The organism is Hahella sp. CCB-MM4 (assembly GCF_002260525.1).
GTDB lineage: Bacteria > Pseudomonadota > Gammaproteobacteria > Pseudomonadales > Oleiphilaceae > Hahella.
In genome coordinates, this window is the sequence record NZ_MRYI01000025.1 from 1 (window position 1) to 57,671 (window position 57,671).

Annotated in this window: 52 protein-coding genes (1 of these 52 running past the window's edge); 36 read left to right on the forward strand and 16 right to left on the reverse strand. The window is 50.9% G+C overall.

Annotated elements, in window-relative coordinates; genetic code table 11:
• Positions 1-290: 290 nt before the first annotated feature.
• Positions 291-584 carry a hypothetical protein gene (locus BTA51_RS26785; protein WP_094712157.1) on the reverse strand — a complete coding sequence of 98 codons (294 nt, stop codon included), beginning with the start codon at positions 582-584 and terminating at the stop codon, positions 291-293.
• Positions 581-1,237 carry a hypothetical protein gene (locus tag BTA51_RS26790; RefSeq protein WP_141215689.1) on the reverse strand — a complete coding sequence of 219 codons (657 nt, stop codon included), beginning with the start codon at positions 1,235-1,237 and terminating at the stop codon, positions 581-583. Before BTA51_RS26790 ends, BTA51_RS26785 begins: the two co-directional genes overlap by 4 nt.
• Before the next feature lie 452 nt (positions 1,238-1,689).
• Between BTA51_RS26790 and tkt the strand changes: the two genes are divergently transcribed.
• The 6 genes from tkt to BTA51_RS26820 all read left to right on the forward strand — a co-directional run bounded on the left by tkt (position 1,690) and on the right by BTA51_RS26820 (position 9,396).
• Positions 1,690-3,699 (forward strand): transketolase, encoded by a 2,010-nt coding sequence (gene tkt / locus BTA51_RS26795; protein ID WP_094712159.1) that lies wholly within the window; start codon positions 1,690-1,692, stop codon positions 3,697-3,699.
• A gap of 44 nt (positions 3,700-3,743) precedes the next feature.
• Positions 3,744-4,754: a type I glyceraldehyde-3-phosphate dehydrogenase gene (gene gap, locus BTA51_RS26800; RefSeq protein WP_094712160.1), complete on the forward strand. Its 1,011-nt coding sequence runs from the start codon at positions 3,744-3,746 to the stop codon at positions 4,752-4,754.
• Between the two features lie 194 nt (positions 4,755-4,948).
• On the forward strand, positions 4,949-6,115 hold the full coding sequence (locus BTA51_RS26805; RefSeq protein ID WP_094712161.1) for a phosphoglycerate kinase: 1,167 nt from the start codon (positions 4,949-4,951) through the stop codon (positions 6,113-6,115).
• A 166-nt stretch (positions 6,116-6,281) separates the two neighbouring features.
• On the forward strand, positions 6,282-7,346 hold the full coding sequence (gene fba / locus BTA51_RS26810; RefSeq protein ID WP_094712162.1) for a class II fructose-bisphosphate aldolase: 1,065 nt from the start codon (positions 6,282-6,284) through the stop codon (positions 7,344-7,346).
• Positions 7,347-7,463: 117 nt separating this feature from the next.
• On the forward strand, positions 7,464-8,516 hold the full coding sequence (locus tag BTA51_RS26815; protein WP_246841210.1) for an alpha/beta hydrolase: 1,053 nt from the start codon (positions 7,464-7,466) through the stop codon (positions 8,514-8,516).
• A gap of 220 nt (positions 8,517-8,736) precedes the next feature.
• Positions 8,737-9,396: an OmpA family protein gene (locus BTA51_RS26820; RefSeq protein WP_094712163.1), complete on the forward strand. Its 660-nt coding sequence runs from the start codon at positions 8,737-8,739 to the stop codon at positions 9,394-9,396.
• Between the two features lie 46 nt (positions 9,397-9,442).
• Here the strand turns inward: BTA51_RS26820 and BTA51_RS26825 are convergent, their stop codons facing one another.
• Complete coding sequence (locus tag BTA51_RS26825; RefSeq protein WP_094712164.1) at positions 9,443-9,742, reverse strand: Dabb family protein; 300 nt, start codon at positions 9,740-9,742, stop codon at positions 9,443-9,445.
• Between the two features lie 56 nt (positions 9,743-9,798).
• Positions 9,799-10,062, reverse strand: a complete 264-nt coding sequence (locus BTA51_RS26830; protein ID WP_094712165.1) for a Rho-binding antiterminator — start codon at positions 10,060-10,062, stop codon at positions 9,799-9,801.
• 280 nt (positions 10,063-10,342) lie between these two features.
• Between BTA51_RS26830 and BTA51_RS26835 the strand changes: the two genes are divergently transcribed.
• On the forward strand, positions 10,343-11,236 hold the full coding sequence (locus tag BTA51_RS26835; RefSeq protein ID WP_094712166.1) for a bile acid:sodium symporter family protein: 894 nt from the start codon (positions 10,343-10,345) through the stop codon (positions 11,234-11,236).
• Here BTA51_RS26835 and BTA51_RS26840 read toward each other — a convergent pair.
• Complete coding sequence (locus tag BTA51_RS26840; protein ID WP_094712167.1) at positions 11,215-11,766, reverse strand: DUF2878 domain-containing protein; 552 nt, start codon at positions 11,764-11,766, stop codon at positions 11,215-11,217. The two genes, BTA51_RS26835 and BTA51_RS26840, sit on opposite strands and share 22 nt — an antisense overlap.
• A gap of 148 nt (positions 11,767-11,914) precedes the next feature.
• Here BTA51_RS26840 and pap point away from each other — a divergent pair, with 148 nt between their 5' ends.
• The 3 genes from pap to BTA51_RS26855 all read left to right on the forward strand — a co-directional run bounded on the left by pap (position 11,915) and on the right by BTA51_RS26855 (position 15,398).
• The gene (pap, locus tag BTA51_RS26845; protein ID WP_246841211.1) at positions 11,915-13,432 is read left to right on the forward strand and encodes a polyphosphate:AMP phosphotransferase; all 1,518 of its coding nucleotides are present in this window, start codon (positions 11,915-11,917) and stop codon (positions 13,430-13,432) included.
• A gap of 11 nt (positions 13,433-13,443) precedes the next feature.
• On the forward strand, positions 13,444-13,833 hold the full coding sequence (locus BTA51_RS26850) for a hypothetical protein (RefSeq protein ID WP_094712168.1): 390 nt from the start codon (positions 13,444-13,446) through the stop codon (positions 13,831-13,833).
• A 71-nt stretch (positions 13,834-13,904) separates the two neighbouring features.
• The gene (locus BTA51_RS26855) at positions 13,905-15,398 is read left to right on the forward strand and encodes a M20 family peptidase (RefSeq protein WP_094712169.1); all 1,494 of its coding nucleotides are present in this window, start codon (positions 13,905-13,907) and stop codon (positions 15,396-15,398) included.
• 13 nt (positions 15,399-15,411) lie between these two features.
• On the opposite strand, the gene BTA51_RS26860 is transcribed toward BTA51_RS26855, so the two are convergent.
• Positions 15,412-16,842 (reverse strand): HDOD domain-containing protein, encoded by a 1,431-nt coding sequence (locus BTA51_RS26860; protein WP_094712170.1) that lies wholly within the window; start codon positions 16,840-16,842, stop codon positions 15,412-15,414.
• A gap of 709 nt (positions 16,843-17,551) precedes the next feature.
• On the opposite strand from BTA51_RS26860, the gene dctP reads away from it, so the two are divergent.
• The 4 genes from dctP (at position 17,552) to BTA51_RS26880 (ending at position 21,151) form a co-directional block, all read left to right on the forward strand.
• Positions 17,552-18,520 carry a TRAP transporter substrate-binding protein DctP gene (gene dctP, locus BTA51_RS26865; RefSeq protein WP_246841216.1) on the forward strand — a complete coding sequence of 323 codons (969 nt, stop codon included), beginning with the start codon at positions 17,552-17,554 and terminating at the stop codon, positions 18,518-18,520.
• 97 nt (positions 18,521-18,617) lie between these two features.
• Positions 18,618-19,193 (forward strand): TRAP transporter small permease, encoded by a 576-nt coding sequence (locus BTA51_RS26870; protein ID WP_094712172.1) that lies wholly within the window; start codon positions 18,618-18,620, stop codon positions 19,191-19,193.
• A gap of 201 nt (positions 19,194-19,394) precedes the next feature.
• Positions 19,395-20,678, forward strand: coding sequence for a TRAP transporter large permease (locus BTA51_RS26875; RefSeq protein WP_094712173.1), 1,284 nt, complete (start codon positions 19,395-19,397; stop codon positions 20,676-20,678).
• Between the two features lie 32 nt (positions 20,679-20,710).
• On the forward strand, positions 20,711-21,151 hold the full coding sequence (locus BTA51_RS26880) for a universal stress protein (protein ID WP_094712174.1): 441 nt from the start codon (positions 20,711-20,713) through the stop codon (positions 21,149-21,151).
• A gap of 87 nt (positions 21,152-21,238) precedes the next feature.
• On the opposite strand, the gene BTA51_RS26885 is transcribed toward BTA51_RS26880, so the two are convergent.
• The 4 genes from BTA51_RS26885 to BTA51_RS26900 all read right to left on the reverse strand — a co-directional run bounded on the left by BTA51_RS26885 (position 21,239) and on the right by BTA51_RS26900 (position 25,751).
• Positions 21,239-23,506 (reverse strand): EAL domain-containing protein, encoded by a 2,268-nt coding sequence (locus BTA51_RS26885; protein WP_094712175.1) that lies wholly within the window; start codon positions 23,504-23,506, stop codon positions 21,239-21,241.
• A gap of 173 nt (positions 23,507-23,679) precedes the next feature.
• Positions 23,680-24,264, reverse strand: a complete 585-nt coding sequence (locus BTA51_RS26890) for a TetR/AcrR family transcriptional regulator (RefSeq protein ID WP_094712176.1) — start codon at positions 24,262-24,264, stop codon at positions 23,680-23,682.
• Positions 24,265-24,486: 222 nt separating this feature from the next.
• Positions 24,487-25,233, reverse strand: a complete 747-nt coding sequence (locus tag BTA51_RS26895) for a sigma-70 family RNA polymerase sigma factor (protein WP_094712177.1) — start codon at positions 25,231-25,233, stop codon at positions 24,487-24,489.
• 32 nt (positions 25,234-25,265) lie between these two features.
• Positions 25,266-25,751, reverse strand: a complete 486-nt coding sequence (locus tag BTA51_RS26900; RefSeq protein WP_094712178.1) for an HPP family protein — start codon at positions 25,749-25,751, stop codon at positions 25,266-25,268.
• Between the two features lie 352 nt (positions 25,752-26,103).
• Between BTA51_RS26900 and BTA51_RS26905 the strand changes: the two genes are divergently transcribed.
• Entirely contained in the window at positions 26,104-26,835 is a 732-nt protein-coding gene (locus BTA51_RS26905) for a response regulator transcription factor (protein WP_094712214.1), read from the forward strand.
• On the forward strand, positions 26,835-28,316 hold the full coding sequence (locus BTA51_RS26910; protein ID WP_168188312.1) for a cell wall metabolism sensor histidine kinase WalK: 1,482 nt from the start codon (positions 26,835-26,837) through the stop codon (positions 28,314-28,316). The genes BTA51_RS26905 and BTA51_RS26910 overlap by 1 nt, the downstream gene beginning before the upstream one ends.
• 18 nt (positions 28,317-28,334) lie before the next feature.
• On the opposite strand, the gene BTA51_RS26915 is transcribed toward BTA51_RS26910, so the two are convergent.
• Positions 28,335-28,802: a MarR family winged helix-turn-helix transcriptional regulator gene (locus tag BTA51_RS26915; RefSeq protein WP_094712180.1), complete on the reverse strand. Its 468-nt coding sequence runs from the start codon at positions 28,800-28,802 to the stop codon at positions 28,335-28,337.
• Between the two features lie 427 nt (positions 28,803-29,229).
• Here BTA51_RS26915 and BTA51_RS26920 point away from each other — a divergent pair, with 427 nt between their 5' ends.
• The 3 genes from BTA51_RS26920 to BTA51_RS26930 all read left to right on the forward strand — a co-directional run bounded on the left by BTA51_RS26920 (position 29,230) and on the right by BTA51_RS26930 (position 34,283).
• Positions 29,230-31,002: an N-acetylglutaminylglutamine amidotransferase gene (locus BTA51_RS26920; protein ID WP_094712181.1), complete on the forward strand. Its 1,773-nt coding sequence runs from the start codon at positions 29,230-29,232 to the stop codon at positions 31,000-31,002.
• Positions 31,003-31,013: 11 nt separating this feature from the next.
• On the forward strand, positions 31,014-32,780 hold the full coding sequence (ngg, locus tag BTA51_RS26925) for an N-acetylglutaminylglutamine synthetase (protein WP_094712182.1): 1,767 nt from the start codon (positions 31,014-31,016) through the stop codon (positions 32,778-32,780).
• Between the two features lie 273 nt (positions 32,781-33,053).
• Positions 33,054-34,283, forward strand: coding sequence for an osmoprotectant NAGGN system M42 family peptidase (locus BTA51_RS26930; RefSeq protein WP_094712183.1), 1,230 nt, complete (start codon positions 33,054-33,056; stop codon positions 34,281-34,283).
• A 10-nt stretch (positions 34,284-34,293) separates the two neighbouring features.
• Here BTA51_RS26930 and tcdA read toward each other — a convergent pair whose 3' ends face one another.
• Positions 34,294-35,088: a tRNA cyclic N6-threonylcarbamoyladenosine(37) synthase TcdA gene (tcdA, locus tag BTA51_RS26935; protein ID WP_094712184.1), complete on the reverse strand. Its 795-nt coding sequence runs from the start codon at positions 35,086-35,088 to the stop codon at positions 34,294-34,296.
• Between the two features lie 225 nt (positions 35,089-35,313).
• Here tcdA and BTA51_RS26940 point away from each other — a divergent pair, with 225 nt between their 5' ends.
• From BTA51_RS26940 to BTA51_RS26975, 8 genes are all read left to right on the forward strand, one after another.
• Positions 35,314-36,333: a response regulator gene (locus BTA51_RS26940; RefSeq protein WP_094712185.1), complete on the forward strand. Its 1,020-nt coding sequence runs from the start codon at positions 35,314-35,316 to the stop codon at positions 36,331-36,333.
• An 80-nt stretch (positions 36,334-36,413) separates the two neighbouring features.
• A complete protein-coding gene (locus tag BTA51_RS26945; protein WP_094712186.1) occupies positions 36,414-37,382 on the forward strand; it encodes a diguanylate cyclase in 969 nt (322 codons plus the stop codon).
• Between the two features lie 107 nt (positions 37,383-37,489).
• On the forward strand, positions 37,490-37,906 hold the full coding sequence (locus BTA51_RS26950) for a hypothetical protein (protein ID WP_246841212.1): 417 nt from the start codon (positions 37,490-37,492) through the stop codon (positions 37,904-37,906).
• 219 nt (positions 37,907-38,125) lie between these two features.
• The gene (locus BTA51_RS26955; RefSeq protein WP_210404934.1) at positions 38,126-39,487 is read left to right on the forward strand and encodes an AarF/ABC1/UbiB kinase family protein; all 1,362 of its coding nucleotides are present in this window, start codon (positions 38,126-38,128) and stop codon (positions 39,485-39,487) included.
• A 115-nt stretch (positions 39,488-39,602) separates the two neighbouring features.
• Positions 39,603-40,853 carry a sodium:proton antiporter NhaD gene (gene nhaD / locus BTA51_RS26960; protein WP_094712187.1) on the forward strand — a complete coding sequence of 417 codons (1,251 nt, stop codon included), beginning with the start codon at positions 39,603-39,605 and terminating at the stop codon, positions 40,851-40,853.
• Between the two features lie 68 nt (positions 40,854-40,921).
• Complete coding sequence (locus tag BTA51_RS26965) at positions 40,922-41,707, forward strand: 4'-phosphopantetheinyl transferase superfamily protein (RefSeq protein WP_094712188.1); 786 nt, start codon at positions 40,922-40,924, stop codon at positions 41,705-41,707.
• A gap of 199 nt (positions 41,708-41,906) precedes the next feature.
• Positions 41,907-42,719, forward strand: coding sequence for a crotonase/enoyl-CoA hydratase family protein (locus tag BTA51_RS26970; RefSeq protein WP_094712189.1), 813 nt, complete (start codon positions 41,907-41,909; stop codon positions 42,717-42,719).
• 122 nt (positions 42,720-42,841) lie between these two features.
• Entirely contained in the window at positions 42,842-43,741 is a 900-nt protein-coding gene (locus BTA51_RS26975; RefSeq protein ID WP_094712190.1) for an ABC transporter substrate-binding protein, read from the forward strand.
• Here the strand turns inward: BTA51_RS26975 and BTA51_RS26980 are convergent.
• Genes BTA51_RS26980 through BTA51_RS26995 form a run of 4 tightly spaced genes read right to left on the reverse strand, consistent with a single transcriptional unit; the run spans position 43,719 to position 48,009 of the window.
• Positions 43,719-44,432: a TetR/AcrR family transcriptional regulator gene (locus BTA51_RS26980; RefSeq protein ID WP_094712191.1), complete on the reverse strand. Its 714-nt coding sequence runs from the start codon at positions 44,430-44,432 to the stop codon at positions 43,719-43,721. The genes BTA51_RS26975 and BTA51_RS26980 overlap by 23 nt on opposite strands.
• A 16-nt stretch (positions 44,433-44,448) precedes the next feature.
• A complete protein-coding gene (locus BTA51_RS26985; RefSeq protein WP_094712192.1) occupies positions 44,449-45,375 on the reverse strand; it encodes an ABC transporter permease in 927 nt (308 codons plus the stop codon).
• An 11-nt stretch (positions 45,376-45,386) separates the two neighbouring features.
• The gene (locus tag BTA51_RS26990) at positions 45,387-46,472 is read right to left on the reverse strand and encodes an ABC transporter permease (RefSeq protein WP_094712193.1); all 1,086 of its coding nucleotides are present in this window, start codon (positions 46,470-46,472) and stop codon (positions 45,387-45,389) included.
• Entirely contained in the window at positions 46,465-48,009 is a 1,545-nt protein-coding gene (locus BTA51_RS26995; protein ID WP_094712194.1) for an ABC transporter ATP-binding protein, read from the reverse strand. The genes BTA51_RS26990 and BTA51_RS26995 overlap by 8 nt, the downstream gene beginning before the upstream one ends.
• A gap of 643 nt (positions 48,010-48,652) precedes the next feature.
• On the opposite strand from BTA51_RS26995, the gene xdhA reads away from it, so the two are divergent.
• The 9 genes in view from xdhA to BTA51_RS27040 are tightly spaced (at most 57 nt apart) and all read left to right on the forward strand, a layout consistent with a single transcriptional unit that may run on beyond the window.
• Positions 48,653-50,158 (forward strand): xanthine dehydrogenase small subunit, encoded by a 1,506-nt coding sequence (xdhA, locus tag BTA51_RS27000; RefSeq protein ID WP_094712195.1) that lies wholly within the window; start codon positions 48,653-48,655, stop codon positions 50,156-50,158.
• Positions 50,151-52,553 carry a xanthine dehydrogenase molybdopterin binding subunit gene (gene xdhB / locus BTA51_RS27005; protein WP_094712196.1) on the forward strand — a complete coding sequence of 801 codons (2,403 nt, stop codon included), beginning with the start codon at positions 50,151-50,153 and terminating at the stop codon, positions 52,551-52,553. Before xdhA ends, xdhB begins: the two co-directional genes overlap by 8 nt.
• Positions 52,550-53,473: a xanthine dehydrogenase accessory protein XdhC gene (gene xdhC / locus BTA51_RS27010; protein ID WP_094712197.1), complete on the forward strand. Its 924-nt coding sequence runs from the start codon at positions 52,550-52,552 to the stop codon at positions 53,471-53,473. The genes xdhB and xdhC overlap by 4 nt, the downstream gene beginning before the upstream one ends.
• 42 nt (positions 53,474-53,515) lie before the next feature.
• Positions 53,516-54,523 carry an allantoicase gene (gene alc / locus BTA51_RS27015; protein WP_094712198.1) on the forward strand — a complete coding sequence of 336 codons (1,008 nt, stop codon included), beginning with the start codon at positions 53,516-53,518 and terminating at the stop codon, positions 54,521-54,523.
• Positions 54,516-55,061, forward strand: a complete 546-nt coding sequence (gene uraD / locus BTA51_RS27020; RefSeq protein ID WP_246841214.1) for a 2-oxo-4-hydroxy-4-carboxy-5-ureidoimidazoline decarboxylase — start codon at positions 54,516-54,518, stop codon at positions 55,059-55,061. The genes alc and uraD overlap by 8 nt, the downstream gene beginning before the upstream one ends.
• Positions 55,062-55,118: 57 nt before the next feature.
• Positions 55,119-55,460, forward strand: coding sequence for a hydroxyisourate hydrolase (gene uraH / locus BTA51_RS27025; protein ID WP_094712199.1), 342 nt, complete (start codon positions 55,119-55,121; stop codon positions 55,458-55,460).
• A 3-nt stretch (positions 55,461-55,463) separates the two neighbouring features.
• The gene (locus tag BTA51_RS27030) at positions 55,464-56,000 is read left to right on the forward strand and encodes an ureidoglycolate lyase (protein WP_094712200.1); all 537 of its coding nucleotides are present in this window, start codon (positions 55,464-55,466) and stop codon (positions 55,998-56,000) included.
• Positions 55,997-57,304 (forward strand): guanine deaminase, encoded by a 1,308-nt coding sequence (guaD, locus tag BTA51_RS27035; RefSeq protein ID WP_094712201.1) that lies wholly within the window; start codon positions 55,997-55,999, stop codon positions 57,302-57,304. Before BTA51_RS27030 ends, guaD begins: the two co-directional genes overlap by 4 nt.
• 9 nt (positions 57,305-57,313) lie before the next feature.
• Positions 57,314-57,671, forward strand: the 5' end (the start) of a protein-coding gene (locus BTA51_RS27040) for a urate hydroxylase PuuD (RefSeq protein WP_094712202.1). The gene runs 839 nt beyond the window's last position; 358 of the gene's 1,197 nt are visible here — the first part of the coding sequence; the start codon lies at positions 57,314-57,316; the stop codon falls past the right edge of the window.

Sequence of the window (57,671 nt, forward strand, 5' to 3'; positions counted from 1 at the left end):
GGTTGTCTGGTCAAAGCAATTGCTTCACGCTTGAACTCTGGACTATATTTTTTGCGTTTGCTCATAAACACTCCTTTGGCACATTGTGCCTCTTTTTAGAAGTGTCCGCAGTCACGGGGTAGAACCCCAGTGACCTTGGTCCCAGCTCGTTTATACGTTCCTTATCGATAACATTGTAGTGATAGATTATGTATCCACTCATGTAACTTCCTTATGTAATTCCTTTGAATCTATTTTTGCTGCTTGGTTTTAATCTCTACTCTCCACAGAGTATTCTTTCCTCACCGGCCTCAATATGAGGGGGACTCATTTATCGCCGTTAAGATGTCATTTTCGTATCTGCAATTTGGAACGTTGCTTTCAGTAAGCTGTATTTCTTCTTTTATTTCTTGGGCTTTTCGAACTATTGATGCGACCGAGGAAGGTCTGACCGTCTCCAGGAGAGAAAATTTGATGACAAGCCATGGCCTTGTTTTTTGACTGTCTATCCAGATTTTCAAAAAGCCCTCGGGCCATAAACTCTCCTCTACCATCCAGTTGTAGGGAGCTCTGTTCACGACTATTTTTCTGATTCTCTTCTTCATGAGATAAATCTATCGGCAATATCTAACGCATTTTCATGATTCTTTCGATTGAGATCTAGTAGGCTTGTCAGATAGTCCCTGTGTTTTTGCTCGCGACAGAGAGTTGGGAGTAATTTCAGCAGATTTTGCTTGGTGAGTTCGAGGCCATTATACGTAGGCGGACGAGCATTGAGGTGAGAGGCTTCTATGTCATCGAAAACGGTCACCTCTAGTGGCTCTGCCAGAGCTATTTCTTCTATCCTTGGGAGCAGCTCTCTGCGGAGTTTTGCAGCAATAAGAAATAATGCGCTGAAAATGATGAATGTATTCATTTCCCCTTGGTCTTCTTCAACGTCATCCTCATCTTCAAAAGGCGTCCAATCAATCAACTCATAGCGGATCATGTCCAATAGTATTGCGCCACGTGCCAATCCATTGTCTGCATATTCGTCCACATGAGACAGATAACCCCGTAAAGACCGACGATCTGCAACAGCCTCGCCGCAGGAAAAATTGAGATACCAGTTTTCCTGCTCCTGGCCAATAGCGATCCAGTCGAGCCTGTCTGGTTCGCTCCATTGCTTTCTCATACTTTCCTTTATCGGAAGTGCATTTGAAAAGGCGTCACTATATAAGGCGCACATTGCATCGATGATGTCTTCATAGGTTTTCATGTGAGATTTATTACTCGATTATTGTTTGGTCGCTTCTCAATTATAGAGGACACACAACCGATGCTACCCGAGGACTGGGAGAAAGTGTAATTATGTTATTGATTTTTAATGAGAGTTAAACGTGCAGGCTGTGTCAAAATGGAGTTTGTCACAAATCTGGCAACCGGGAAATATCCATTCCGCACCGGTTGTCGGTTTGTGACAAATCAGTACGGGGTTGTTTGTTATTTATGGAGTTATAGATTGTGGCCAATAAAAGGAAGGCAAAATCCCTGAGAAACTGAGCAAAAGTATCGGTGGGCCGGGAATAAAGTAGTAGCCAGTGACTTTTTAATAATCAAATTTGCTCCCTCCCTATTAATGTTAGAAAATACCCCTCCTTTTTTCGCAGCTAGCAGATGTAGCAATATCTAATCCTTGAAATAAGACTCGATCCGAGCGGGAGAGAATGAATGCCTTCGCGTAAACAACTCGCCAATGCTATCCGTGCCCTGAGCATGGATGCAGTGCAAAAAGCCAAGTCAGGTCACCCGGGTGCCCCCATGGGGATGGCAGACATAGCCGAAGTATTGTGGCGAGATTATCTGCAACACAATCCCGCGGATCCATCCTGGATCAACCGTGACCGCTTTGTCCTTTCCAACGGCCACGGCTCCATGCTGTTGTACTCCTTGCTGCACCTGAGTGGCTATGATCTTTCCATTGACGACCTGAAGAATTTCCGTCAACTGCATTCCAGGACTCCCGGACACCCTGAATATGGCTATGCGCCTGGCGTAGAGACCACCACTGGCCCTCTGGGGCAGGGGATTGCCAACGCTGTCGGTATGGCCTTGGCTGAGAAGATCCTGGCAGCTCAGTTCAACCGCGAAGGTCACGACGTTATCGACCACTATACCTACGTTTTTCTGGGAGATGGCTGCCTGATGGAAGGTATTTCCCATGAAGTCGCTTCTTTGGCCGGTACTCAGGGATTGGGCAAGCTGATCTGTTTCTATGATGACAACGGCATTTCTATCGATGGTGAAGTAGAGGGTTGGTTCACCGACGATACTCCTAAGCGTTTTGAAGCTTATGGCTGGCAGGTTATTCCTGGCGTTGACGGCCACGACAGTGATGCCATCAAGGCTGCTATTGAGAAAGCCCGTGGTGACAGCGGTCGTCCGACACTGATCTGCTGCAAAACCATTATTGGTTACGGCTCTCCCAACAAACAAGGTAAAGAAGAGTGTCACGGTGCGCCATTGGGCGATGACGAGATTGTGGCTACTCGTGCGGCATTGGGCTGGGAACACCCTGCCTTTGAGGTGCCTGAAGATATTTACGCTGAATGGAATGGCCGTGACAAGGGTGCTCAGGCGCAATCAGCCTGGGGCAGCAAGTTCGAAGCCTACCAGGCTGCCCATCCTGAGCTGGCTGTCGAACTGGTGCGTCGCTGCAAGGGTGAACTGCCAGCAGATTTCGTTGCCAAGGCCGACGAATACATCGCTGCCTGTCAGGAAAAAGGCGAAACCATTGCCAGCCGTAAAGCATCACAGAATTCCATTAACGCCTATGCACCATTGCTGCCTGAATTACTGGGCGGCTCGGCTGATCTGGCAGGCTCCAACCTGACGCTGTGGAAAGACAGCAAAGGGGTAAGCAAGGAAGACGCGTCCGGTAACTATATTTTCTACGGCGTCCGTGAATTCGGTATGTCTGCCATGATGAATGGTATTGCCCTGCACGGTGGTTTCGTTCCCTACGGCGCAACCTTCCTGGTATTCATGGAATACGCCCGCAATGCGGTGCGCATGGCGGCGTTGATGAAACAACGTTCCATCTTTGTATTTACCCACGACTCCATCGGTTTGGGTGAAGACGGCCCAACCCACCAGCCGATTGAACAAATTGCCAACCTGCGTACCACTCCTAACATGAGCACTTGGCGTCCATGTGATGCGGTAGAGTCTGCTGTGGCCTGGAAAGCGGCAATCACCCGTGAAGATGGTCCAACTGCGATGATCTTCTCTCGTCAGGGACTGCCTCATCAGGCCCGTACTGATGAACAGCTCAGCAATGTCGCCCGCGGTGGATATGTGCTGAAAGACTGCGATGGTCAACCGGACCTGATCCTGATTGCTACTGGTTCTGAAATCGGCCTGGCCGTTGATGCTGCCGCGAAATTGTCAGAGCAGGGCAAAAAGGTACGTGTGGTATCCATGCCGTCCACTGACGTGTTCGAAAAGCAGGATATTGCTTACCGTCAGTCGGTATTGCCTTTGGAAGTGACTGCCCGTATTGCGATTGAAGCAGCCCATGAAGACTTCTGGTACAAGTATGTAGGTCTTGACGGACGCATCATCGGCATGAGCACTTTTGGCGAGTCAGCGCCTGCCAACCTGTTGTTCGAAGAGTTTGGCTTTACCGTTGACAATGTGGTCGCCCAGGCGAATGAACTGTTTGATTCCCTGGACGCTTGAAGTTAACCCCGTAGTACGGGGAAGAGTAGGGATGTTTTAGCGTTATGTTGCGAGTGGCAATCAATGGTTATGGACGTATCGGGCAATGTGTCTTGCGCGCACTCTATGAGTCCGGTTACCGGCAGTCCATGCAGGTGGTGGCTGTTAACGAGCTTTCCGATGCTGAAACCATTGCTTACCTGACCCGCTATGACACCACCCACGGTCCTTTCCGTGGGGAGGTGTCCATACGGGATGGTCACCTGATGGTAAATGGGGATCATATCCGTCTGGTCAGGGAGCCCGATCCCGGAAAGTTGCCCTGGGGTGAGATCGGTGTGGATCTGGTGTTGGAATGTACCGGTGCTTTTTCGGACCGGGAAACCGCACAGCGTCATATCGATTCGGGTGCAGGTAAAGTGCTGTTTTCTCAGCCGGCAGAAGCGACCGTGGACCACACGGTGGTATTCGGTATTAACCAGGACGGACTCAAACCAGAACACACCATTGTCTCCAACGCTTCCTGTACCACTAATTGCATCGTTCCTATCATCAAGCTATTGGATGACCAGCTGACTATCGAAAGAGGGGTGATTACCACCATTCATTCTGCGATGAACGATCAGCCGGTCATCGACGCCTATCACCACCATGACTTGCGTCGTACCCGTAGCGCTATGGCTTCGTTGGTGCCGGTCAACACCGGGCTGGCCAAGGGGATTGAGCGGTTGTTACCCCACCTGACCGGTAAATTCGAAGCCAATGCGGTACGGGTTCCGGTAATTAATGTATCCATGATGGATCTGACCGTATGTGTCAGCCGGGAAACCTCGGCGGCAGAGGTCAATGAAATCCTGCGCGTAGCCTCAGAGCAACAATTTGACGGCATTATCGGTTATACCGAAGAACCCCTGACTTCCTGCGATTTCAACCACGATTGCCGTAGTGGCATTGTGGATGGTAATCAGACCCAGGTGAGTGGTAACCGCCTGATCAAAGTCATGGCCTGGTTTGATAACGAATGGGGATTTGCCAATCGAATGCTGGACACCAGTGCATGCTGGTTCAATTTATGATCGGAAACAGGGCCTGTTTATGATGGGCATCAGGGCCCGTTCACACGAATTAAAATAGCCCGGCAAGCCCGCTGGGCAGATAAAAATTATGGGATGGTCGAAAGACATACGGGTCGAAACCTTGGCCTGATAACGAACAACTACGAAATGTATACATTCAAAGTTTTACGATAGAACTTAAGAGGTTTACCACCATGTCTGTAATCAAAATGACCGACCTGGACCTGAAAGGCAAAAGGGTCCTGATCCGTGAAGATCTCAACGTCCCAGTGAAAAATGGCAAAGTGACATCTGACGCCCGTATCCTGGCTGCATTGCCAACCATCAAGCTTGCCTTGGAACAGGGCGCTAAAGTGATGGTCATGTCTCACCTGGGCCGCCCTGAAGAAGGTGTATTCTCTGAAGAGAATTCCATGAAACCGGTAGGAGAGTATCTGTCCCAGCTGCTGGGTCAGGATGTTCCTGTATTGAAGGACTATCTGGACGGTGGATTCAATCTGGATGAAGGTTCGTTGGTCCTGTTCGAGAATGTTCGCTTTAATCCTGGCGAGAAGAAGGACGGTGAAGAACTGTCTCAGAAATATGCCGCACTTTGCGACATTTTTGTCATGGACGCATTCGGTACCGCTCACCGGGCTCAGGCTTCTACCCATGGTGTGGCGAAATTCGCGCCGGTTGCCTGTGCAGGTCCTTTGCTGGCAGCAGAGCTTGAGGCTCTGGGTAAAGCGCTGGGTAATCCTGCTCGCCCGATGGTGGCAATTGTGGCCGGCTCCAAGGTGTCCACCAAGCTGGATGTTTTGAACTCCCTGTCTGATATCTGTGACTCCTTGATTGTGGGTGGCGGAATAGCCAACACATTCCTTGCCGCGGCTGGCCAGAAAGTCGGTAAATCTCTGTGCGAGATGGATCTGCTGGATACCGCTAAAAATATTGCTGCCAAGGTGAACATCCCTCTGCCTACAGATGTGGTTGTGGCCAGTGAATTCAGCGAATCTGCCGCAGCGACCACCAAGCCGGTAGCTGAGGTCAATGATGAAGACATGATTTTGGATATCGGGCCTGACACCGCCGCACAACTGGCGGAAGTACTGAAGTCCGCCAAGACCATTTTGTGGAATGGTCCTGTAGGCGTATTTGAATTTGATCAGTTTGGCGGCGGCACCGAAGCTCTGGCAAAAGCCATTGCGTCTTCTGGAGCCTTCTCTATTGCCGGTGGTGGCGATACACTGGCGGCCATTGATAAATATGGCGTTAAAGAGCAGATTTCCTATATCTCTACTGGTGGCGGTGCATTCCTTGAATTTGTGGAAGGCAAGACACTGCCGGCGGTGGCGATGCTTGAGAAGCGCGCTGAAGGTTAAAATTAAGGCTTTCCAGTTATATTTTCAGAAAGTGGATCTGATTAAAGACGGATTGTCTTTTTAATAACTGATTATCTTTTTAAAAAGAACTAAAGGGTCGATACCGGCTCCCCAGGGAGCCGGTCTAATAACTTACTAATCAATTAAGCAACTGAGGGGAAGATCGATGGCATTGATTACCATGCGTCAGCTTCTGGACCATGCCGCAGAATACGAGTACGGTGTTCCGGCATTTAACGTTAACAACCTGGAACAGATGCGGGCCATTATGGAAGCTGCCGATGAAACCGACAGCCCGGTGATCGTGCAGGCTTCTGCCGGAGCCCGGAAATATGCAGGAGCGCCTTTCCTGCGTCACTTGATTCTGGCGGCAATTGAAGAGTTTCCCCATATTCCGGTGGTTATGCATCAGGATCACGGTACCTCTCCTTCTGTTTGTCAGCGTTCCATTCAACTGGGCTTTTCATCTGTAATGATGGACGGTTCCCTTGGGGAAGACGGCAAAACTCCTACCAGCTACGAATACAACCTTGACGTTACCCGTCGTACCGTTGAAATGGCTCACGCCTGTGGTGTATCCGTCGAAGGTGAGCTGGGTTGTCTGGGCTCTCTGGAAACCGGACAGGCGGGCGAGGAAGACGGTATTGGCGCAGAAGGTACTCTGAGTCATGACCAGATGCTGACGGATCCGGATGAAGCAGCAGACTTCGTTTCCAAGACCAAAGTTGATGCTCTGGCCATCGCGATCGGTACCAGCCACGGCGCGTATAAATTTACCCGTCCACCCACGGGTGACATTCTGGCGATCGAGCGTATCAAGGCGATCCACCAGCGTATCCCCAATACCCACTTGGTGATGCACGGTTCCTCTTCTGTACCCCAGGACTGGCTGGCAGTAATCAACGAGTTCGGCGGAGAAATTCCTGAAACTTACGGTGTTCCTGTGGAAGAGATCCAGGAAGGTATCAAGCACGGTGTTCGCAAGGTGAACATCGATACTGACCTGCGTCTGGCCTCCACTGGTGCGATTCGCCGTTTCATGGCACAGAACAAGTCTGAATTCGATCCGCGTAAATACCTGACTCATGCGACCAAAGCTATGAAGGATATCTGTGTGGCGCGTTATAACGCATTTGGTACTGCTGGTCAGGCGAGCAAGATCAAGGTGATCTCCCTGGATGATATGACCCAGCGTTATATTGCGGGTGAGCTTGATCCCAAAATCAATTGATTGAGTGATAAAGAGCCTCTCCTATCGCGGGGCTCTTAACTGAACAAGAGCCACCAGGTATCACGCCTTGGTGGCTTTTTTATCAGCGCTCTAAACTAAATATAAACAGCATCTGCTATGCTGACAGACTTGCTGGCGCTGGCCAGTGATACTGACTTTTACCTGGATGATGTAATGACACCGTTTTGGGATAGAGAGAAATTAAGTGCCCAGCTGCGCCCGATATCATTTTCCGATGCACCGGAGATGACCGATATCGAGGAGCGTTATTGCCGTTACTATCGGATTGATAAGGAAACGCGTATCACCGGAACCACGCATCGTCTCGGCTATTTCGAGGCATTGGGATTCCGGCTGGCCATGCATGTTTATTCTCCACCTCGTCCCCGGGGGACGGTGTTTGTCTTTCACGGCTACTTTGACCATGTCGGGCTATACGGCCATATGATCGAGTATCTGTTGAGAGAGGGGTATTCTGTCGTTGCCTATGATCTTCCCGGGCACGGCCTGTCCAGTGGTGAGCCTGTATCAATCCAAAGTTTTACCCAATATCAGAAGGTGCTTGAGGCATGCCTTGAGTTCTGCAAAGGGCATGTTCCTGAACCCTGGCTGGCGGTCGGGCAGAGTACGGGGGCGGCAGTGTTGGTGGACTATCTCTGCAGCCATCGGTTTTCCAGTGAGACCAGCCCCTTTCGACATTGGGTCTTACTGGCACCCCTGGTTCGTCCATTGGGTTGGCGCTCAGCATTATTTCTGCATACCTTTCTGGGACCCTTCCTGCGTACCTGGAAGCGGGTGTTCATGCCGAACTCCCATGACAATGATTTTATCCGATTCCTCAAGGAGAAGGATCCCTTGCAGTCCAGGGCTGTCTCCATTGACTGGGTCGGTGCGCTCAGACGCTGGGTCAAGGAAATTGAGGCATCAGACCCTCTGGCACATCCGGTCACTATTATTCAGGGGCAGGATGACACGACCGTTGACTGGAGACACAATATTCCCCAGTTGCAGAAACTATTGCCGAATGCCGATGTAAAGTTCCTGCCGGAAGGTCGGCATCAATTAGTCAACGAGTCTGTGCCGATTCGCAACCAGGTATTCGAGTGGGTGGCTCAGGCGTTTAATGACGCTCTCAATGACGAGCAACCGATAGAGGCCAAACCTTCCTGAATAGAAGCCGACTCTTCCTGAGAAGGACTCAGTCAGCAGTCTTTTGAGGTGGGGTGGGATTTTGGATCGGGATGTAAATGTAACGAATTGTATGCGGAATACGTTGCACTAATCGACGTTAAGGCAGGAAATATTAACAATGGCTAACATTTCTTAAGCTTCTGTTCAGGCAAAATAGGGCACTATATGTGTCATCCAAACGTTATTCGGAGAATCTTGAATGAAATCTAAAATAGTCGCCCTGGTTGTGGTTGGTGCTTTGGCATCCGGTTGCCAGACCTATGATCCCTATACCGGTGAGAAGAAGACCTCTAATGCGACGGCAGGAGCTGTTATTGGCGCTGTGAGCGGTGCTGTGATAGGAGCTGCAACTTCCAGTAAGAAAGACCGTGCCAAAGGTGCACTGATTGGAGCTACTGCCGGTGGCGCTATTGGTGGTGGTATCGGTTACTACATGGACAAGCAGGAAGCTGAACTGCGTCATAAGCTGGAAGGAACCGGTGTTCGTGTTGTTCGTAACGGAAATGAAATTACCCTGGTCATGCCTGGTAATATCACGTTTGACACCGGTCGTTCAGAAGTTAAATCGGGCTTTTACCCGACCCTGGAATCAGTTGGTCTGGTGCTGAAAGAATTCGATAAAACGATTATTGAAGTGGCAGGGCATACCGACTCTACCGGTGGTGCCGACCTGAACCAGCGTCTGAGTGAGCAGCGTGCACAAAGCGTTGGCCAGTTCCTGGTGACTCAGGGAGTTGCTTCATCTCGTGTGCAAGCGGTCGGTTTTGGCCCCCGTTATCCGGTGGCGACCAACAAAACGGCAGAAGGCCGTGCAGCTAACCGTCGCGTTGAACTGAAATTGCTTCCTATGGAAGGCTGATCAGTACAACCCTGACAAAAAATGCCGCTGATCAGCGGCATTTTTTTTAGATTTCGTACTCCACTACTCTGCGTTCTCCGCGCAGGGCTCCCACAATCGGTTTTACCTTTTCATGCTCGGGGTGGGTTTCATAGGCTTCCAGTGCTTCCTGGTTGGAAAAGTCGACCTGCATCACCACATCGGAGGCATCTTCTGACTGACTGGTATTGATACCAACGGTGATACTGATCATTCCGGGAATCTTATTGCGCATGGATTCCAGAGCCTGTTTGATCTGGGCTGCATCGCGGTGTTTTTCCTCTTCACTCTGCGCTTTCAAGCGCCAAAGCACTACTCTTCTGATCATGATATTCCACTTTCTTGGTAAAGGTTATTGTCCTTTAAAGGGATGAGTCCTGGCGATCAATTGATATTTTGCCGCTGAAATCTGGCCATTGGCGCCAGCGGAGTGATCGCCTTGATCCTGTCCAAATGTATTTGCCTGGTACTGTCATCACACTTGTACACAAGCCATTCCGTCTTGTCCGCCAGGGTTCTGGTGGTAACAGCCTGTCCTCTTATTCGCTGCTCGTCAATGGTTTCTATTGTTATGTCATAGTGGTAAAGACAGGCAATTTCCAGAAAATCGTGGCGGTCGCAGGTAATTGGTTTGTAGTCGCTTGTCATTTTCCAGTCTCCTGTTCCTTTCCGGGGGTGCCGTCAAAGTGTCAGGCCAATGCATCAGGTAAAAGTAAAGAATTTCCCTATCATACGCTGATTTAGCGGATTTCATATAGTCGTAAGCTTCCAGCCCGCAGGTTTTCAGCCCCATTGATACAGGTTCTGATTCCAGGTAACACAGGTTCTGATTCCAGGTAACACAGGTTTTGATTCCAGTTAACAAAAGAAAGACAATGCATTTTCCACTTTTGCTCAGCCAGACATAGGAATACGGGAAGCTTGATTCATGACGGACAGTCTATTATTTCGCATTGGAGTGCCTTTAGGATTATTTATCATCATGTTTGGCCTGGGAGCGACCTTGAGTCGGGCGCAGCTCTATGTGGCCGTTAAAGATCGTGCGGCTATGGCGGCGGGTCTGCTCTCACAGGTGATTCTGTTACCACTTATCGGAATCATTATTGCCTGGCTGGCGCCGGTGTCGGTAGAGTTCAAATACGGGATTCTGATACTGGCATGCTGTCCCGGGGGGACGACGTCCAATATCTTTACTTACCTGGCGCGGGGAAACCTTGCGCTGTCGGTCAGTCTGACCACCATCAGCAGTCTTCTGTCTTTATTAACTCTGCCGGTAACTCTTGCTCTCGGCGCTATGGTGCTGTCACAACAGGCTGCACCCGTTGATATCCCGCAGGGGTATATTATCAAGAGCCTGTTGGCGGTCACTGTTGTGCCGGTGTGTCTGGGAATGCTGATCAGATTCAAATGGCCCAACCTTGCCAATTGGCTGGAGTCGAGAATTACAGTGTTCAGCAGCCTGTTTCTTGCAGTGTTGGTAGCGGCGATAGGAATTAAGGACTGGGAAGTGCTGTATGGCAACATGCCGACACTTGGGCCTTTTCTGATGCTACTCAGTGCATCGACAATGTTGCTGGGAACGGCGATGGCCCGAATGGTCCGAGCCGGACGGGCTGATGCTGTGACCATTGGCCTGGAGGCGGGCATTCAGAATTCCGGTCTGGCCATTTTTATTGCTCTGTCGGTGATCGGCAATGAGCTGATGTCCATTCCCGCTGCTATCTATTCGGTTTCCATGTATATCTGCGCCGCTGTAATGATTTCCATCGGGCGGCGGCAATATCGCCGCGAATCAGGTATTCAGGTGGCTTCGTCCCGTTGAGCTTCGTCGGAAGTCCTGATACCGGATAACCAGGCCAGGGCTGGTATCAGGATTCCCCATACGGGCAGGTAAACCATCAATAGTGAGCCCCAGCCTACCGGGGCATCAAGAGCACCTAACAGATGAGCCGAATATAGTGAAATGGGGGCTCCCAGTATTCCGAAACCTGCAGCAAGCAGGTAGCGGCCCTTTAACCATTTCATGCTGTGATTGAAGCTTAAGGAAAAACCTGCCCACAGACAGGCAATCCAAAGTGGTGGATAGCTGGCCGATGGCTGTAGCCGGTAATCAATTAAACCGGTTCCTATCCAGATGGGCTCTACTGCGAAGGCGATTAACAGGCCGATAAAGGCCATGCGCATGTCTGCCTGTATTTGTTTTCCAAATATGAAGCTCCAGGCCATCAGCGCCACAAGTGCGGTGGGAGAAGGCCAGTCCGCTTGATGAGCCGCACCCACAACAGACGAGTACCAGAGGGCTGTCATCAGGGTAGCATTTCCAATCATATTGATTTTGGTCGTCGAAGACATATGGCGGATCTCGCTGAGTCATCAAATTTTGGCGGATGGGTTGGGACACCGCATTGCTGCGCTATGCTTAAATAACCTGAGGACATAGCCTTTGATTAGATTTTGACCCATGTCTGGTGTTTAAGTGGGTCATTTTAGGGGACGATGCATGATGTTTGAAGCCGCGGAACTCGGACGTAAGCTTACCAAGGCGGAATACAGGGAATTGGAGCCGGTATTGAGGGAGCAGTTGCTGTTGACTCAATCAGCACTCCAGAAGGCCAACATTCCCTTGTATATTCTGCTCGAGGGGGCGGACAGTACATGTAAAGGGGAGGTGGTTAATCTGCTGAACCAGTGGTTTGACACGCGTGGGTTGATTGTTAACGGGTTCGGTCCCAAAACCGACGAAGAAGCCAGGCGGCCTCGTTTTTGGCGGTATTGGCGTAACTTCCCCAGTCGGGGGCAGATTGGCGTGTTTTATGGCACTTGGTATACCGGAGAGCTGATTAAGCGGGCTACCGGGAAGCAGGAAAAGGATGAATTTGACAGCCATATGCAGCGAATTGAACAAACAGAAACGCTGCTTTCCCTGGACGGGGCCCTGATACTGAAATTCTGGCTGCACACATCAGAAAGCGATCTCAAGAAAAACCTCTGCAATGTTCTAAAGGCGGAAGGTAAAGGCTGGGTTGGCGCACCGGCTGACCAACACATCCTGAAGAACTATCGACGTTTTATCAAAGCGGCGGAAAGGGCTGTGAGGTTGTCCGATCAGGTAATGGCTCCCTGGTTCCTGATTGAGGCGGGCAATGACCGGTACCGCAATGCCACTCTGGTCAGAACGGTTATTGAAACTGTGCAGAAGCGTCTGGGAGATCTTAAAGAGACTCAGCAGAAGCATCGACGCAAAAGCGATAAATTGCTCGGAAATAAACTGCTTTTATCGGACGATGCCACCATTAAAGTTCTGGATCAGGTGGATCTGACCTCAAGCCTGGAAAAGAAAGACTATGAAAAACGTCTTGAGGAGCTGCAATCTGAACTCAATCAGCTGAGTTGGAGAGCCTACCATCAGGGAATTAGCATGATTCTGGTATTTGAAGGCTGGGATGCGGCAGGAAAAGGAGGCGCCATCAGAAGAATTATGCAGGCGGTGGATGCCAGGATCGCACGGGTGATTTCCATCGCGGCTCCCACCGATGAAGAAAAATCCCACCATTATCTGTGGCGTTTTTGGCGTCATGTTCCCGTGGCAGGAAGACATACGATCTATGATCGAAGCTGGTATGGCCGGGTGCTGGTGGAAAGGGTGGAGGGATTTGCCAGTGAGTTGGAATGGCGCAGGGCCTACTCTGAAATCAATGATTTTGAGGAACAGATTGGCGCACGTGGCAATGTCTTATTGAAGTTCTGGCTGCATATTGATAAAGATGAACAGCTTGAGCGTTTTAAGGCGCGTGAGGATATCCCCTATAAAAACTATAAGATTACAGATGAAGACTGGCGTAACCGGGAGCGATGGCAGGATTACGAAAATGCGGTTCATGATATGGTTGTACGCACCAGCACGGACTTTGCCCCATGGACTCTGGTGGCCGCAAACAGTAAGCATTATGCCAGGATCCGGGTTTTGGAAACGGTCTGTGAAGGGTTAAAAAAAGCACTGGATAACGCAGAGGATTGAAGGAGAAGTGCATGATGGCTGTAACGTTGGAGAGAATCCGCCAACTGATCAATAAATTCAAGCGTCAAACAAAGTACCATCTGGCTACTTTGCTGCTGTTGTTATGCTCATCGGTCGCCGTGATATCCAGGGCGGACTTTTATGGTCCCGTTGAAATATATTCCGATAAGGGGGAGCTGAATATTGAGGAGCGTGCGAACGTGGTCCAGGATCGGGTTGTGCTGACCTTGAAGAACCTGGAGGAATCTGACCTCCACTGCGAAGTTCATTTTATGAATGGGCCTGAGTTGATTATCAAGCGAGTGGGCTTTGTGACTGCCGGTAAGGAAATTCTGTTTTATGCACCATTGCGGCGCACAATCGTTAAGATTGTGGTTGATTATACTTGCAACGCGATTTGATGAAATCCTGAAGCAGGAACGCGTATATCCCGGTCGGAATCTTTCATTCTGCTATTCACCAAGGGCTGAAAATGATTAAAAAAGTGACTTTGGGGACGCTGCTATTAGCGTTACTGGTGTTGGCAATTATTGTATTGCGCACGTTTATGCTGACACCGGATTCGCTTCCTCTGATTGAGCCGGAGAATCTTGAGGTTGATTCTCAGGAAGCTGTCGGCCGGTTAAGCCAGGCGATACAGTTCAAAACCATTTCCCAGGTCCTGCCTGCCAAGGAGGGGAAGCCTGCCAAAACTCTGGTGGATGAGAATGTATTTACTTCGTTTCACCAATATCTTCTGCAGGCCTACCCCAAGCTTCATCAGCATCTGGACAGGCAGATTCTGCAAAAATTCAGCATGCTCTACACATGGCCTGGAACTGATACCAGCAAAGCGCCGATTGTATTGATGGCCCACCAGGATGTGGTGCCTTTTGCAATGACGAATCTTGATGTGTGGAAATTTCCTCCTTTCTCCGGCGCCATTGAAGAAGGGTATATCTGGGGTAGGGGAACCCTGGATGATAAGTCCTCCATGATGGCCATCATGGAGGCTGTTGAGAATCTCGTGAAGACTGGCTGGCAGCCTTCCCGCACCATTTATCTCGCCTTCGGTCATGATGAAGAAGTGGGCGGTACAGGCGCTGCTGCCATTGCTGCCTATTTTGAGAAGCAAGGTATCAAGCCGGGTATGGTGCTGGATGAAGGTGGTTTTGTCATGCGATCCGTTATTCCCGGTGTCAGCCAGCCTGTAGGTTTGATCGGTATTGCTGAGAAGGGTTATCTCAGCGTTAAGCTGAAGGCTCTTGGACAGGGTGGGCACTCCTCGATGCCACCACCGCATACCGCCGCCGGCATCATTGCCGCGGCAGTGGCCCGACTTGAGCAGAATCCGCCCGCAATGCGGCTAGATGGGGCGACCCGGGAACTTTTTGACGCAGTAAGTCCCTACATGTCATTCGGTAAACGGGCGGTGTTTGCCAACCTTTGGTTGTTCGAACCGGTGGTTTTATCCATTCTGGAGTCGAAGGAATCCTCCAATGCCACCGTGCGTACGACTCAGGCCGTAACAATGCTGAACAGCGGCCAGAAAGACAATGTACTGCCTTCATCTGCTTCAGCGGTGATCAACTATCGACTTCTGCCGGAGGATTCTGTGGAAGTGGTGATGGAGCATATTCGTCAGATCGTTAATGATGATCGGATCAGCATTGAAGCATATCCCTATGCCAGTGAGGCCAGCAGGGTCTCCAGCACCGACAATCCACTTTTCCGTGCTCTGGTGGGAGTTAGTCTGGGCGTGTTCCGGGATCAGGAGGTGGTGATGGCCCCGTACCTGACGATTGGGGCGACCGATGCGAGGCACTACCAGCGCGTGTCCGACAACCAATATCGATTCCTGCCGATTCCCCTAACCGGAGAAGATCTGCCACGGATTCATGGGCCAAACGAAAGAATCGCCGTTGATGATTATCTGCGTATGATCCAATTCTATGTTGCATTCATACGGCAGTCGGGACGGGAGTAAGAAGAATAACGCTCTAGCGTTCCTGAATCTGATAGAGAGCCAGCTGGGCTTGCTGAGTGAAATGGCAGAAAGCTGAAAAGCGGTCCTCAAGATTCCTCAGGTATTGTTCTCCACCATCCGCATAAATGATACCGATCACGCGCCTGGAGGCTACCAGACAGGCGTACATCGCAGGGACCTCGCCAATCCAGCGATCAAAATCCGGGCGTTTATAGAGGCGCCAGTTCTTGTCTTTGGGGTTATCTATCAATCCGTTGGGCGGACGCTTGGCGATGGCGCTGAGGTAATCATCATTACCCAGCGAGATGGTAAAGTTCTCCCGCCAGCTTTCCGCCTGGGGCCCTAATGCCAGCTTGGAAACATAGGTCGAATCGGTACCGGTCAGCGTCAATAGTGCCACTCTGGGCATACCTAATGCCCGGTGAATACCCTCGACAACGGTTTGCAGTATCAGGTTGAGATTCGGCTTCTCAACCAACAGGTCTGACAGATCCCGCAGAACAGCCAGTTGTAATTCAGGGTTTGGTTCATAATGGTGCAGGTTGGTGGCCGAGGCCTTCATTCCAACACCAGGAATATGGGGAATGATCTTATCCAATCCATAGTCCCGCACCAGTTTGGCTGTTTCCTCGGCGTTTTTTTCCAGTTTTGTGCCCAGATCCTGTTCAGTTATATCCAGGGTTAAGGCCAGATTCTTGCGATAAGGAGCGACTTTTTGCCCTTGCCAACCTTGATCAGCCGCATCAACCAATCCAATAATCTGGCGGATGGCATGGACCAGGTCCGAGTCTGTCGATCGTCCTGATACTACTTCCTCCACCAACGATCCCAGTTTCCACTTTCGCACCAGCCCCTGTGTTATGAGGTTAAAGCGGATTCCCAGTATTTGATCCTGTGCTTGCACGGGGGTGAGGCGATTTAACGCCTGATCGTAAGCTTCGGTTTGAGGGGCTCGCGAACACCAGAATGCCAATTCACCTATATGGCTGAGGAGGGCAGCAATAAAGACTTCTTCGCGGCGTTTGGATTCTGGTTTTGTCAGCAGGTTTCTGGCCTGTACTGCAGCATGCATGGCTTTGGCCAGCGTCTTCAGCAGTCTTTCCCGGGGCGATTTTCCAAGCAGGTTTTCAATTAATAAAGAAGAAATGGCAATGCTTTTGATTGTTTCATATCCAATCAATGAAATAGCCCGGCTCACAGTATTCACCTGCCGATGGGACAGGTTATAGAAAACGGTATTGGACAGCCGTATCACCTGGGATGTCAGGTCGGCATCTCGCAAAATGACTTCAGCCAACTCCTGGATGGAGCTGGTGGAACATTCTGTAAGCTCGTTGATTTCCCGCAGGGATTGAGCCAATACGGGTAACTCTATCTGGCTAAGGTAGCCGACCCAGTCTTTGGGATGACCCGGGTCGTGACCAGATGGGCCCATTCTTACCATGTTAGCGCCGCCTGTATTACTGCCAGTGTGAAGGGGAGGTCACCCTGAAATCCGGATCACAGGGTGGAAACCGGTTAAATTGGACACCCGTAATTATGGCAAAGATCCGGACAAACGATTAGTACAATTTTGTGATTGTCTGAAATGTCAGGTATGTATAGGTAACTAACATTTGAATTCAAAATAATAGTCTATTGAACTGAAGCATTAAAACCCGTCTTTTTAGAAGTATCGGTTTCAAGCAGTGCTCAACCGAATGCTTGAATACTTTCCCTGTTGGATAAAATCTGTCCATTCCACCTTGCAGATTAACTGGGATGTCGAGACAAAAAGCAAAAACATCTCTCTATATTCTTCTTTTTAATCAATGGGATATTTTTTATTAAAGATGATGTGCTCTTCCGTTGAAAGTTTACATCTGGGCTGAACGTTGAATGTCGAGCCCTTGCTTAAAGAGTCTGTGAGTAAAATATTTTCTCTTAATCAAGCACTTGCCATGCCTTATGGGTTTTGTCATTCTGTTATAGTTCAAAGTAAAAGTGACTGTTTAAAATAAATCTCAGGTCGGAGAATCATGACCGCCTGAGACTTTGAGCAGGGTTTATTGAGAGTTTCATTTAAGAGGCTCGCCGTTGGAAGGAGGAAAGATATGAACAACAACAGACAACTCAAACGGTTAGCAGGAATCGTCTGCCTGACCTTGGCTGGCATGGGGCTGACAGGCTTAAGTCACGCTGATACCTGGCGTTACGCGCATGAAGAATACAAAGGAGATGTTCAGGACGTCTTTGCTCATAAATTCAAGGAGTATATTGAAGACCACTCCGACCATAGCCTCCAGATATACAGGTTTGGTGAGCTGGGTGAATCAGATGACATTATGGAACAGACGCAGGCGGGTATTCTGCAGTTTGTAGACCAGTCGCCAGGCTTTACCGGAGCATTGATTCCAGAAGCGCAGATCTTTTTCATCCCCTATCTGATGCCGACGGACATGGATACCGTGGTGAAGTTTTTCCGTGAAAGTGAGGCCATCAACAAAGACTTTGTTGAACTTTATGCCGAACAGGGACTTGAACTTCTGACAATGTTCCCTGAAGGGGAAATGGTGGTAACGGCAGATGAGCCTGTGACCAGCCCAGCGGATTTCAAAGGCAAGAAAATGCGGGTGATGACCAACCCGTTATTGTCCTCCACCTATGAAGCATTTGGGGCTACCCCCACACCTTTGCCTTGGGGGGAAGTGTATGGTGCTTTGCAGACTAACATGATTCAGGGACAGGAAAACCCTATTTTCTGGATTGAATCCGGTGGTTTGTATGAGGTTTCTCCCAATCTGATTTTTACCCGTCATGGATGGTTTACGACCGCGATGATGGCGAATCAGGATTTCTACAACGACCTGCCTGATAAAGATAAAAAGCTGGTTCAAAGTGCGGCTGACTATGCATTTGAAGAAATTATCAAACATATCGACGGACTGGCGGAGAAATCGTTGAAGAAGATTATGGATGCCAGCGATGACGTCACCGTCACCCGTCTGACAGACAGCCAGATCGAAAAGTTCAAGGCCAGGGCGCCACAGGTAGAGAAAACCTTTATCGACATGACTGGCGACAGTGGCAAAGCACTCCTGGAGCAGTTCAAGGAAGATTTGAAACAGGTGTCCGGCAGTTAACGGCATCCTGAAGAGGTCATCCTGCTCCGGTTGTGCTTACGAGGTGGATGACTCTGTTTTTCGAAGGCCTGAGTCGGTTCTGATGGAGTGAAAGGATATGAGTGATCAGGTTCCCGAGAGTTATCAGTCCGGATTGCCCGGGTTTTTAGGGACTCTGGATGTTGCTATCAGCAAAGTGGAGGCTGTCATTCTGGCGTCAGGTGTTCTGTTAATGGCATTGAATACCTGCGTGAATGTGGTGGCCCGATTTGGTTTTGGAAAAGGGTTGTTCTTTTCCGGAGAGATAAACCGCATCCTGATCATCATGATCACCTTTGCCGGGATCGGTTATGCCGCCCGGCATGGACGTCATATACGAATGTCTGCGTTATACGACACTCTTCCCGTCATCGGCCGTAAAATCCTGATGGTGATCATTGCCTTCTTCACGTCCGCGGTCATGTTTTTCCTGTGTTATTACTCTGTCGAGTATATTGCGGAGCTATTTGACCGCGGCCGTATTCTGCCTGCGCTGGGATTCCCTATCTGGCTGATCTATCTCTGGGTGCCCGTCGGGTTTGCGGTAACCGGGATTCAGTATTTTCTCACCGGCATCAAGAATCTCACCTCCAGGGATGTGTATCTGTCAACGGGGGTGCTGGATGGGTATGCGGACACTGAATCTGAAGTCTGACCGTCGCCGCTAGATGACTATGTTATTCGGATGCAGATCTATGCCATTAAGAAGATCTGTCATCAGGAAAACGTGTCATGGACGACCTGCCATTGACAGATTATGCCGTCAAGAAAAGTGCCATCAAGAAGAAAGTGCCATTAAGAAGAAGTGCAATAAGTGCAATAAGTGCAATAGAGTAGCGAAGTAAAGGAAGTTCTCATGGCAATGACCCTGATTCTCATCATGATCGGAATGCTGTTACTCGGATTCCCGATGATGGTTCCACTGATTACCGCAGCGTTGGTCGGGTTTGTCATGATGTTCAATGGCCTTGGGCAGATGGACACCTTCATTCAACAGGTGTTGGGAGGGATTCGCCCGGCCTCTCTGATAGCTGTTCCTATGTTTATTCTGGCCGCGGATATTATGACCCGAGGCCACTCCGCCAACCGGCTGATCGATATGGTGATGTCATTTATCGGTCATATCAAAGGTGGTTTAGCAGTCAGTACTGCGGCTTCCTGCACACTGTTCGGTGCTGTTTCAGGCTCCACCCAGGCGACGGTGGTTGCTGTCGGCTCACCATTGCGCCCGAAGATGTTGAAAGCCGGCTATTCTGATTCGTTTACGTTGGCGCTGATCATCAATGCCAGTGACATCGCTTTCCTGATTCCACCCAGTATCGGCATGATCATCTATGGAGTGATATCTGAAACCTCAATAGCAGAACTCTTCATCGCGGGTATCGGACCCGGTCTGCTGATATTGCTTTTGTTTTCCGCCTACTGTCTGGTATATGCACACCTAAACGGCGTACCGACAGAACCAAAAGCCTCCTGGCCGGAGCGGATGAAAGCAGTGAGAGATGCTGTATGGCCGCTGATGTTCCCCGTGATAATTGTCGGTGGAATCTATGGAGGAGTGTTCAGCCCGACTGAAGCGGCAGCCGTTTGCGTCCTATACGCCATTATCCTGGAGTTCGTGGTATTCCGTTCCCTGAAGCTTCTGGACATGTACAGTATTGCCAAGTCTACCGGCTTGATCACGGCAGTGGTGTTTATTCTGGTTGGGGTGGGTAACGGCTTTTCCTGGATTATATCGTTTGCCCAGATACCCCAGACCATTCTCGATGCGGTTGGAGTGAATGATATGGGGCCGGTAGGCGTGCTGATTTCCATTTCGATCGCTTTTTTCATTGCCTGCATGTTTGTGGATCCGATCGTTGTGATTCTGGTTCTGACGCCCATATTTGCACCGGCCATCGAAGCGACGGGTCTGGATCCGGTTCATGTGGGTATTCTGATTACCCTGCAGGTGGCGATTGGTTCCGCCACTCCGCCTTTTGGCTGTGATATCTTCACGGCCATCGCGATATTCAAGAAACCCTATTGGGAAGTGATTCGTGGCACTCCACCCTTTATCTTTATTCTGATATTTGCCGCCGCCCTTCTGATAGCCTTTCCGCAGATTTCTCTTTTTCTGAGAGATATTGCCTTCAATTGAGCACAGAACAAATCGAACAGGAGGACGAGCCCATGTTCAAGAAGATTCTGGTCGCTGTCGATGGATCCAAATCTGCCCTAAACGCACTTGAAAAGGCGATTGGCCTGCAGAAGTTGACTGGTGCAGAGCTATATCTTCTATGTGTATTTAAACATCACAGTCTGTTCGAAGCTTCGTTGTCGATGGTCAGGCCCAATGAGGTGCAGATACCTGATCAGGCACTCTCGGAGTATGCCCGGGAAGTGGTTGAGCAGGCGAAGCAGTTTGCTGCCGATCATGGAGCTGAAAAGGTAAGAGGATTTGTGAAAGGGGGGCGTCCCTCAAAGACGATTGTCAGCTTTGCCGCTGAAAAAGGAATTGACCTGGTCGTGCTCGGAGCACAGGGAACTCATACCGATAAGGATGGCATGCTGCTCGGTAGTGTCTCGCAGCGGGTGGCCAGTCTGTCTAACGTTCCGACGATGGTGGTTTGATGTCGCAGGGAGGAAGCTCAGGTGGCAGATATTTGATGTTTAATGGAAGCTTGATGATTTGTCGTTGATGGATAGGGGCAGAATAGATCAGATATCATAATTCACCACATAGCTCTCCTTGCTTTCCCGTACCCAGTTGAGCATGTCTGAAGCCTGCATGGGCCGGGCGTAGAAGTATCCCTGCATACCGTCCACCTGGCGCAGGGACAATTGATTGACCTGAAAGTGATTTTCCACTCCTTCAGCAATCACCCTGAGCTCGAGCTGTTTGGCAATGGCAATAATGGCATCAATGATGGCGGTGTCTCCGCCTTTCGGCATGAGTTGCTGTACAAAGGAACCGTCAATTTTCAGCTCATCAATAGGGAAGGTGTGTAGATAGGCCAGGGAAGAATAACCGGTGCCAAAGTCATCCACGGAAAAGCGAAACTTGTCCTTGCGTAGCCGATGCATCAGGTTAATGGTGTCCTGGACATTATCCATGAGCATGCTTTCGGTAATTTCCAGTTTGAACCTCCGGGGAGACAGCTGGAATCTCTCAATAATGCGTTTCAATGAGCATTCCAGAGTGTTGTCGAATTGTCCGGCGCTGATATTGATGGCGATGGAGAAATCATCTTCAATCAATGATTCCTTTTGCAGCTGCAACAGCAGGCTGCAAGCATCCTCCAGTACGGCCTGCTGCAGGTGATGAATGTGGCCGGATTGCTCCGCAACCGGAATGAAATGTACCGGAGATATCAGGCCTTTTTCCGGGTGACGCCAGCGGATCAGAGCCTCTGCTCCGATCAGGGAGCCTTTCATGTTGACCTGGGGCTGAAAAAAAGCACAGAAGTGACCCTGCTTGATTGCCGCTGAAATTTCGCTCTCGATCTCCAGTCGTTTATCAATCAATTCCTGCAAAGCCGGCTCATAGAACGCAAAGCAATTGCGCCCCATTTTTTTGGCCCGGTACATGGCAGCATCAGCGTGTTTAAGAATGTCGTCGGTGGTAACGTCGTCCCCTTCAATTAACTTGATGCCGATACTGCCGCCTATTCTGTAGTCGCCGTTACCAAGATGGAAGGTATGCGAAAGATTGGCCAGTAGCTTTTTGGAGACGGATGTGGCCTGGCCCATCACCCTGTTTAAATTCTTTTCAAACGATTCCAGGATAATGACAAATTCGTCTCCACCAATACGGGCGATAGTATCTGTATCCCTGAGCAATGGTTTCAGGCGTTGGGCAACCTTGATCAGAAGCTGATCCCCCACATTGTGGCCGAGGGAGTCATTGATTCGTTTAAAGTCGTCCAGGTCCAGGAACAATACCGCCCCAACGACTTTGTGCCGCTTCACTTTATCGATGGCTCCGCGCAACCGGTCAATCAACAGGCGGCGATTCGGTAAGTTGGTTAATGGATCATAGAATGCCAGTTGCTCTATGCGCAGGTCCGCCTGCCGCTTATCCGTAATATCTCTGGCTACCCAGAGCAGGTGGCGTTGGTCCGGAGCTTCGGCCAGGTAGTGGTTCACCCGGACAAAACGCCCTTCGAAATTACACTTGCCTTTCAGAACCTCCAGCTCATATTCAAAGATCTGAACTTCATTGGAATCGAGGCATTTCTTGATTGTCCGCATGAAGAGCTCGGCCTGTTCAGCTGGCATTCCTTCGGTAGCCTTTCGTCCGACCATGTTGTTTGAACTATCTTCGAGCAGTTGGGGATCGCCTCCATAAAAGTCCACATAGCGGCCTTCTTCGTCGATGATGATGGCCTGGTCCGGCATGACACTGGTAAGGGCCTGAAGTTTCTCATTGCTGTTTTTCAGGCAAGTAAGAAGTTCTGACTCCCTAAGGGAGGTTTTGTGTTTTTCGATGGCGAGACCGGAAAGGTGGGAAAATTGTTCTATGAGTGCCAGGTCGACGTTGTCAGGAGTTTTAACCTCGGTGTAGTAAATTGCGAAGCTGCCCAGAATATCGTGCTGGGAGGAAAAGATCGGCATTGACCAACACGCTTTTAACCCATACGGCAGTGCTATATCCCGATAGTCTTTCCAGAGGGGATCATGCTCAATATCGCTGACAATGACCTGCCTGCCTGTAAAGGCAGCCGTACCACAGGAACCGGCATTGGGACCGATAGCCACTCCATCGATGGCTTTACAATATTGGTTCGACAGGCTGGGGGCAGCACCGTGCCATAGTTGTTTCCCTTCAAGCAGTAGTATGGAGCTTTTGGCTTTGGGGGAATCAAACAGTGACTCGATCAATTGGCAAATCGTTGTGAGGCACTCTGACAAGGGTGCACCAAGAGCAACGACCTCGATGATCTTCTGTTGGGCCTTCAGCAAGCCCGAAAGCTGGTTGGCATTCATGAATCCGGCTTCAGGTATTCTTACTAGATAATCAGTATAGACCGGTTTCGGTGACTTCAGCCCGCCCGTGGCGGCATATGGGTAATCGGGCGTAAGGGGCTGGAGGATTGAAGGTAAGAGATTCGAGGCCGGAAAGATCACGGACTGGAGAGTAGGAGCTAAGAGGCGGGGCTTTATCCCGGTCCAGCGGTGTAGGATTCCAGCAGCATCAATAATATCTTTTTGGCTCTACGGGCAGATTCTTTCAGGCAGGCTGTATGAGCACTGACAATGGCTCCATCAATTAACAGGCAAATTTCCTTGGCCAGCTCGTCGGGCTTTTGAATGTCCGGAGGGAGCAACTGGGTGATGTAATCGACCATGGACATTTTGTGCTGGGCTGCCAGGCGGTGGATAGGGTGGGATTGATTAGAGAATTCTGCACTGGCGTTGATGAAGTTGCAGCCAAAGAACTTTTCTGAATGGAACCACTCGTCCAGTATATCGAAGAGTGCCAGGATTTTTCCTGATGGGGTGTCTGCATATCTTTCGCAGGAAACTGCTTCAACCCGGTTTCTAAGCCATTGGTCAAACTCCTGGTGCCGCATTTCAAGCACTGCCTGGATCAATTCATCCTTGGACTTGAAGTGCTTGTACATGGTGGTTTTGGAAACCCCCGATGCAGCTTGCACCTTGTCGATTCCCGTGGCGTTGAAACCATGTTCGTTGAAGAGCTTCATGGCGATCTGAAGCAAATGTTCCCGTCGACTGGTCGTCATTGTACGTCTATACCAACCTGTGATGTGTCATTCCAATCGGTGATGCGTGATACACATTTTAGCTCCGGGACGCAAAGTGATGAAGTTCTTCATTGCAGAACCTGTATCTCAGTGCCCTTGGTCTCGGAGTTCTTCGTCTGCGAGCTATTTCTCACGAAGCTATAAATGCTGGAGCCAAATGATTGCACAACCGGGAATTCCTGTACATTCCGGGAATGTACTTCAGCAGATGCCGGTCAATTGATTTGCAAGAGACTCCCTGGCTCGGAATATTCTGGAACGGACCGTTCCAATCGGAGTGCTGGTTATCTCGGCAATGTCGGCATAAGGCAGACCGTTTTCCTCCAGCAATAAGAAAGCCGTGCGCTGATCCGGAGGCAGGCCCTCAATAGCTTTCTGCAACCGGTGCTGAAGCTCTTTTCCCAGCACAATACTCTCGGGCTCATCAACCGGCTCGGATGGTTGGTTGGCAATCGCCAATTCAGAGGTTTCGTTGTCCACAATAGGGAACTTGCTTCGTTCCCTGTTCAGGTGAATATAGGACGTATTGATCGCTATACGATACAGCCAGGTATAAAAGTTACTGTCAGACCGGAATTTGCTGATGCCTTTGTAGGCCCTGATAAAGGTTTCCTGGGCGACATCCACCACCGCATCACGATCCCTGATGTAATTGGCAATGGCGTGCATGATGCGAGTCTGGTAGCGGACGACCAGCCAATCAAAAGCCTGGCGGAAACCTCTCTGGGCTGCAGAAATCAGTACCTGGTCCGAATCCTGTGGGCTGAGCCTTGCCTGGCATTCGAAGTTATCGCCTTTCTCAAGTTGGCAGAATTGTTGATCAGAGCCGTGCCATTGTTGATCAGAGCTGTGCTTCTGTTGATCGGGGCTGTGCTGTGACTGATCGTGACGGCGCCATTGCTGGAACTGGTCCATCTCAGGTTTCCTGCAGCATGCGGATGTATCCATGATTAAATCCTCAAAATTTGGCGTTATGTCTGTCAGGCCTGTCGGTAGGGGTAACTGGCCGTTTTCGACAAGCGGTGATAAAACATCGCAATCAGCACCAGTACCACGCTGCCGGAAAGCACTGGGAACAACAGAAACAACGTATTCTCATGCCCCATAAGCACCACCATGGGGTCAGCTCCGGCTGGTGGATGAATGATTTTGAACAGTACCATCAGGCTGATAGCCAATGCCGTAGCGATTGCCAGGGTCCAGGGATCCGGCCCGGATACTTGTGATGCCAGCATCCCTATCAACGTTGAGAGCAGGTGTCCCCCAATCACATTGGCTGGCTGGGAAAATGGACTGGCTGGTGCGGCGAACAGCAGAACACAACTGGCCCCGAATGGCGCCATCAGCAGAGGTGTGTTGCTGGCTCCGGAGAGCGCTGCGAGAAGAAATATACCGGCTGCACCGCCGATGCCGGCCAATATTGAACTTTTTACTCTTCCATCAAGTTGAGCTTTCCACTGCCGCATTGCGGGCACTCCTGCATATCTTCTATCTGAGATATCTTCTATCTGACATATCTGCCATTGACTTATATCGATGACTTTTGGGGTGTACAGAACTGTACACTGCGGGTTTATCCTAGGTGTACAGATCTGTACATGTCAAGAAAAAGATGTTTTAGAAAGATGGATATCAGATTTGTGGGAACTTAGTCGGGGGGCTTCTGTCTATCAAAAAGAACTGGCTGACACCGGATCTAAACCAGCAATACACCTGGCTCTAAACCGACAATAAATCCTGTTCTTAGCCAGCAGTACAACCAGTTCAAAATCAACAACTAACCCGGTTCTAAACAAACAATAAAAATGGAGCAGCCTCATGAATCAGTGGAATCCCAGAGTGTTCTCTAAACGGCATCGTTTCCTGGTCGTTGAGGATGAAGCGGATATTGCCGAGTTGGTGGCTTTGCATCTCAGTGATCTTAACGGCGATGTGACAACGGTAAGCGATGGAGCCTGTGGCCTGGATAGGGCGCTGCATGATAACTGGGATATGGTGCTGCTGGACCTTCGCTTGCCAGGTGTGGATGGTCTGGAAATCTGCAGGACGCTGCGTAGCCAGGCCCGCTATGTACCGGTCATGATGGTGACCTCGAGATCCAGTGAGCTGGATAGGGTGCTCGGGCTGGAAATCGGTGCGGATGACTATCTTGTCAAACCCTTCAGTATGATTGAGCTGAAGGCGCGGGTGAAAGCCTTGCTCCGGCGTAGTGGTCAACAGACTCCTCTTATGTTGCAGGAACAGCTGAATCACGGGGAATTGATGCTGGACCGCAACCGTCGTCGTGCGAGGATTGGTCATCAGATGCTCGATCTTACCGCCAAGGAATTCGATCTACTCTGGTTCTTTGCCAGTCATCCCGGGCAGGTGTTCAAGCGTTACGAACTCCTTGATGAAGTTTGGGGATACGGGCATGACGGTTACGAACATACCGTCAATTCTCATATTAACCGCTTACGCTCAAAGTTGGAGTCTGACCCCACCCATCCAGACTATATCGAGACCGTATGGGGGGTAGGATACCGTTTTCGGGAATCGGTCACTCACTGATGAAGTTTCGGGTACCTGTGTATGGCCGCATCACCATGGTGATCAGTGGAATTGCCATATTGACCATGTCCGGATTTATGGCGCTTGCCGTCTGGAGTAGCGACAGATATCACCAGGAGGCGACACAGCGCAGACACTGGGGGTTGGCGCAGTATATTCTGGAGCACTTGCCGGCTCCTTTGTTTTCCTCTCAGGGAGAGGTGGATCAGTCAGTATTGGAGACCATTGCACACAACACCATGATGATTAATCCATCAGTGGAGGTCTATCTTCTGAACACCGATGGGGAGGTACTCGGCCATGCATTACCTGATCTGGAGGTTGTGCCGGTGGGTGTGGATATGGCGCCGGTGATGGAATTTATGTCTTCGTCAGCGGTTTTGCCCGTATTCGGACAAAATCCACGTGATCAGGCCACCAAGAGTATTTTTTCTGTGGCTCCGGTGGAAATTGGCGAGCGGCTGCAGGGATATCTGTATGTGGTACTTGCCAGCCAGAACAAAAGCTCTCCGCTTGTTCGAATGGCGGACCGCCATACGCTGAGGGTCGCTCTGGCGGCAACCTCGGCATTGGTGCTGTTGGTGAGCCTTTCCATATTTTTCAGTTTCAGAATGATCACCCGGCCCCTGCGCCAAGTGACCCGGCAGGTACGGCAATATCGCTTGTCCCATCTCGGAGAGGGGGCGAAAAGTGACTATACCGGCGATGAAATGGAGGAGCTTGAACACTCCTTCGCATTGATGAGTCGGCGTATCCAGCAACAGTTTGACCAACTTAACCAGGCTGATCAGTTAAGGCGTGAACTGGTATCAAATGTCTCCCATGACCTACGGACCCCCCTGGCTTCCATGCAGGGGTATCTGGAGACGCTGATGTTGAAGATGGACCAGTTGACGCCTGCCAGGCAGAAGCAGTATCTACAGGTGGCCTATCGTCACACCTGCAATATGAATCGGCTGGTAAGTCAGCTATTTGAGCTGTCCAAACTCGAAGCCGGCAGAATCGAACCTCGCATGGAAGCGTTCTCACTCACGGAATTGTTATTTGATATCCGACAGGAATATGAATTGACGGCGCAGAGGAAAAACGTGTCCCTGGAGTTGGATGTCGTCAGGCAGGACCTTCAGGTTATTGCTGACATCGAATTGATTCAGCGGGTACTGCAGAATCTGCTGGATAATGCTTTAAGGCATACTCCACAGGGAGGCTGCATCAATATTCGGGTGGAGCCCTTGGAAGGTTCCGTTCAGGTCAGCCTGAAAGATTCAGGGAGTGGTATTCAGGCGAGAGACTTGCCTTATGTGTTTGAACGCCACTATCAGTCGGATGCCGGCCGCTATCAGGGAGAGAGAGGCGGCGCCGGTTTGGGGCTCAGTATTGTCAGGCGGATACTGGAAATGCATGGCGCCAGCATTCAAGTGAAATCCGCTGAATCCCGCGGAACCTGTTTTTCGTTTTTGCTGCCGGCGCCTTCTGGATGATAGGGCTGCTCTCTGGGATCAGGTGACAGCGCCGACTTCCAGTAGCGGAGAGGCGTCCAGATCTGAAGCGTCCATCATATCCGCGACTTTCGCCAGGCTGGCAAGAATCAAGTGCTGTTCCCAGTCGGATAAACCGTCAAAGCGCTCAACAAAGGTTTCCTGCAGTGGTGTGGGTGCACTGTCGAGCACTATATGACCGGGCTCGGTCATCACCACATACATTTTTCGTTTATCGTCCTGCCCGCGGATTCTTTGTACCAGACCTCGCTTTTCCAGCCGGTCAACAATGCTGGTCACCGTAGCCTGGCTCAGGCTGATCGCCTGCGCAACGTTGCTCATGGTGGTGGTTGTGGAATCTCCGATAGTGCGCAGTACGAGCAGTTGGGGAGCCGTCAGGCCGGTTTGTTTGCCCAGCTGTTTGGAGCGGAGGTCGGCGGCTCTGATGATGCGACGAATTAGAACCAGAACTTCATCATGTTTGCTCATAGTAATTTAGGATCCTACTGCAATGCCTGAAAGGGCTGTCTACGGGTGCCGGAAATGTTATTGCTGGCAAAGGGCCTGGTCTCGCTAATGACTCGAGGCATGAGCTTAGATGTCAAAGGGGATGCTCTCTCCAGGGGACTTATATTAAGTGGTTTGACGCTATTTTTCTAACATTCCGTTTGTCCTTGAAAACATTAGGATGATGTCCATATGCGCGGAAAAGGGCACCGAAAAAAATCTGCCCCGAATATCCCTGAAAGGTACGGGAAATCGTCATCAATATTTTGATATATGAAGATTTTATTTCAAAATATTTATGCTTATACAAAACAGTATGTTAGGTTGAAAATGCGTCTATATTGATTTGAGATGAAAATATAGTTGGCGTATTATCGTCCAGCTATACATCAAATGACGCGGAGCGATTATGTGTGGCATATGCGGAGAAATCCGCTTTGATAATCAACCACCTGACCTTCAATTCATTCAACAAGCAAACTATCTACAGAGACCCAGAGGTCCCGATGCGGAAGGTCTTTGGGTACAGAACCATGTGGCATTTGGTCACCGGCGTCTCAAGATCATGGATCTCTCCGAGGCATCACAGCAGCCATTGTATGATCCTTCCCTGGGACTCGCTGTCGTATTTAATGGTGCCATCTATAACCATCCGGAGCTGCGGGAAGAGCTTCGCCAGATGGGATACCGGTTTTATTCCGAGGGGGATACGGAAGTTGTTCTCAAGGCCTATCATGCCTGGGGACGGGACTGTGTAAAGCACTTTAATGGTATGTTTGCCTTTGCGGTTAACGAGCGGGAATCCGGTAAGACGCTGTTGTTCAGGGACAGGCTCGGAATCAAGCCACTATATTTTCATCGCGATACCCACCGCATCAAGTTTGCCTCTTTTCTGCCGGCCCTGGCGAAAGGGTTGGAACAGACTCCCGCGATCAGCCCCAGTGCGCTGAACAAATATCTGAATTTTCATTCTGTCGTACCATCGCCGGAAACGTTGTTTGTGGGGATACACAAGGTTCCTCCCGCAACCATCGTCGAAGTCCACGCGGATGGCACGGTGCTGCAGGAGTCATACTGGGAACTGGCGTTTGCTCCCAACGAAGACGAAATCCAACTGACTGCCCAGGACTGGCAAAGCCAATTGCTGGAAGAGCTTTTTGCTGCTGTCAGACGTCGCAATGTTGCCGCCGTGGACGTGGGAGTCCTTCTGTCTGGGGGGGTGGACAGTAGTCTTCTCGTGGGCTTGCTGGCAGAAGTGAATCCCAGCGGATTCCAAACGTTCTCCATTGGATTTGACGCCGTTGGAGGGGAAGCTGGAGATGAGTTTCAGTACTCAGATATCATCGCAGACCATTTCGGCACCCGGCACCATAAGATCCGCATTGCAGAAGATCGTATGTTGGAGGCATTGCCTCACGCCATCCGGGCGATGTCCGAACCCATGGTCAGTCATGACTGTGTGGCTTTTTACCTGCTGTCCCAGGAAGTCAGCAAGTACTGCCGTGTGGTACAGAGCGGGCAGGGAGCTGATGAGGTATTTGGCGGCTATCACTGGTATCCGCCGCTGGCGGGCAGCCGGGATCCATATGCGAGTTATCGTGAAGCATTCTTTGACCGCACTCATGAGGAGTACCTGGAAACCGTGCAACCGGCCTGGGCCAGTCATGACTCCGCCGGTGAATTCGTGAAGTGCCATTTCTCCAGTCCTGGAGCGGCTGATCCCATTGATAAGGCATTACGGCTGGATACCCGGGTGATGCTGGTGGACGACCCGGTAAAAAGGGTGGACAACATGACCATGGCCGCAAGTCTGGAGGCCCGGGTACCGTTTCTGGACCACAAACTGGTGGAGTTGGCTGCCCGGATACCCGCGCCATTGAAAGTCAGGGATGAAGGTAAATGGATTCTGAAAGAAGCCGCACGCAAAGTTATTCCTGCCGCTGTTATTGATCGTCCAAAGGGCTACTTCCCGGTACCGGCACTGAAATATCTGCGTGGTAATGTGCTTAACTGGGTCAAGGAAGCGCTCACAACACAGGCAGCGCGGGAGCGGGGGCTGTTTAATCAGGAATACGTCGATCGGCTGTTGTTATCGCCTGACATGCACATTACACCACTACGTGGCTCCAAACTCTGGCAGCTGGGGCTGCTGGAGTTGTGGCTGCAACAGCATGATTTTTAGGGGGAACAAACGTGGCTGCACATCCAAGAAGTCACCATCACCATCATGACGAACGTGTGTTGCGAAACCAGGTGCCTTCATTTCAATCCCTGCAGGCTGAACATCTGCGTGCCGATACCGGGGATGAAGCACCTGAGAATGTGATTGTTCACTGTGGCTGGGGACGTCTGTTGCTGGCTCACACCTTTTCCGATCCCGGCCGGCTGGCCAAAAGCCTGACTGAAGAGTCCACCGGTGATCGCGATATTGCCATGTATGTTTCCAATCCGCATGTGGTGTTGAGTCATGCGCCTCAGGCGTTGTTTCTTGATCCGTCAGACACCCTGCGTTTATGGATGAGCCAATACAGGCCCAGAACCCAGGCGCTTCCGGGAGTGACCGTACGGCGTGCGACCAGCACCCAGGATGTGGATGCGATCAATGCCATCTTCAGCCAGCGAAAAATGGTGCCGGTCCCGACCGAGCACGTGTTGGGGCATCGGCGCTCGAAAGAAGTGGTGTATCTGGTTGCTGAAGAGCTGACGACGGGGCAGGTGATCGGTACTGTCATGGGCGTGAACCATGTCCGGGTGTTTAATGATCCTCATAAAGGCTCCAGTCTGTGGTGCCTGGCAGTGTCGCCCGACAGCAAGACTCCAGGGGTGGGGGAAGCGCTGGTCAGATATCTGGCCGAATACTTCCAGGCCCGGGGCTGCCAGTTTATGGATCTCAGTGTTCTGCATAACAATTACGAGGCCAAGGCTCTATATGAAAAGCTGGGGTTTCAGACCGTTAAGACCTTTGCCCTGAAAAAGAAAAACGCAATAAACGAAAAGCTGTTCGTTGGCCCGGATACGGATCTTAAGTTGAATCCCTATGCCCAGATCATCGTCGATGAAGCCATGCGTCGGGGCATAGAGGTCAGTGTGGATGACCGGGAAAACAATTTGTTTACCCTGAGCTTTGGTGGGAGGCATATCCGCTGTCATGAGTCATTGTCGGAGTTGACGACAGCTGTGGCCATGACCATCTGCCAGAACAAGTTGCTGACTCATCGGGCCTGTAGTCATGAAGGGCTCCGTACTCCCTGCCATCAGATGTATTCCAGTCCGGAAGATGCGGAAGTCTTTTTGCAGGAGCATGGATCGGTGGTGGTCAAACCTCTGGACAGTGAGCAGGGGCAGGGGATCTCAGTGGACATCCGCAATAATGACGATCTCCATGCGGCCATCGCCGCGGCAAAGAGCGTTTCCTCCAGGGTGTTATTGGAGACCTATCATCGAGGACAGGACCTCCGGGTGGTGGTGATCGGGTATGAGATGGTGGCAGCCGCCATCCGTCGTCCTGCTGAGGTCTACGGAAACGGTCGGGATGATCTGCGAACCCTGATCGAAAAGCAGAGCCGAAGACGTTCTGCCGCCACCGGGGGAGAAAGCCGGATTCCGATGGATGCGGAAACTGAACGGTGCCTGCGGGAAGCCGGATATCAATGGGATGATGTCCTGGGCTCGGGGGATCATCTTGTGGTGAGAAAAACGGCGAATCTTCATACCGGCGGGACGCTTGTGGATGTGACGGATACGCTTCACCCGGAACTGCGTTCGGCGGCTGAGCGTGCGGCCAGGGCCATTCAAATACCGGTTGTGGGCATGGACCTGATGGTGCCTGACCCGGAGCAGCCTGACTACGTCATTATCGAGGCCAATGAACGTCCCGGACTTGAGAACCATGCGCCTCAGCCAACCGCCGAAAAGTTCATCGATCTGTTGTTTCCGTTAACACATTCACCGAGAGGGTAGAGCAACGGGGTAATGATGCATGTAAGTCAGTGGCATTTGTATGCAGGCTGGAACGAAGCATATGGAAGTCGGTAATGGGGATATGTAAGGAATCCCAGGGATCTCGGGATTTCATTCAGGGATATTGGATTCCAGAAGGGGAATCAACGAGGGGAATCTATAAGGGAGTAGGAATCAAGGGAGGGAGAAAGAGGAATTAGCTGCTTGTGCAGTCAATCCAGTGGGCACTTTTGAGAGTATTAACATGAAGAACCACGATCAGGGGGTAACAAGGTGAATCAACCAGAAAATGCACCCATTTTGGGAGCTGATGTCGAATACAGTCTTGATTCTGAGTACCTGACTAAAACGTTACTAGAACTGCTGGCCATTCCCTGTCCCACAGGATTCACCGATGGTGCGGTTGTTTATGTCTGCGAACGGCTGGTGGAGTTGGGAATTGACTATGAGCTCACCCGCCGAGGAACCGTTCGTGGGCTGCTGAAGGGCCGCAAGAGCGCTCCACAGCGGGCGGTCGTCACTCATCTGGATACGATTGGCGCCATGGTGAGAGAGATCAAGGATAACGGCCGGTTATGCCTGACTCCGGTCGGTCATTGGTCCAGTCGGTTTGCCGAAGGTGCCAGGGTCACCATATTTTCTGATGACGGCATCTGTTTCCGGGGATCGGTACTGCCTCTGTATGCCGCCGGGCACCGCTACAATGAGGAAGTGGACCGCCTGCCGGTCACTTGGGATCATGTGGAAATCCGGGTGGATGAGATTACCTTTTCCAAGGCCGATACGCTTCGTCTCGGTATCAAAGTGGGAGACTTCGTGGCATTCGATCCCAACCCGGAGTTTCTTCCTAACGGATATATTGTCTCCCGCCATTTGGATAACAAGGCCGGGACGGCGGCATTGCTGACGGCCTTGAAAGCGATCAAAGAATATAACCTGCCCGTTGCCATGGATTGCTTTCCAATATTTACCCTGACCGAGGAGATTGGCTCAGGTGTGGGGCATGCGATCGGGCCGGATGTCACTGAATTTGTCGGGATCGATATCGGTCCGGTAGCCGAAGGGCAAAATGCCAAGGAAAATGGTGTAACGATAGCCATGAAGGACTCGTCAGGCCCGTTTGATCACCACTTGACCCAACATCTGATCCGTACCTGCCAAAACAATAATATCCGCCACCAACGGGACGTATTCCGATTCTACTACAGCGATGCGGTGTCAGCCGTTCAGGCCGGCCACGATATCCGGCATGCGTTGATCACGTTCGGCACCGATGCGACCCATGGCTACGAACGTACCCATATTGACGCTCTGACAGACATCGCAGACCTGGTAGTGCGCTATGTGCAGACAGACCCTGTAAGGCCCCATGATGCACAATCCAATATTCCTAAAGAGGATTTCCAGGAGCAGATTCCCTGGCAGAAAGAATTGCAGATGGGGGGGACGTCCGTTCCCAATGTGAAAGAGCTGTTTCACGATCAGCCGGGTGAGGATAAGTGAGCGGAGAATCCTAGGATTTGGCTGCCAGCTTTTTCAGGACCCTGGATGCGGCCACAAAACCAAAGGTTGCTGTCACTGCGGTGGCAGCGCCAAATCCAGAAGCGCAGTCCAGTCGAGTGCTTTCATTGGGTCCAGGCTTACTTTGGCAGACGGAGCCGTCAGGCGAAGGATAGACCTGCTGCTCAGTGGAAAAAACGGCTTCAATGCTGAAGCGTCGCTGGGGATTTTCAGGAAAACCGTAATCCTTGCGTAGTTTTTTACGAACCTTCGCCAGCAGCGGGTCGTGGTAGGTACGGCTTAAGTCGGCATATTCGATCAGGGTTGGATCGGTTTGACCCCCGGCTCCACCGACACAGATCACCTTGATCTTGTTGCGACGGCAATAGGCCAGGAGAGCACATTTGTGGCGAACGCTATCGATAGCATCAATCACAAAGTGGAACTCTTTACTGAGCAGCTCAGCCACGGATTTTTCGGTGACAAATTTGGTGATTTGCCGGACGTCGCACTCGGGGTTGATTTCCAGTATCCGCCGGGCCATGACGTCGACTTTGCTTTGCCCGACGGTTGATTTGAGGGCATGAATCTGTCGGTTTGTATTGGATATGCAGACGTCGTCCAGATCAATCAGAGTGATGCGTCCTATGCCCGACCTTGCCAGGGCCTCAGCTGCCCAGGAGCCGACTCCACCAATGCCGATGACGGCAACATGGGACTGGCGAAACCTTTCCAGTGCGGGAACACCGTAGAGTCGTGCAATACCGCCAAAGCGGGTGAGATATTCGGGAGAAGCCTGATCTGACATGGACAACCGTAAAAAAATTCAGGGTATGACGAAAAACAGACGCATTATAGAGAAAATACAACGGTATCTCGACATCGACGGCCATAACTTTGCCAATGCCCTCTGGTTAGGCTTTACTTAAGGTATCTTGCCAGCGCTGGATGGTGAAACAACAAAAATAAAGTTTGTCGTTAATAATGTTATGAATCCACGTGTTATGAATCCACGCTTCCGTAGGAAATTCTCATGACTATACCTGTGTTAATTTGTGATGACTCAGGTGTCGCACGTAAGCAGATGGCCAGATCTCTCCCCGAAGGATGGGATGTCGAGATCAACTTCGCTCAACATGGCGAAGAGGCATTGAAATTGATTCGTGAAGGCAAAGGGGATGTGCTTTTTCTGGATCTGAATATGCCGGTAATGGATGGCTATCAGACACTCGAGGTAATAAGCAAGGAAGAGCTTCCCACTGTGGTGATTGTGGTATCCGGGGACATCCAACCCGATGCCAGAAGCCGCGTCATGGCTTTTGGAGCCATCGATTTCCTTAAAAAACCCATTGTGACTGACGAATTGGTGACTGTGCTGACACGGGCGGGCATTTATTCGGCAGATGAGCCACATGAGGATGTATCAGGAGATGCCCGCGACCAGGCATTGGCCTCTCAGGGCAAGTCCAGCGAGCTGGAGGCTTATCAGGAAATTACCAACGTGGCTATGGGGCAGGCTGCCGATCTGCTGGCCCGATTACTGAATGTTTTCGTGTTGCTGCCCATACCCCAGGTAAATCTGCTGGAAATAACAGAATTGAAAATGGCACTGCAGTCGACCCAGGACGAAGACACGATCTCCGCTGTATGCCAGGGGTTTATCGGAGCCGGTATTGCCGGTGAGGCACTGTTGCTGTTCCATGACTCCAGTATGGCGGACATGGCCAAGCTGATGCGCTATGAAGGCAAAATGAATGAGTTGGTCGAGCTGGAGCTGATCATGGACGTGGCCTCTGTGTTAATCGGCGCTTGTACCAAGGGCATTGCGGACCAGATGGACATATCTTTCAGCCAGGGGCATCCGGTGGTGCTGGGGCAGCATGTGGATGTGGGCGAGTTGTTACAGAACAATACCTGGCGCTGGCGGCAGACTCTGGCGATAGAGATCTGCTATGCCATAGAGAACTACAATATACAGTGCGAGTTACTGCTGCTGTTTACTGAAGATTCGTTGCCGGTGTTGAGAAACAAAGTGGCTTACTTACTCAAATAGTTTGATTCGGACGGGAAATATCGGATTCAGACAAGTACCTGCGGATGACTATTCCAAACAGGGGTTATTAATATAAGGCTATGGCTCAGGACAACAATATAGATCACATCGCTGAATTCCATTGGCTGATGGATATGCTGCAAACCATCGATGTCGGGCTGGTGGTGTTGGACAGAGAGTTCAAAATCCAAACCTGGAACAGCTTTATGGAGAACCACAGTGGACTGCCTCCACATGCTGTTGCGGATAAGGTCATATTTGATCTGTTTGAGGAAATTCCACGGGAATGGTTTATACACAAGGCCCAATCAGTGTTCATGCTGAAAAACCGGAGTTTTACCACCTGGGAGCAGCGTCCGTTTTTATTCCGGTTCAAGAACTATCGTCCGATTACCGGCACAGAAGAATTCATGTACCAGAACATCACCATATCGCCGCTGATCTCGACCAGCGGCGAGGTCAATAACATTTGCATCATCCTCTACGATGTCACCGATATCGCCAGTAACAGTAAGCAATTGGCCAAAGCCAATGCCAAGCTTGAGATGCTTAGTCGTACAGATGGATTGACGCAACTGAATAACCGCCGCTACTGGGAGGAACGTCTGGAGGCTGAGTACCGGCGCTTTAAGCGCACCGGTAAGGCCAGCACGTTGATCATGTTTGATATCGATCACTTCAAAAAGGTTAATGATACCTATGGGCATCCTGCGGGGGATGAAGTTATTCGACAGGTCGCCGGTGTGTTAAGGGAAACCATGCGAACGACGGATATCGCCGGAAGGTATGGCGGCGAGGAATTCGGCCTGATACTGATTGATACCGATGCCTCCAGTGGTAATTCGTTCGCTGAACGGTTACGTACCAGAGTTGAGGAGCTGATCGTGTCCCATGAGGACAGCGATATCCATTTTACCATCAGCCTTGGTATCGCTGAGGTCAACCATTCAGTGGATGACTATCAGGAATGGCTGGAACGGGCGGATACGGCCTTGTATCAATCCAAGGAAGGTGGTCGGAATCGCTCCACAATATACTCTGGTCGTTGAAATGACGATGAAATGCCAACAACCGCTAAAAAAACGTCAAGAAGCTTTGCTTTTGATAATCCATTTCGCTACAGTCTTGCGCTCCTCAAAAGTGCCATCCATTTACCATGAAGCCAAACCATAGGGGTCCTTCCAAAAACCCGACGTTGCACCTGGACGCGCAATTGAAAGTACGGCGCGGCATGTTCAGTCACGAGTGGGTGAAGGTACAGGTATTCAAATTCAGCGCAGACGGAATGACGGTCCGGACGGATGAAGATCTGCCTGCGGGTAGCCGGGCAACTTTTTCAATCCTGCTGGCCATGGATTTCGGCGATATTCGCATTGATAAGATTGAAGCCCGAGTTAATGGCCGGGAGAAAGTGTGCAGCTGCTTCGATTACACCCTGGATTTTGTCCTGGGATCCAATGCGGTGCGCCGGGAAGCGATTCAGTCCAGTCTGCAAAAAATTGAATCGCTGCTTTCCAGCTACGACTCTCTTCTAAACAAGATCCGTTCAGGCCCCTTGTCCGGCAGCATATAAGCCCTTCGCGATTATCTGACCAGCATTCCAGGCTGCAATACCACGGGTTACCGGGCAAAAGGGAAGGTTGGAAAGTCTGCCATGAATAACATGCGCAGCAGACTGTTAAAGATGGGACAGGATAGGGCGAATGCACAAGCGGACCCTACATAAAGTTCACTGCCCCTGGATTTCACAATACGCTAACATGGCCGTTTGCCGTTTATTCAGGAGTTCCCAGTGAGCGAGCCGACCACCGGTAAGGCTAAACCAACAGGAAAAAGAAAAGAGCAGACCAAAGCGCCGGCGTCCCGTACCAAGCGATTTCTTAAGTTGGCGGGAATGACTGCGTCTGTCGCTGGTAGTTATGCCGCCGACCGGGTTATGCGTCGTTTCTCTGAACCTGAGAATCAGGAAGAAAGGCAGCGTGAAGCCTATGGCAAAATGGCCAACCAGATTGCCGATACCCTGGGTGAACTGAAAGGGGCGGTAATGAAAGTGGGGCAAATTGCCTCCCAGACCCAGGACTTCCTGCCCAAAGAATTTTCTGAAGCCCTCCAGCGCCTGCAGAAAGAAGCCCCACCCATGGCCTATTCGGTCATCCAGAAGCAAGTGATTAATGAACTGGGAGCGCCGCCGGAAGAGTTATTTGCCTCTTTTGATCAGGTGCCATATGCCGCTGCATCTATTGGACAAGTGCACCGGGCGCAAACCCGGGAAGGCAAGGATGTCATCGTTAAAATTCAGTATCCTGGTGTGGACAAGTCGGTCAATTCCGATCTGAAACAGCTCAAACTGACTCTGAAACTGGGCGGTTTGCTGAAATTGCCCAAGGAAAGTGTGGATCAGTTATTCAATGAGATCCGTGAGCGTTTGAATGAGGAGCTTGATTACGAAAATGAGGCTCGCAATATCAAGGCTTTTGTTAAGTTCCATAAAAAGGACAAAGGCCTGATCATTCCCCAGGTGGTGGATAGTCTTTCCTCTCGTCGTGTCCTGACCATGGAATGTGTGGAAGGGGATCACATCAGTGATGTGACCACGGAAAACTATTCCCAGGACACGATTAATCTTATTGGCCAACGATTGTTTCGTACCATGGCCGACCAATTGTTTAAGTTTCAGGCGATCCATGGGGACCCCCATGCGGGCAACTTTGCGTTCAGGCCCGATGGCACCGTGATCATGTACGATTTCGGTTGTGTTAAGAAGCTCAAACCGGAAATCGTTGATGCCTATAAAAAGGCCCTGGTGGCAGGGTTGAATGAAGATTACGACGCGCTTGATCACTACTTGATTGACCTGGGTGTCCGTGTTGGAGACATGCCATCCGTGGATGAAGACTACTATGCCATGTGGCGGGATATCTTTATCGTTCCCTTTGCGGATCGTGACCGGCATTACGACTTTGCCGAGGCCAATCTGCACAAACAGGTGGCTTCCAAGGCATCGACCATATTCAAGTACATGGAATCCTTTAAACCGCCGGTTGAAAGCATTTTTATCGACCGGATGATCGCGGGACATTATTGGATGATGAAGCGACTTGGCGTGCAGGCTGCTTTCAGGGGAGAGCTTGAGCGCTATCTGGAATTAGCCTGATTCGGGAGGCGCGAATCGGGTCCATACGAATTTGTAACTACGACCTTCGCATATTACCCATTGCAATAAGGTTCTCTAGTACCGAGAATACGCCCGCATCAATCGGAGACGTAAAATGATTTACTTGCATTGGATACTTCTGGGGTTGGCGATCCTGGCCCTGTTAGGAGTGGTATTTGAAGAAGTTACCCACATCAACAAAGCCAAGGTAACCCTATTTTTCGGTACATTGTCCTGGTTACTTCTATTCATTCATGAAACCATTCACGGCAACTATGAGGGAGTCCAGCACGGACTGGAATCCAACATCAGCGAGATAGCCAGTCTCTGGCTGTTCCTGGTCGCCGCCATGACCTTTGTTGCCTATCTCAACAAAAAGGGCATGATTGAAAACCTGATTTACCTGTTCCTGCCACAGCATATTTCTGAAAAGAAGTTGTTGTTTCTGACGGCCATATTCTGCTTCCTGTTTTCCTCCCTGGCCGACAACATTACCGCCACCCTGGTGTCGATTGCACTGGTGCTGTCACTGAATCTACCCACAGCAAAGACGCTGCGTTTTTCCGCTCTGGTAGTGTTCGCCGTTAACAGTGGCGGTGTGGCGTTGATTACCGGTGACGTCACAACGCTGATGATTTTCCTTGATAACCGTGTAGGTATTGTCGACCTGATGATGCTGAGCTTACCGGCTCTGATATCCGTATTGATGGTGGCCGGAGTTCTGTCATTTGGTCTCAAAGGTGATGTTGCGATCCAGCGTCACCCGACAACGGTACGTCGTGTGGACATGGCCATTTCCGGGTTATTCCTGCTGACAATTATTTCCACCATTGTGCTGAACGCCATCTTTAAGGTCCCGCCTGTTCTGACCTTCCTGTTCGGTATGTCGATCATGTTCCTGATCGCGCGATTCTTTAACGATGACAACGATCTCGATCCAATTCTCGAATACGTTCGGATCATTGAGTTTGAAACCTTGCTGTTCTTCCTGGGGATATTGTTGATAGTCGGTGTGCTCAAAGAGGTCGGGGTATTGAACTCTTTAGTGGAAATATACAGCCTGAGTTCTCCGATGATTGCCAACTATCTCATGGGGCTGTTGTCCGCTTTGATTGATAACGTGCCTTTGACGGCAGCCGTATTGAAATCCGGCATCGATATGACCAAGGCAGACTGGCTGGCATTGACCTATTCTGTAGGTGTCGGTGGTTCGTTGCTGGTGATTGGCTCGGCGGCAGGTATCGTGGCCATGTCGAAGGTGAAAGATCTGACCTTTGCCGGGTATGCCCGTTATAGTGCAGTGCTGTTGTTTGCCTTCACGCTGGGTTATATCAACGTCTATTTCCTTGGGCGTTTGTTGGCATAATCGATTGACCCCGGAGTATTCACCGCTCCGGGGTTCTATCCTGCCGATGGCTTGGACCGGGTATCGGTATGTTTCCAAAAACTATTCATACACTTCCCTGTGACCTTCCTGAAGATAACCATGTTGTCGTTGTGTCGGCTGACCTTGATGGTTTTACCGAAGCGGAACAGGCCTTGTACCATTCCTGGTTGACGCCCCGGGAATCAGCCAGGGTTAATGCCATTAAGTTCCCGGAAGCCGCACAGTGCAGTTTGCTCGGACGTGCCATCGTCAGGGCTGTTGCCGCTCAGTGGCGGCATACTTCGCCGGACCTTGTTGAAATCTCCTATCAGGAGAGCGGCAAACCGGTGCTGGACTCAGTCGGCAATTCATCCCTGCATTTCAGTATTACTCATCACCGGAATCAGGTGGCGGTTACCTTTGCCCGGAATCCCTTGGGTGTTGATCTGGAAAGTCCTATGCAGGAAGACAAGATTAAGCTGGCTCGGCGCTATTTTGTGCCTCAGGAAACCGAATTCATGGAAGCGCATAAGGGGCAGGAACGCAATGAATACTTCACCTGGTTATGGACCCTGAAAGAGGCGGAAGTTAAACGTATAGGCGGAGCAATGGCCCATGTGATGGGGAAGGCGGGATTTGAATTCCTGCCACCGGAGGGTGCTGCTGGAATCAAGGCAATCAGGCGGATTGGCCATCCGGAAGACTCTACCTCCTATCAGTTGTACAGAACCCAGGTTGGAATGTTGCTGTCACTGGCCTGCTCAACCCCTTTCATTACTGGCACCAATCTGTGGATTGGTCGTCCAAATACCGGGTATCAACACTCTGTTCCGAGCCTGCTGGCTCAGACCTGAAACCTCCCTTGAATTATTTGCAGTTGACCCTTACCGTCACCAATGTAAACAGGGTAAACTTTCCTGACTTTCATCAAACATAATAAGGCTTGGAGCGCGTCAACTCAGGTGTAGCGCCTTGAAAACTAAAATCCAGGTGCAATCCAGGTGCAATCCAGGTGCAATCCAGGCGTAAGCCAGGCAAGAACCAGAGGTCTACATGTCAGAATACACAACCCTCAACGTTACCCAGCATAACGCGATCGCAACAGTTGAACTGAACCGGCCGGAAAAGGCCAATGCCTTGAATATGGCAATGTGGGAAGAACTAAAAACCGCAATGGAGTGGGCGGACCAGGAAGCCTCCGTGAGGGTGGTGGTGTTGCGTGGTGCCGGTAAGCACTTCTGTTCAGGCATCGACCTGATGGATTTTTCTTCCGTCATGATGGCCAAAGAAAAGTGTGAAGGGCGTAAGCGGGAATCCCTGCGTCGGATGATCCTGAAGCTTCAGAGCTGCTTGTCTGCCATTGAAGATTGTCGCAAGCCGGTCATTGCCGCTATCCATGGTGGTTGTATCGGTGGCGGAGTGGATATGGTGGCATGCTGTGACATGCGATATGTGAGCGAAGATGCCTATTTCCAGATCAAGGAAATTGATATCGGTATGACCGCTGATGTGGGAACCCTGCAGCGGCTGCCTCACATTATCCAGGACGGACTTATGCGCGAACTGGCATACACCGGTCGTAAAGTAAAAGCCGATGAAGCTATCCGGGTTGGGCTTGCCAATCATACCTACGCCAACCAGGAAGAGTTGCATGCCAGCGTGGAAGAACTCGCTCATGTCATTGCAACCAAATCGCCCCTCGCTATCCGTGGCACCAAGGAAATGATCAAATACACCCGGGATCATTCTGTGGCCGACAGCCTTAACTACGTCGCCACCTGGAATGCTGCCATGCTGATCAGCGAAGATATCCAGGAAGCCATGATGGCTCAGATGCAAAAAAGAGAGCCAAAATTCAAGGATTGACGCCTGGCAGCAGGTTGAATTATTAGATCCCTTTGGCATGCCGGTTGTTTTTTCGACAGGATGAAACGGCCGGTTTGTTCTACACTCAGATACATGTAAAGGGCTCTGGAGGGATGAACTGAATGCGGCACTGGATCGTTTCCATATTGTTGGGGACCCTTATCACATCGGCATCCTGTGTAGTCGCCGCCGAGCCTCTCAGAATCAGGCATCTCAAACCTCAATCAAACGAAGATATCCGCAACTCTTACTTTGTGTCTCTATTGCAGGCTGCTATGGAGATAACGAAGGAAGAGTATGGCCCTTATGAGCTGTCTGAAAGTAACGAGTTCGTCTATCAAAGCCGGGTGTTCTGGCTGCTGGAAAATCAACGGGAGTTCGATGTTGCCTGGTCGATGACGTCCAGTGAGCGGGAAGAAAAAGTAAAGCCCATTCGAATACCGCTGATGAAAGGATTGCTGGGAGTCAGGCTGTTTATCATCAGGGATGATCGGCGGGATAAGTTCAGCTCGGTGGAGTCCCTGGATGACTTGAGGAAGCTGACGGCTCTCCAGGGACATGACTGGCCGGATACCAAAATTCTCAGTGCCAACAAATTACCGGTTCGGACCATTCCGCAATACAGTGAGATGTTTAAACAGATCAGCCAGGGGAGGTTTGATTACTTTCCCAGAGGCGTGCTGGAAATATACGGAGAGTTGGAGGCCACCCCTTACCATAATCTGATAGCCGAGCCCCATTTGCTTTTGACCTATCCTGCGCCGATCTATTTCTTTGTCAACAAGGACAACAAAGTGCTGGCAGAACGGCTGGAGAAAGGTCTGCGGGAATTGATTGCCAACGGTGAGTTTGATCGGTTGTTTCGGGAACACCCCGCCCATCGAAAGGCTTTGCAGGATATGCAATTGGAGAAGCGTCGGGTGCTTCGCCTGAGTAATCCAGGATTAACACCGGAAACACCCCTTGATGAACCTGATCTATGGTGGGATGTCTCCCTGTTTAGCAAGACCCCAGCACTGTAAGATCGGGCTGGAGTCCGCAGCCGCCGAGAATAACTTCGCATAAAAAGCGGGTGATCTGGTCGATGTCTTCTTGTTCGTATTCCAACTGATTGGTGATAGTCAGTACCTGGGTATTGAAGTCGGCATAATGTTGGGTCGATGACCAGATCAGAAATATCAGATGAGTGGGGTCGACCGGGTTCATTTTGCCCTGGACAATCCAGCTCTCAATAATTCTGACCTTTTCCCGCATCCACTGCCTGGTACGTTTGCGTAGATGGTCGTGCAGGTGGGGAGCTCCCTGAATGATTTCCATGGCGTATATCTTGGAGGCTTCCGGATAGGTCATGGACATTTCCACTTTGGTTCTGATGTAACGGGTGAGTACCTGGGCTGGATTGTCGCCTTCTGAAATCTCCGCCAGAGTCGAGTTCCAGAGTTCAGTAATATTTTCCAGCATGCAGCTGTAGAGTTTGGCTTTACTCTTGAAGTAATAGTGGATGTTCGCCTTTGGCAGATCTGCCCGATCGGCGATTGCCTGCATGCTGGTGCCTTTATAGCCGTGGCGGACAAATTCCAGTTCTGCGGCACGCAGAATCTTGCGTTCGTTCTGGGATCGGATACTGTCTTTATGGGGTTCCGATTCTTTCACGGCTTTCGCTCCCTTGTGTCGTCCTGCGTTATCGACTATTGAACCTGCATTCGCACCCATCAGGCAGCCCTCTCGCCTATAACTGAGGACGGTAGGGCTGGCCGAGTGCCAGCGGGGTGTTGAGTTTGGAGCGCATGGCATCACTGGCGATGACCATCAGCACCACAATTGTGGCGGCATAAGGCAACATGGCCAGCAGGTTGGGGGAGATATCAAATCCAAGCCCCTGGAGTATCAAGTGCATGATACTGGCCAGTCCGAACAGATAGGCACCCAGCATCACCCGTTCGGCTTTCCAGCTGGCAAATACCACCAGCGCCAGGGCGATCCACCCACGGCCGGCGGACATACCCTCCGTCCAGAGAGGAGTGTAAGAGAGAGACAGATATCCTCCGGCAAGGCCCGTCATAAGGCCGCCGAAGAGCACAGCAGCGTAGCGGACTTTCATCACCGGCATACCAATCGCGTTGGCGCTCTCCGGGTTTTCTCCCACCGCACGAATGATCAGGCCGACACGGGTTTTGCGGAAGGTCCAGTAGATCAGCGCGAATAAAACCCAAGACAGATATACCAGAGGGTCATGGGAAAACAGCACTTTGCCAATGATGGGGATATCACTCAGCAGTGGTAGTTCCCATGGGCCAATACCTTCGATACCCATACCGACATAATTTGTGCCGAGAAAAGCAGACAGGCCGATTCCGAAAATGGTGAGTGCCAATCCTGTTGCCACTTGATTGGCGACCAGCGTAATGGCCAGCAGGGCAAACAGTCCTGACATGGCCATCCCGGCGATCATCGCAGCCCCGAGTCCAACCCAGGTGTTGCCGGTAATCACCGTGAACATGAAGCCGACAACCGCGCCCATGAGCAGCATCCCTTCCTGGCCCAGGTTCAATACACCGGATTTCTCACACACCATCTCACCCAGGGCAATCAGTATCAGTGGGGTTCCTGTACGTAAGGTGGCAAAAAGAATATTGGTAATCAGATCTACATCCACGTGGAAACTCCTCAGGAACCTGCGGTAACCGCTTTTGCGGCACTGGATTTCAACTTGATGCGATAGCCGATAAACAGATCGCAGGCCAACAGATAAAACAACAACATGCCCTGAAACAGGCCGGTAATGGATTTGGGCATGGACATTTCCATCTGCACCATTTCGCCTCCCAGAAATGTCAGACCGAGCAGCATGCTACCCAGGAGAATTCCGACCGGGTGCATGCGGCCGAGGAAGACGACGATGATGGCGCTGTAACCATATCCGGGGGAAATGTAGGGAGTGAGCTGTCCGATTTGACCGGTCACTTCCGATACACCTGCAAACCCGGCCAGGGCGCCACAGAGCAGAAGTGTCAACCAGACCAGACGCTTGGCCCGGAACCCGGCGAACTGGGCGGCTTTGGCGTCCTCTCCCAATACACTGATCTGGAAGCCAATCATCGTGCGTGATAGCAACGTCCAGATCACGGCCAATAATATCAGGGCGAAGCCAAGACTGATGCTGACACGGTAGTCCTCAAACATGGAGGGCAGGGTGGCGTAGTCTGAGAAGAGGGCGGATTCAGGAAAGTTAAAGCCCTCAGGATCTTTTAGTGGGCCATGAACTGCGTACAGCAGCGCGTTCAATGCGATATAGTTCAGCATGATCGTGGTCAGAACTTCATTGCAATTGAAACGGGTTTTCAGAAGGGCTGCTACGGCCGCCCAGCCCAATCCGCATAGGGCGCCAAACAGGATGACCGCCGGCAGAACCCAGGCGGATTCAATATCACCCATCTGTAATGCCAGGTAACCACCGCCGAGGCCGCCGATAATAAACTGACCTTCTGCGCCGATATTCCAGACCTTGGCCCGGAAACATAGCGTCAACCCAAGTGCGCACAGCATCAGGGGGGCGACTTTAACTCCAAGCTCCGACCAGCCATAGAGATCCGACAATGGACTGACAAAAAAGGTGTAGAGAGCATGAGTGGGAGACTGCCCAAGAAATGCGAACAGTAAAGCGCCGCTGAACAATGTCAGTAGGATTGCCATGACAGGCGAAAGATAGGCCATCAAGCGAGAGTCGGATGGGCGTTTTTCCAGTCTAAGCATAGGAAGTCTCCTGCATTTCGGCAGGTGAAGACGAGGAATCGAATTCCCCCGTCATCCACTGACCCAGCAGCTCGATAGATACCTGATCAGTGGGGTGGATAGGTGACAGGCGGCCATCACAGATAGCTCCTATGCGATCGCAGATCTTGTACAACTCTTCTATATCCTCTGATAACACCAGAATCGCGCCGCCCTGATCTCGTAGCCGGATCAAAGCCTCGTGAATAACCAGGGCCGCGCCCACATCGACGCCCCAGGTGGGATGGGAGCACACCAGCAAATAAGGGTGCTGGAGAATTTCCCGGCCGATAATGAATTTCTGCAGGTTACCCCCGGACAGGCTTTTAGCCTGTGCGCCTGCACCGTCGGATTTAACCTTGAATTCCGAGATGATTTTGTCGGCCAGTTCCCTGACCTTGTGATAGTGGATCCAGCCAAACCGGGACAGTCCGCTGAGGAATCCTGTGAGTAAGGTATTCTGCGCGAGTGAGTGGTTGGGAACGGCACCGCGTCCGAGTCGCTCTTCCGGTACGACACCGATGCCAAGTTTGCGTCGCTGGTCAGGATGAAGTTTGCCAATGGGTTTGCTGTTTAGGACTACTGCCTCGGACTTACATTGTTCTTCACCGCTGATCAGCCTTAGCAACTCTTCCTGCCCGTTTCCGGCGACCCCTGCAATGCCCAGAATCTCGCCGGACCTGACGGTAAATGAAATGTCTCGGATAGGGGTGGAGAACGGATCTTCTGATTTGAAGGTCAGTCGGTTCACTTCCAGGCAAGGTGTGCTGCCTTCCACTTTAGTGAATTGTTTGTCGAATGGCGTGTCGTCCCCCACCATTAGACGTGCGATCTCTTCCGTGGTGGTCTGTTGAGGATCACAGTCACCGGATACTTTGCCGGCCCTGAGAATCGTGGCGTTGTGGCAGAGTGCGCGAACTTCATCCAGCTTGTGGGAGATAAACAGAATGCTGCACCCCTCGGCAGATAATTGCTGGAGAGTTTCGAAAAGCTTGTTGACCTCCTGGGGAGTCAGAACCGAAGTCGGTTCATCGAGAATCAGGAGTTTCAGGTCCTGGAGCAGACAGCGGACAATTTCAACTCTCTGCTGCTCACCGATAGACAGGGTATGGACGTATCGGTCCGGATCCAGCTTCATACCATAGCGCTGGGATACATCGACGATCTTTTGTTTCAGTTCGTTCAGGGAACCGGTCTTTTCCTTTGGCAGGCTTAGGGCAATATTTTCCGCCACGGTCAGGGTTTCGAACAGGGAAAAATGTTGGAACACCATGCCGATTCCCAATTGGCGCGCATGGGACGGCCCCTGTATATCGACTTGATGACCTTCCCAGATCATTTCGCCTTCATCGGCTTTTACCACGCCATAGATGATCTTCATCAGGGTGCTCTTCCCAGCCCCGTTTTCTCCCAATAATGCGTGGATTTCTCCCTCTCCCACACTGAGTTTTATTGATTGATTGGCGATACATCCCGGGTAACGCTTGGTAATCCCCAGTAGTTCCAGCCTGTTCTTCATTTCAAATAAACCTGACCAGTTAGACAAGAATTGCTCAAAGCAATGAGCGAGCCAATTATCGCGTAAGTGAAAATGAATTGCATTGTGGGATTGGGTACCTCGCTGATTTTCTTGTTGTTATTGCTCAAGCACTGGTATGACTTGATGGAAATTAACCCGTTATCAGCGATGAAATGATTGCGCCAAACATGGGCAAAAAAGCCCTTTTAGGTTTCACATTGGTGCGAGCTGATCAACTGGTCAAAAAATATTTGATTGCAAATAAAAGACTATGCGTTAATCAATCACATGAAAAGCTATTTATTATTCTTTTTAAAACATAGAGATATATTTTGTATAACAAAACAATCTTATGTGTCATATATTTGAGGAGTTGAAAAGTTGTCTGAATGGTCAGAAAATTGCTTGATGCTGATATCATCAATGCCATCCAGATAAAGGCTATACTTAATTACGTTAATGGCGCGACAGGTCGCACAATTAAATTACCGGTCGCATCAACAATTCGGCAAGACGGGATAACGTGCCCAAGGTACACATTGACTGGAATACCACGATTGTCCGGAATACCAGGATGGCATAACTGCACGACATAGCTACCGGCATTAATATGGTCATAGTAAATGTCTGCTTCTAATAATAGATGAAAGAAAGGTTGCCTGTGATCTCATTTTGTTTAAACGGTGTATGGAAACAGGAACTCGATGTGGATCCGTCGATGACCTTACTACGATACCTGCGTACGGTGCAGGGACTGACAGGGACGAAGGAAGGCTGTGCTTCCGGCGATTGTGGGGCTTGTACTGTGTTGCTCGGCTATGCTCCGGATGGCGGAGACGGTGAGTGGACGTATGAGAGTGCCAATAGTTGTATCACACTGCTCTCTCAATTAAATGGGAAAGCGATACTGACCGTAGAAGCTCTGGCTGACGGCAGTGATCTGCATCCGGCACAGAAAGCCATGGTGGAATGTCATGCTTCCCAGTGCGGATTTTGCACGCCGGGTTTTGTCATGTCCCTGGCTGGTTTGCATCATCAAACTTCTGTTGAGGGCAAAAAAAAAGCTGACCGACAGGAAATCGTAGAAGCGTTGGCCGGGAATCTCTGTCGTTGTACAGGGTATCGCCCCATCGTTGATGCCGGCGAGAAAATGCTCAGTATGCCTGACAACCATGTGGATATATGGTGTCCACCGGCAAAGAACGCGTCTGCAGAGGTAAATAGCCCTTCTGCTACTGAGGGAACATCCTTTCCCTATGTCCCTAAAACAGAGAAGGAGTTGCAAGGACTGCTTGCTCAGGACCCCAATATTAGGCTGGTCGCTGGTGCAACGGACTTGTCTCTTGAGGTCACACAGCAATTCAAATCCTTGGGCAATACAGCCTATCTCGGAGATATCGCTTCCCTGCGAACAATTACTGAGACAGACCAGTCATATGAAATTGGAGCGGCGGTAACTTATACCCAACTGGAGCCCCTGCTGGAAAAACACTATCCCGAGTTTGGTGGGCTCTTGAAGCGACTGGGGTCTCGTCAGATTCGCAACCAGGGTACCTTGGGGGGCAATATTGGAAATGCCTCACCGATAGGCGATACGCCGCCGGTTCTATTGGCGTTAGGGGCTGAAGTTCAGTTGGTAAACGGCCAGGGGGAAGAACGCTGGTTGCCTCTGGAAAAATTCTTTATTGGATATAAACAAACAGAATTACAACCTGGCGAGTACATTCGTCGTATCCGCATTCCTAAGCTTGGTGAAGAGGAAAGCCTCAAGGTCTATAAGATTTCTAAGCGTCTTGAGGACGACATTTCCGCAGTGCTGATGGCTGTCTGGACCAAGCATGACCAGACAACCATTAAGGATATCCGGGTGGCATTTGGCGGTATGGCAGCCATACCTGCACGTGCCCCGAATGTTGAAGTGGCGTTACGCGGAAATGCCCTGTCACAGCAGACCTTTGAGCGGGCTGGTGAGCAGGTGAAAAACGACTTTGCTCCGCTGACGGATGTGCGTGCCAGCCGTGAATACCGGTTGCAGGTGGCAGCCAATCTTCTACAGAAATGCGGCTGGGAATTGATGTCTCCCGGGCAGTTGAATCGTATAGAAAATATACATGGCGATTTCTCCGGGGAGGGTAAGGCTCATGCGTAAATTAGTGGATACGCCGGAGCTGCGCCGGGTTCGTCCGGTGAAAGGCCGTGTCGGGCAGAATTCAGAGCATGAAAGTGCCGTCAAGCACGTGACCGGCAAAGCCCAATATGTTGATGATCTTCCGGAGATTCAGGGTGTTCTTCATACTGCGGTGGGGGGGAGTGCTTATCCTCATGCCCGTATCGTTTCCATGGATTTATCCCGAGTGTTATCCGCCCCAGGAGTGGTGGATGTAATAACCGCTGGTGATGTTCCCGGTCATTTGGATATCGGACCGGTATTTCCCGGGGATCCCGTGCTGGTCGAACGGGAATGCGAATATATCGGGCAGCCAATATTCGCCGTAGCCGCCACCTCTTTTGAAGCCGCCAAGCAGGCCGTTAAGCTGGCGCGAATCGAATATGAAGAACTTCCCGCAGTTCTGGATGTCAGCGATGGTCTGAAAGATGAATTTTTTGTCCGTCCTCCGCACTCGCAAATCAGCGGCGATGCTGATAGCGCAATTCAAGCAGCACCATTTCGTTTAAGTGGCCGGCAGTACGTAAAAGGCCAGGAGCATTTCTATCTGGAAGGACAGGCCAGTATGGTCGTGCCCACGGAAGATGGTGGCATGATGGTGTACACCTCATCCCAGCATCCTACAGAGGTTCAAAAGCTGGTGGCGGAAGTACTTGGGCTTTCGATCAATCAGGTCCAGGTGGAAGTCAGACGGATGGGAGGTGGTTTCGGAGGCAAGGAAACCCAGGCAGCACCCGTTGCCTGTATCGCGTCTATCCTGGCCAGTCGAACCGGCCGGCCAGTGAAGTATCGCATGTCCCGACAGGATGACATGGTCATGACCGGTAAGCGTCACGACTTTCTGAACTCCTACGAAGTCGGTTTTGATGAGAGCGGACGGATTCTGGGCACTCGGATTAATGTCAGCGGTAAATGCGGAAACTCACCAGACCTGTCAGATGCAATTGTTGACCGCGCCATGTTTCATGCCTGCAATGCCTATTTTCTGGGAGAGGCGAATGTAACCGGCTATCGCTGCAAAACTCATACGGTATCGAATACCGCATTTCGCGGCTTTGGTGGCCCTCAGGGAATGATGATCGGTGAGCAGATGGTCGAAGATATCGCCTATCACCTGGGGATAGATCCATTGGAAGTGCGTAAGCAGAATCTGTTCGGTAAGGATGAGCGGAATACCACGCATTATGGTCAGTTGGTGGAAGACCTCATGCTCGGTGAGATGATGTCTCAGCTGGAGGATGAATCAGACTACCAGGCGCGGCGGAAGGACATCATTGCTTTTAACCAGACCAGTCCATTCTTGAAAAAGGGTCTGGCCCTGACGCCGGTGATGTTTGGCATTTCATTTACTGTCCAACACTTGAATCAGGCCGGGGCACTTCTGCATATATACACTGATGGCAGCCTCCATTTGAACCATGGTGGTACAGAAATGGGGCAGGGACTATTTACCAAGGTGGCCCAGGTTGTTGCAGAAGAATTCCAGGTCGACCTGGATCGAATTGCCGTATCTGCCACACGGACAGATAAGGTTCCCAACACCTCGCCGACGGCTGCCTCTTCCGGCTCTGACTTGAACGGCATGGCTGCACGGGACGCCTGCCTGACTATCAAAGCTCGACTGCTGGAATTTGCTGCAGGCCACTATGGCGTTAATGAGGATCAGGTTCGATTCGAAAACAACCATGTGGTGATCACAGGATCTTCTCAGGCAGATGAGTCTGGAGAATTGTGGGTTTCCTTTGCTGATTTCGTGCAACTGGCATATATGAACCGGATATCGCTATCGTCCACCGGTTTCTATAAAACGCCCAAGATTCATTACGACCGAGAAACCGGTAAAGGGCGTCCGTTTTTCTATTACGCCAACGGAGCGGCTGTTTCTGAAGTCATCGTGGATACTTTGACGGGGGAATACAAAGTATTGCGGGTGGATATTCTTCACGATGTAGGAAGTTCCCTGAACCCGGCAATCGACATCGGCCAGATTGAAGGTGGTTTTGTTCAGGGAATGGGATGGCTGACTACGGAAGAATTGCAGTGGGATGACGCGGGCCACTTAATCTCCAACAGTCCGGCCAACTATAAGATTCCAACAGCGGGGGATATTCCGGAAGACTTTCGGGTCACGCTGGTTAATAACCACCCTAACCCTGAGGCCACCATCTACAGGTCCAAAGCGGTGGGTGAACCGCCCTTTATGTTGGCTATCTCCGTGTGGTCAGCTATTCGAAATGCTGTCGCCAGTCTGGCGGATTATCGATACGCGCCACCCCTCGATCCCCCGGCGACTCCTGAAAGAGTGTTATCCGCCGTAACCGCCACCCGGCAGCATCTGGCCCAGCAAAAGGCCAAGATCGAAGAAGGTGCCAAATGAGCGAACTCAATTGGAGTGAAGCCATTCATGCCTGCCAGAAAAGTGGAGATGCGTATGTCATTGCCACGGTGCTGGGATGCAGCGGCTCTACGCCCCGGGAACCCAGCAGCAAGATGGTGATCACGGAGCAGCAGACTTATGACACCATCGGTGGAGGTCAGCTTGAGTTTGCGGTCACTCAAAAGGCTCGTGAGCTGCTCATAAAGGGAAACGCTGCCCAGGTGATTCAACACTTTCCTCTGGCGGCCGGGCTGGCCCAATGTTGCGGCGGCAGTACAACGGTCTTGCTGGAAGCGATGGCTGCCTGTCCTTTCAGAGTTACCGTATTCGGAGCCGGTCATGTAGCCGAGGCGCTGATGACGATCCTTCAGGGATTGCCTTGCAAAGTATTGTGGGTGGACTCTCGTGCAGAACAGTTTCCCCCGGAGCTGCTTGCTAACGCAGGAAGCGAAAGCCGAGGAGGAGACAAGGAAGGGAATATCACTGCACTTGTCACTGATGATCCTGTCGATGTGGTCTCCGACTTGGCACCGGACACTGATGTGCTGATCCTGACACATAACCATCAACTGGACTTTGAGTTATGTCAGGCGGCTCTCAACCACGGAAGCCTCCGGTATATAGGAATGATCGGCTCTCAAACCAAGTCAGAGCGATTCCGTAAACGTCTGGCCCGGAATGATTTCACTCAGGAACAGATCGACCGTATTGTCAGTCCGGTGGGACTCTCTGAGGTGCCGGGCAAGTTACCGATGGAGGTCGCCGTTTCTATAGCAGGACAGCTCATTGCGGTTGAGCATCAGAACCGGGAAAGACCGGTCCGGCGCGGGCTGGGATGGAAAGAACTTAAGTCCACCCTGGGTGATCAGGCCACTCCTCATAAGGGCGCGATCAGCCTGTCTCTGAAAGACAAAAGCTAACGCATATATCCAGGTTTCATTATTTATTAAGGCCGAACAACCATGGCAAACAAAATCGAATATAACCGGTTTTCCTCTCGTTTCACTGACTTGGCCAGCAGCCGGCTGGGTGGGCAGGCATTGAGTTGCAGTGACGATTTTTTCGCGGAGATGGAGAATCTTCTCAGTCCTAAACCTGCGGTATTTATTGAAGACAAATACACCCATCGCGGAAAGTGGATGGATGGCTGGGAATCCCGTCGCCGCCGTGATTCCGGATACGATTGGTGTGTGATTAAACTGGGGATGCCCGGGGTGATTCGGGGGCTGGATGTGGATACCAGCTTTTTCCTTGGCAACGCTCCCAAGTCAGTGTCAGTAGAAGCCTGCAGGTTGCAACAGGATCCGGACGAGAATACCCAATGGATGGAAATCCTGCCTCGTACAGAAGTGGAACCCGGAAGCCATAACTTGCTGGACGTATCCGATGATGCGACCTGGACGCACATTCGTCTGAATATTTTCCCTGACGGTGGTGTTGCGCGGCTGAAAGTTTATGGCGAAGTGACGCCGGACTGGGACTGGTACCTGCCTGGAGAACCGATTGATCTGGCGGCGATCGTGAACGGCGGTCGCCCCTTGCTGTGCTCGGATATGTTTTTCAGCCCTATGGAGAATCTACTGATGCCGGGTAGGGGTAAGGACATGGGAGATGGATGGGAAACCAAACGCCGTCGTGGAGGGCGTGACTGTGACTGGCTGGTGCTGAAACTGGGGGATCTGGGACGCATCGCCAAGGTGGAAGTGGATACGGCTCATTTCAAAGGGAATTATCCGGCTTCATTCTCATTGGAGGCGGTCAGGCTGGAAGCCGATGTCGAAGTCTCAGAGACAAATGTGGATCAACTTAACTGGATGCCGGTGATCGACAGAATCCCTCTCAGTGCTGATCGTCAGCATCGATTTATGAATGAAATCCAGAATAGCGCTGAGGTTGTCAGCCATGTGCGTCTGAAGATATTCCCCGACGGGGGAGTCAGCAGACTGAGGGTGTGGTGTTTGCGTGGATAGCCGTTTCGATATGAATGAAGGCCTGGAGCGCTTCAATCAACTCGATGAAGCCGAAGCAGTTGCCATGATGGAAACATGCTGTACCGCAATGCGCTGGTGCCGGGAGATAGCCTCCCGGAGGCCATACTCTTCGCTCGAGCAGATGCTGAAGGCGGCAGACGAGATTTGGGGGACAATGGAACAGGATGATGTGCTTGAGGCCTTTTCCGGACACCCCAAAATTGGTGATGTGAACAGTCTACGTGCCAAATATGCCCACACAGCCGGTCTGGCTGGCGCTGAGCAGGGGGCGGTGAAGCAGGCTTCTGAGGACGTATTGCAAGCGCTTAAAGCAGCAAATGACGAATATGAAGCACGCAATGGATTTATTTTCATTGTCTGCGCCACGGGTAAGAGCGCCGGGGAAATGCTGGCAATCCTGCAGCAACGCCTGGCCAATGACCGGCAAACAGAGCTGCGGATTGGCGCTGAAGAACAAGGAAAAATTACGGCGATTCGGTTAAGGAAGTTGTTTGAACGTCAGCCAGACCAGGGTTAACAAACAGGCAAGAAACAGCAGCTTGGTAAGAAATAGTAATTAGGTGAGGAATAAAAAATGGCAAGCCCGATAACAACGCATGTTCTGGATACCCAGGCCGGACGTCCGGCAAAAGGCGTTCCGGTTCAGTTATATCGCAAGGAGCAGAGCGAGTGGGTAGCCATCGCCGATGGTGTGACCAACGACGATGGACGTATCGCTGATTGGCTGGATGGGCAACCCCGAGTAGCTGGTACCTATCGTATCCGTTTCGATACCGATGCTTACTATGCCGCTAAAGGCGAGCGTTGCTTTTACCCTGAAGTGCAAATCGATTTTCGTATCGAACATTCCGATCAGCACTACCATGTACCTTTGCTGCTTGCAGCACATGGTTTTTCAACCTACCGCGGTAGTTGATGTATGGCTGTTTTGAGTTTGAAGCCTGAGCCGTTAACTGCAGAGGCTTTTTCGCCGTTTGGTCAGGTGCTGGAGATTTCCGATCAGCAACCTCTGTTGATTAACGACGGAAACACTCTTCGCTATGACTCGTTAGCGCCGGTAGAGCTTTCAGGCCCCGATGACTATGGTGTGATGAATCTCTTTCGTGCCCGTCCGAGAGATCTTCCAATGCCAATAAAAATGGTGGAACGGCATCCCCTCGGAAGTCAGGCGTTTATCCCGCTTTCCGGCGAGCCCTATTTGGTATTGGTGGCGTTACCCAAAGCCGGGGAATCTGACAATATCCCGGATCCGGAATCGCTTCGATTGTTTTTCGCCAGGCAGGACCAAGGCGTGAATTATGCCCGGAACACCTGGCATCACCCGGTATTGGGATTGAATAAAACCTGTGATTTCCTGGTCGTCGACCGCAAAGGGCCGGGAAGCAATTGTATAGAACATTACTTTGATGAATCGTTGGAAATATCCATCGATATGAATGAGGCAGCAACGTCATGAGTTTAACTGTACTGAGGGGCGAAATACTCAGTTTTATGGATGACCCGGACAAGTCCGGAGAGCAGGGATATGTGCATTTTCATGACGGTATCCTGGTGGTGGAGGGAGATAAAATTAAAGCTGTCGGTCCTGCAGAGGATCTGTTGTCCTCCGTTTCTGCTGACACGGTGGTGTTGGAGTATCAGAACAAGCTGATCATGCCGGGATTTATTGATACCCATATCCACTATCCACAGGTGGATGTTCTGGCTTCTTATGGCGAGCAATTGCTGGAGTGGTTGAATAACTATACCTTTCCTACCGAGCGCCAATTTTCTGATCCGCAGCATGCAAGGGAAACGGCAGACTTTTTCCTGGATGAGTTAATCAAAGCCGGCACGACGACTGCTCTGGTGTTCGGCACAGTACATCCCCAGTCTGTTGAAGCATTTTTTGAGGCTTCAGAACTGCGTAATACCCGAATGATTTGCGGAAAGGTCATGATGGACCGTCATGCCCCGGATTTTCTCTGTGACACCGCCGAAGCAAGCTACCAGGATAGTAAGGCCTTGATTGAGCAGTGGCATGGGCGTGGCAGACAGTTGTATGCGGTGACTCCTCGGTTTGCCATCACCTCATCCGACGAGCAATTGCAGAAAGCGGGGCAACTGCTGAAAGAGTATCCCGGGGTCTTTATGCAGACGCACTTGTCGGAAAATACCGATGAAGTGGATTTTGTGCAGAAGTTATTTCCCGGCGCTTGTGATTATCTGGATGTGTACGATCAAAATGGATTGTTGTCTGGACGTAGCGTGTTTGCCCATGGGATTCATCTTTGTGAAAGAGAGCATGCAAGGCTCAGGGAAACGGAGTCCAGTATTTCATTTTGTCCGACATCCAATCTGTTTCTAGGCAGCGGCTTGCTGGATCTGGCTCAGTTGGAGAAGGAGCAGGTGACCTACAGCATGGGGACGGATGTTGGTGGTGGTACCAGCTTTTCGATGCTACAGACACTGAATGAAGCCTATAAAGTCGCACAAATGCGTCAATACAAGTTGTCACCGCTGAAGGCGTTCTATCTGGCCACACTGGGAGGAGCCAGGGCACTGAAACTGGACCATCTGATAGGTAGCCTGCAGCCTGAACGGGAGGCAGATTTTATCGTATTGGATTATGCGGCCACACCGTTGATAAAGCGTCGTTTGTCCAAGTGCAAAAACCTGGAGGAAAGACTCTTTGCCCTGATGATTCTGGGGGATGATCGCAGCGTCGCAGAAACCTGGGTTGCCGGACAATGTTTGTATCAACGAAGCCAGAATGACTAAGGGGGACTAATGGAAGCGTATCTGACCGACTGGTTCTCGCTATTCTTTCGATGGTTTCATGTCATCACCGGGATTGCCTGGATCGGGGCAAGCTTTTATTTCGTATGGCTGGATAACAGCCTGGAAGAACCGCCCCAGTGGAAAAAGGACAAGGGAATTAAAGGTGACCTTTGGGCCATCCATGGCGGTGGATTTTACGAGGTGGCCAAGTACCGTCTGGGGCCGGAGAAGATGCCCGAGCATCTGCACTGGTTCAAATGGGAAGCTTACACCACATGGTTGACCGGCTTTGTACTCCTGTGGATTGTCTATTATCTGGGCGCGGATCGTTACCTGATTGATGCGACAACGCTTGCGCTTTCTGTTC

Excerpts from the sequence above, each read along its gene's own strand:
- BTA51_RS26950 (WP_246841212.1), top strand. The coding sequence starts at position 37,490 with ATGAAGCCAAACCATAGGGGTCCTTCCAAAAACCCGACGTTGCACCTG.
- BTA51_RS26815 (WP_246841210.1), top strand. The coding sequence starts at position 7,464 with ATGCTGACAGACTTGCTGGCGCTGGCCAGTGATACTGACTTTTACCTG.
- BTA51_RS26880 (WP_094712174.1), top strand. The coding sequence starts at position 20,711 with ATGTTCAAGAAGATTCTGGTCGCTGTCGATGGATCCAAATCTGCCCTA.
- xdhC (WP_094712197.1), top strand. The coding sequence starts at position 52,550 with ATGAGCGAACTCAATTGGAGTGAAGCCATTCATGCCTGCCAGAAAAGT.
- BTA51_RS26895 (WP_094712177.1), bottom strand. The coding sequence starts at position 25,233 with ATGGATACATCCGCATGCTGCAGGAAACCTGAGATGGACCAGTTCCAG.
- BTA51_RS26830 (WP_094712165.1), bottom strand. The coding sequence starts at position 10,062 with ATGACAAGCGACTACAAACCAATTACCTGCGACCGCCACGATTTTCTG.
- BTA51_RS26940 (WP_094712185.1), top strand. The coding sequence starts at position 35,314 with ATGACTATACCTGTGTTAATTTGTGATGACTCAGGTGTCGCACGTAAG.
- xdhB (WP_094712196.1), top strand. The coding sequence starts at position 50,151 with ATGCGTAAATTAGTGGATACGCCGGAGCTGCGCCGGGTTCGTCCGGTG.
- BTA51_RS26785 (WP_094712157.1), bottom strand. The coding sequence starts at position 584 with ATGAAGAAGAGAATCAGAAAAATAGTCGTGAACAGAGCTCCCTACAAC.
- BTA51_RS26860 (WP_094712170.1), bottom strand. The coding sequence starts at position 16,842 with ATGGTAAGAATGGGCCCATCTGGTCACGACCCGGGTCATCCCAAAGAC.
- gap (WP_094712160.1), top strand. The coding sequence starts at position 3,744 with ATGTTGCGAGTGGCAATCAATGGTTATGGACGTATCGGGCAATGTGTC.
- BTA51_RS26915 (WP_094712180.1), bottom strand. The coding sequence starts at position 28,802 with ATGAGCAAACATGATGAAGTTCTGGTTCTAATTCGTCGCATCATCAGA.
- BTA51_RS26905 (WP_094712214.1), top strand. The coding sequence starts at position 26,104 with ATGAATCAGTGGAATCCCAGAGTGTTCTCTAAACGGCATCGTTTCCTG.
- uraH (WP_094712199.1), top strand. The coding sequence starts at position 55,119 with ATGGCAAGCCCGATAACAACGCATGTTCTGGATACCCAGGCCGGACGT.
- fba (WP_094712162.1), top strand. The coding sequence starts at position 6,282 with ATGGCATTGATTACCATGCGTCAGCTTCTGGACCATGCCGCAGAATAC.
- BTA51_RS26835 (WP_094712166.1), top strand. The coding sequence starts at position 10,343 with ATGACGGACAGTCTATTATTTCGCATTGGAGTGCCTTTAGGATTATTT.
- BTA51_RS26825 (WP_094712164.1), bottom strand. The coding sequence starts at position 9,742 with ATGATCAGAAGAGTAGTGCTTTGGCGCTTGAAAGCGCAGAGTGAAGAG.
- dctP (WP_246841216.1), top strand. The coding sequence starts at position 17,552 with ATGGGGCTGACAGGCTTAAGTCACGCTGATACCTGGCGTTACGCGCAT.
- BTA51_RS26870 (WP_094712172.1), top strand. The coding sequence starts at position 18,618 with ATGAGTGATCAGGTTCCCGAGAGTTATCAGTCCGGATTGCCCGGGTTT.
- BTA51_RS26855 (WP_094712169.1), top strand. The coding sequence starts at position 13,905 with ATGATTAAAAAAGTGACTTTGGGGACGCTGCTATTAGCGTTACTGGTG.
- BTA51_RS26945 (WP_094712186.1), top strand. The coding sequence starts at position 36,414 with ATGGCTCAGGACAACAATATAGATCACATCGCTGAATTCCATTGGCTG.
- BTA51_RS26970 (WP_094712189.1), top strand. The coding sequence starts at position 41,907 with ATGTCAGAATACACAACCCTCAACGTTACCCAGCATAACGCGATCGCA.
- xdhA (WP_094712195.1), top strand. The coding sequence starts at position 48,653 with ATGAAAGAAAGGTTGCCTGTGATCTCATTTTGTTTAAACGGTGTATGG.
- tcdA (WP_094712184.1), bottom strand. The coding sequence starts at position 35,088 with ATGTCAGATCAGGCTTCTCCCGAATATCTCACCCGCTTTGGCGGTATT.
- guaD (WP_094712201.1), top strand. The coding sequence starts at position 55,997 with ATGAGTTTAACTGTACTGAGGGGCGAAATACTCAGTTTTATGGATGAC.
- BTA51_RS26995 (WP_094712194.1), bottom strand. The coding sequence starts at position 48,009 with ATGAAGAACAGGCTGGAACTACTGGGGATTACCAAGCGTTACCCGGGA.
- BTA51_RS26790 (WP_141215689.1), bottom strand. The coding sequence starts at position 1,237 with ATGAAAACCTATGAAGACATCATCGATGCAATGTGCGCCTTATATAGT.
- BTA51_RS26980 (WP_094712191.1), bottom strand. The coding sequence starts at position 44,432 with ATGGGTGCGAATGCAGGTTCAATAGTCGATAACGCAGGACGACACAAG.
- nhaD (WP_094712187.1), top strand. The coding sequence starts at position 39,603 with ATGATTTACTTGCATTGGATACTTCTGGGGTTGGCGATCCTGGCCCTG.
- BTA51_RS26910 (WP_168188312.1), top strand. The coding sequence starts at position 26,835 with ATGAAGTTTCGGGTACCTGTGTATGGCCGCATCACCATGGTGATCAGT.
- BTA51_RS27030 (WP_094712200.1), top strand. The coding sequence starts at position 55,464 with ATGGCTGTTTTGAGTTTGAAGCCTGAGCCGTTAACTGCAGAGGCTTTT.
- BTA51_RS26840 (WP_094712167.1), bottom strand. The coding sequence starts at position 11,766 with ATGTCTTCGACGACCAAAATCAATATGATTGGAAATGCTACCCTGATG.
- BTA51_RS26990 (WP_094712193.1), bottom strand. The coding sequence starts at position 46,472 with ATGCTTAGACTGGAAAAACGCCCATCCGACTCTCGCTTGATGGCCTAT.
- BTA51_RS26875 (WP_094712173.1), top strand. The coding sequence starts at position 19,395 with ATGGCAATGACCCTGATTCTCATCATGATCGGAATGCTGTTACTCGGA.
- tkt (WP_094712159.1), top strand. The coding sequence starts at position 1,690 with ATGCCTTCGCGTAAACAACTCGCCAATGCTATCCGTGCCCTGAGCATG.
- alc (WP_094712198.1), top strand. The coding sequence starts at position 53,516 with ATGGCAAACAAAATCGAATATAACCGGTTTTCCTCTCGTTTCACTGAC.
- BTA51_RS26820 (WP_094712163.1), top strand. The coding sequence starts at position 8,737 with ATGAAATCTAAAATAGTCGCCCTGGTTGTGGTTGGTGCTTTGGCATCC.
- BTA51_RS26850 (WP_094712168.1), top strand. The coding sequence starts at position 13,444 with ATGATGGCTGTAACGTTGGAGAGAATCCGCCAACTGATCAATAAATTC.
- BTA51_RS26885 (WP_094712175.1), bottom strand. The coding sequence starts at position 23,506 with ATGAATGCCAACCAGCTTTCGGGCTTGCTGAAGGCCCAACAGAAGATC.
- BTA51_RS26920 (WP_094712181.1), top strand. The coding sequence starts at position 29,230 with ATGTGTGGCATATGCGGAGAAATCCGCTTTGATAATCAACCACCTGAC.
- BTA51_RS26890 (WP_094712176.1), bottom strand. The coding sequence starts at position 24,264 with ATGACGACCAGTCGACGGGAACATTTGCTTCAGATCGCCATGAAGCTC.
- pap (WP_246841211.1), top strand. The coding sequence starts at position 11,915 with ATGATGTTTGAAGCCGCGGAACTCGGACGTAAGCTTACCAAGGCGGAA.
- BTA51_RS26975 (WP_094712190.1), top strand. The coding sequence starts at position 42,842 with ATGCGGCACTGGATCGTTTCCATATTGTTGGGGACCCTTATCACATCG.
- BTA51_RS26805 (WP_094712161.1), top strand. The coding sequence starts at position 4,949 with ATGTCTGTAATCAAAATGACCGACCTGGACCTGAAAGGCAAAAGGGTC.
- BTA51_RS26900 (WP_094712178.1), bottom strand. The coding sequence starts at position 25,751 with ATGCGGCAGTGGAAAGCTCAACTTGATGGAAGAGTAAAAAGTTCAATA.
- BTA51_RS26965 (WP_094712188.1), top strand. The coding sequence starts at position 40,922 with ATGTTTCCAAAAACTATTCATACACTTCCCTGTGACCTTCCTGAAGAT.